Source organism: Chryseobacterium bernardetii (genome assembly GCF_003815975.1).
GTDB classification, from domain to species: domain Bacteria; phylum Bacteroidota; class Bacteroidia; order Flavobacteriales; family Weeksellaceae; genus Chryseobacterium; species Chryseobacterium bernardetii.
This window is the reverse complement of the sequence record NZ_CP033932.1, coordinates 4,643,304-4,700,974: the sequence shown is the minus strand read 5'-3', so window position 1 is coordinate 4,700,974 and position 57,671 is coordinate 4,643,304. Positions and strand designations below refer to the sequence as shown.

Annotated in this window: 50 protein-coding genes (2 of these 50 cut by a window edge); 20 read left to right on the top strand and 30 right to left on the bottom strand. The window is 37.1% G+C overall.

Going from position 1 to position 57,671, the window contains the following annotated elements:
• Nucleotides 1-341: the start of a PhzF family phenazine biosynthesis protein gene (locus EG339_RS21430; protein WP_123871958.1), read on the bottom strand. It extends 448 nt beyond the left edge of the window; only the first 341 of its 789 coding nucleotides appear in the window; the start codon lies at nt 339-341; its stop codon lies off the left edge, out of view.
• A gap of 59 nt (nt 342-400) precedes the next feature.
• Nucleotides 401-907 (bottom strand): hypothetical protein, encoded by a 507-nt coding sequence (locus tag EG339_RS21425; RefSeq protein WP_123871956.1) that lies wholly within the window; start codon nt 905-907, stop codon nt 401-403.
• A gap of 444 nt (nt 908-1,351) precedes the next feature.
• On the opposite strand from EG339_RS21425, the gene EG339_RS21420 reads away from it, so the two are divergent.
• From EG339_RS21420 to EG339_RS21410, 3 genes are read left to right on the top strand one after another with little or no spacing between them, the layout of a single operon-like run.
• Nucleotides 1,352-2,257 (top strand): hypothetical protein, encoded by a 906-nt coding sequence (locus EG339_RS21420; protein WP_228459052.1) that lies wholly within the window; start codon nt 1,352-1,354, stop codon nt 2,255-2,257.
• Nucleotides 2,258-2,269: 12 nt separating this feature from the next.
• Nucleotides 2,270-3,118 (top strand): complement C1q domain-containing protein, encoded by an 849-nt coding sequence (locus tag EG339_RS21415; RefSeq protein ID WP_123871954.1) that lies wholly within the window; start codon nt 2,270-2,272, stop codon nt 3,116-3,118.
• Between the two features lie 10 nt (nt 3,119-3,128).
• Nucleotides 3,129-4,034: a complement C1q domain-containing protein gene (locus EG339_RS21410; protein WP_228459663.1), complete on the top strand. Its 906-nt coding sequence runs from the start codon at nt 3,129-3,131 to the stop codon at nt 4,032-4,034.
• Between the two features lie 235 nt (nt 4,035-4,269).
• On the opposite strand, the gene EG339_RS21405 is transcribed toward EG339_RS21410, so the two are convergent.
• The 4 genes from EG339_RS21405 to EG339_RS21390 all read right to left on the bottom strand — a co-directional run bounded on the left by EG339_RS21405 (nt 4,270) and on the right by EG339_RS21390 (nt 9,516).
• Nucleotides 4,270-6,090 carry an ATP-dependent helicase gene (locus tag EG339_RS21405; RefSeq protein WP_123871952.1) on the bottom strand — a complete coding sequence of 607 codons (1,821 nt, stop codon included), beginning with the start codon at nt 6,088-6,090 and terminating at the stop codon, nt 4,270-4,272.
• Nucleotide 6,091: 1 nt separating this feature from the next.
• The gene (locus EG339_RS21400; RefSeq protein WP_123871950.1) at nt 6,092-8,173 is read right to left on the bottom strand and encodes an ATP-dependent nuclease; all 2,082 of its coding nucleotides are present in this window, start codon (nt 8,171-8,173) and stop codon (nt 6,092-6,094) included.
• A 202-nt stretch (nt 8,174-8,375) separates the two neighbouring features.
• Nucleotides 8,376-9,137: a hypothetical protein gene (locus EG339_RS21395; protein WP_123871948.1), complete on the bottom strand. Its 762-nt coding sequence runs from the start codon at nt 9,135-9,137 to the stop codon at nt 8,376-8,378.
• A 145-nt stretch (nt 9,138-9,282) separates the two neighbouring features.
• Complete coding sequence (locus tag EG339_RS21390) at nt 9,283-9,516, bottom strand: helix-turn-helix domain-containing protein (protein ID WP_123871946.1); 234 nt, start codon at nt 9,514-9,516, stop codon at nt 9,283-9,285.
• A gap of 521 nt (nt 9,517-10,037) precedes the next feature.
• On the opposite strand from EG339_RS21390, the gene EG339_RS21385 reads away from it, so the two are divergent.
• Nucleotides 10,038-10,583, top strand: coding sequence for a hypothetical protein (locus EG339_RS21385; RefSeq protein WP_123871944.1), 546 nt, complete (start codon nt 10,038-10,040; stop codon nt 10,581-10,583).
• 206 nt (nt 10,584-10,789) lie between these two features.
• Here the strand turns inward: EG339_RS21385 and EG339_RS21380 are convergent, their stop codons facing one another.
• From EG339_RS21380 to EG339_RS21360, 5 genes are all read right to left on the bottom strand, one after another.
• Nucleotides 10,790-11,116: a helix-turn-helix domain-containing protein gene (locus EG339_RS21380; RefSeq protein WP_123871942.1), complete on the bottom strand. Its 327-nt coding sequence runs from the start codon at nt 11,114-11,116 to the stop codon at nt 10,790-10,792.
• A 74-nt stretch (nt 11,117-11,190) separates the two neighbouring features.
• Nucleotides 11,191-11,610 (bottom strand): transposase, encoded by a 420-nt coding sequence (locus EG339_RS21375; RefSeq protein WP_123871940.1) that lies wholly within the window; start codon nt 11,608-11,610, stop codon nt 11,191-11,193.
• A 323-nt stretch (nt 11,611-11,933) separates the two neighbouring features.
• On the bottom strand, nt 11,934-18,359 hold the full coding sequence (locus EG339_RS21370) for a beta strand repeat-containing protein (RefSeq protein WP_123871938.1): 6,426 nt from the start codon (nt 18,357-18,359) through the stop codon (nt 11,934-11,936).
• A gap of 30 nt (nt 18,360-18,389) precedes the next feature.
• On the bottom strand, nt 18,390-19,808 hold the full coding sequence (locus tag EG339_RS21365) for a hypothetical protein (RefSeq protein ID WP_123871936.1): 1,419 nt from the start codon (nt 19,806-19,808) through the stop codon (nt 18,390-18,392).
• Nucleotides 19,809-20,090: 282 nt separating this feature from the next.
• Nucleotides 20,091-20,687 carry a hypothetical protein gene (locus EG339_RS21360; protein WP_123871934.1) on the bottom strand — a complete coding sequence of 199 codons (597 nt, stop codon included), beginning with the start codon at nt 20,685-20,687 and terminating at the stop codon, nt 20,091-20,093.
• A 412-nt stretch (nt 20,688-21,099) separates the two neighbouring features.
• On the opposite strand from EG339_RS21360, the gene EG339_RS21355 reads away from it, so the two are divergent.
• The 3 genes from EG339_RS21355 (at nt 21,100) to EG339_RS21345 (ending at nt 25,326) form a co-directional block, all read left to right on the top strand.
• Nucleotides 21,100-22,704, top strand: a complete 1,605-nt coding sequence (locus EG339_RS21355) for a helix-turn-helix domain-containing protein (protein WP_123871931.1) — start codon at nt 21,100-21,102, stop codon at nt 22,702-22,704.
• A gap of 439 nt (nt 22,705-23,143) precedes the next feature.
• Nucleotides 23,144-23,521, top strand: coding sequence for a helix-turn-helix domain-containing protein (locus EG339_RS21350; RefSeq protein WP_123871930.1), 378 nt, complete (start codon nt 23,144-23,146; stop codon nt 23,519-23,521).
• A gap of 200 nt (nt 23,522-23,721) precedes the next feature.
• Nucleotides 23,722-25,326, top strand: a complete 1,605-nt coding sequence (locus tag EG339_RS21345) for a helix-turn-helix domain-containing protein (RefSeq protein WP_123871928.1) — start codon at nt 23,722-23,724, stop codon at nt 25,324-25,326.
• A 231-nt stretch (nt 25,327-25,557) separates the two neighbouring features.
• Here the strand turns inward: EG339_RS21345 and EG339_RS21340 are convergent, their stop codons facing one another.
• Complete coding sequence (locus EG339_RS21340) at nt 25,558-27,882, bottom strand: TonB-dependent receptor (RefSeq protein ID WP_164466472.1); 2,325 nt, start codon at nt 27,880-27,882, stop codon at nt 25,558-25,560.
• 234 nt (nt 27,883-28,116) lie between these two features.
• Between EG339_RS21340 and EG339_RS21335 the strand changes: the two genes are divergently transcribed.
• From EG339_RS21335 to EG339_RS21325, 3 genes are all read left to right on the top strand, one after another.
• Nucleotides 28,117-28,995 (top strand): helix-turn-helix domain-containing protein, encoded by an 879-nt coding sequence (locus EG339_RS21335; RefSeq protein WP_123871925.1) that lies wholly within the window; start codon nt 28,117-28,119, stop codon nt 28,993-28,995.
• Between the two features lie 88 nt (nt 28,996-29,083).
• Entirely contained in the window at nt 29,084-30,139 is a 1,056-nt protein-coding gene (locus EG339_RS21330; RefSeq protein WP_123871923.1) for an alpha/beta hydrolase, read from the top strand.
• A 67-nt stretch (nt 30,140-30,206) separates the two neighbouring features.
• A complete protein-coding gene (locus tag EG339_RS21325) occupies nt 30,207-30,770 on the top strand; it encodes a DapH/DapD/GlmU-related protein (RefSeq protein WP_123871921.1) in 564 nt (187 codons plus the stop codon).
• A 71-nt stretch (nt 30,771-30,841) separates the two neighbouring features.
• Here EG339_RS21325 and EG339_RS24380 read toward each other — a convergent pair whose 3' ends face one another.
• The 5 genes from EG339_RS24380 to EG339_RS21305 all read right to left on the bottom strand — a co-directional run bounded on the left by EG339_RS24380 (nt 30,842) and on the right by EG339_RS21305 (nt 35,339).
• The gene (locus EG339_RS24380) at nt 30,842-30,982 is read right to left on the bottom strand and encodes a bacteriocin-like protein (RefSeq protein WP_164466471.1); all 141 of its coding nucleotides are present in this window, start codon (nt 30,980-30,982) and stop codon (nt 30,842-30,844) included.
• Between the two features lie 139 nt (nt 30,983-31,121).
• Nucleotides 31,122-31,925, bottom strand: a complete 804-nt coding sequence (locus EG339_RS21320; protein ID WP_123871919.1) for a helix-turn-helix domain-containing protein — start codon at nt 31,923-31,925, stop codon at nt 31,122-31,124.
• Between the two features lie 136 nt (nt 31,926-32,061).
• Nucleotides 32,062-32,790 (bottom strand): SDR family NAD(P)-dependent oxidoreductase, encoded by a 729-nt coding sequence (locus EG339_RS21315; RefSeq protein ID WP_123871917.1) that lies wholly within the window; start codon nt 32,788-32,790, stop codon nt 32,062-32,064.
• A 51-nt stretch (nt 32,791-32,841) separates the two neighbouring features.
• Nucleotides 32,842-33,843, bottom strand: a complete 1,002-nt coding sequence (locus EG339_RS21310) for an SDR family NAD(P)-dependent oxidoreductase (RefSeq protein ID WP_123871915.1) — start codon at nt 33,841-33,843, stop codon at nt 32,842-32,844.
• A gap of 278 nt (nt 33,844-34,121) precedes the next feature.
• The gene (locus tag EG339_RS21305) at nt 34,122-35,339 is read right to left on the bottom strand and encodes a hypothetical protein (protein WP_123871913.1); all 1,218 of its coding nucleotides are present in this window, start codon (nt 35,337-35,339) and stop codon (nt 34,122-34,124) included.
• Between the two features lie 540 nt (nt 35,340-35,879).
• On the opposite strand from EG339_RS21305, the gene EG339_RS21300 reads away from it, so the two are divergent.
• The 8 genes from EG339_RS21300 to EG339_RS21265 all read left to right on the top strand — a co-directional run bounded on the left by EG339_RS21300 (nt 35,880) and on the right by EG339_RS21265 (nt 43,773).
• Nucleotides 35,880-36,488, top strand: coding sequence for a Crp/Fnr family transcriptional regulator (locus EG339_RS21300; protein WP_123871911.1), 609 nt, complete (start codon nt 35,880-35,882; stop codon nt 36,486-36,488).
• Nucleotides 36,489-36,553: 65 nt separating this feature from the next.
• Nucleotides 36,554-36,862 (top strand): rhodanese-like domain-containing protein, encoded by a 309-nt coding sequence (locus EG339_RS21295; protein WP_123871909.1) that lies wholly within the window; start codon nt 36,554-36,556, stop codon nt 36,860-36,862.
• 4 nt (nt 36,863-36,866) lie between these two features.
• On the top strand, nt 36,867-37,301 hold the full coding sequence (locus EG339_RS21290) for an OsmC family protein (RefSeq protein WP_123871906.1): 435 nt from the start codon (nt 36,867-36,869) through the stop codon (nt 37,299-37,301).
• 132 nt (nt 37,302-37,433) lie between these two features.
• Nucleotides 37,434-38,741, top strand: a complete 1,308-nt coding sequence (locus tag EG339_RS21285) for a TolC family protein (protein ID WP_123871904.1) — start codon at nt 37,434-37,436, stop codon at nt 38,739-38,741.
• Nucleotides 38,742-38,771: 30 nt separating this feature from the next.
• Complete coding sequence (locus EG339_RS21280; protein ID WP_123871902.1) at nt 38,772-39,860, top strand: efflux RND transporter periplasmic adaptor subunit; 1,089 nt, start codon at nt 38,772-38,774, stop codon at nt 39,858-39,860.
• A 100-nt stretch (nt 39,861-39,960) separates the two neighbouring features.
• Nucleotides 39,961-43,188 carry an efflux RND transporter permease subunit gene (locus tag EG339_RS21275; RefSeq protein WP_123871900.1) on the top strand — a complete coding sequence of 1,076 codons (3,228 nt, stop codon included), beginning with the start codon at nt 39,961-39,963 and terminating at the stop codon, nt 43,186-43,188.
• 68 nt (nt 43,189-43,256) lie between these two features.
• Complete coding sequence (locus EG339_RS21270) at nt 43,257-43,556, top strand: hypothetical protein (RefSeq protein ID WP_123871898.1); 300 nt, start codon at nt 43,257-43,259, stop codon at nt 43,554-43,556.
• Between the two features lie 10 nt (nt 43,557-43,566).
• The gene (locus EG339_RS21265; protein ID WP_123871896.1) at nt 43,567-43,773 is read left to right on the top strand and encodes a YgaP family membrane protein; all 207 of its coding nucleotides are present in this window, start codon (nt 43,567-43,569) and stop codon (nt 43,771-43,773) included.
• Between the two features lie 216 nt (nt 43,774-43,989).
• On the opposite strand, the gene EG339_RS21260 is transcribed toward EG339_RS21265, so the two are convergent.
• The 3 genes from EG339_RS21260 to EG339_RS21250 all read right to left on the bottom strand — a co-directional run bounded on the left by EG339_RS21260 (nt 43,990) and on the right by EG339_RS21250 (nt 48,384).
• Complete coding sequence (locus EG339_RS21260; RefSeq protein WP_123871894.1) at nt 43,990-45,420, bottom strand: anion permease; 1,431 nt, start codon at nt 45,418-45,420, stop codon at nt 43,990-43,992.
• 44 nt (nt 45,421-45,464) lie between these two features.
• Nucleotides 45,465-46,643, bottom strand: a complete 1,179-nt coding sequence (locus EG339_RS21255; protein WP_123871892.1) for a porin — start codon at nt 46,641-46,643, stop codon at nt 45,465-45,467.
• 364 nt (nt 46,644-47,007) lie between these two features.
• On the bottom strand, nt 47,008-48,384 hold the full coding sequence (locus EG339_RS21250; RefSeq protein ID WP_123871890.1) for an MBL fold metallo-hydrolase: 1,377 nt from the start codon (nt 48,382-48,384) through the stop codon (nt 47,008-47,010).
• Between the two features lie 253 nt (nt 48,385-48,637).
• Here EG339_RS21250 and EG339_RS21245 point away from each other — a divergent pair, with 253 nt between their 5' ends.
• Nucleotides 48,638-49,318: an outer membrane beta-barrel protein gene (locus tag EG339_RS21245; protein WP_123871888.1), complete on the top strand. Its 681-nt coding sequence runs from the start codon at nt 48,638-48,640 to the stop codon at nt 49,316-49,318.
• A 239-nt stretch (nt 49,319-49,557) separates the two neighbouring features.
• Here EG339_RS21245 and EG339_RS21240 read toward each other — a convergent pair whose 3' ends face one another.
• From EG339_RS21240 to EG339_RS21195, 10 genes are all read right to left on the bottom strand, one after another.
• A complete protein-coding gene (locus EG339_RS21240; protein WP_123871886.1) occupies nt 49,558-50,085 on the bottom strand; it encodes a DUF1203 domain-containing protein in 528 nt (175 codons plus the stop codon).
• Between the two features lie 121 nt (nt 50,086-50,206).
• On the bottom strand, nt 50,207-50,410 hold the full coding sequence (locus EG339_RS21235) for a hypothetical protein (RefSeq protein WP_123871884.1): 204 nt from the start codon (nt 50,408-50,410) through the stop codon (nt 50,207-50,209).
• 359 nt (nt 50,411-50,769) lie between these two features.
• Nucleotides 50,770-51,264, bottom strand: a complete 495-nt coding sequence (locus tag EG339_RS21230) for a DUF2231 domain-containing protein (protein ID WP_123871882.1) — start codon at nt 51,262-51,264, stop codon at nt 50,770-50,772.
• Between the two features lie 47 nt (nt 51,265-51,311).
• Complete coding sequence (locus tag EG339_RS21225; protein WP_123871880.1) at nt 51,312-52,412, bottom strand: VIT1/CCC1 transporter family protein; 1,101 nt, start codon at nt 52,410-52,412, stop codon at nt 51,312-51,314.
• Nucleotides 52,413-52,486: 74 nt separating this feature from the next.
• Nucleotides 52,487-53,164 carry a rubrerythrin family protein gene (locus EG339_RS21220; protein ID WP_123871878.1) on the bottom strand — a complete coding sequence of 226 codons (678 nt, stop codon included), beginning with the start codon at nt 53,162-53,164 and terminating at the stop codon, nt 52,487-52,489.
• A 21-nt stretch (nt 53,165-53,185) separates the two neighbouring features.
• Nucleotides 53,186-53,446 (bottom strand): hypothetical protein, encoded by a 261-nt coding sequence (locus EG339_RS21215; protein WP_123871876.1) that lies wholly within the window; start codon nt 53,444-53,446, stop codon nt 53,186-53,188.
• A gap of 90 nt (nt 53,447-53,536) precedes the next feature.
• The gene (locus EG339_RS21210) at nt 53,537-54,913 is read right to left on the bottom strand and encodes a sensor histidine kinase (RefSeq protein ID WP_123871874.1); all 1,377 of its coding nucleotides are present in this window, start codon (nt 54,911-54,913) and stop codon (nt 53,537-53,539) included.
• Nucleotides 54,897-55,583: a response regulator transcription factor gene (locus tag EG339_RS21205; protein ID WP_123871873.1), complete on the bottom strand. Its 687-nt coding sequence runs from the start codon at nt 55,581-55,583 to the stop codon at nt 54,897-54,899. The genes EG339_RS21210 and EG339_RS21205 overlap by 17 nt, the downstream gene beginning before the upstream one ends.
• Before the next feature lie 23 nt (nt 55,584-55,606).
• A complete protein-coding gene (locus EG339_RS21200) occupies nt 55,607-56,065 on the bottom strand; it encodes a DUF2231 domain-containing protein (RefSeq protein ID WP_123871871.1) in 459 nt (152 codons plus the stop codon).
• A 138-nt stretch (nt 56,066-56,203) separates the two neighbouring features.
• Nucleotides 56,204-56,593, bottom strand: coding sequence for a VOC family protein (locus EG339_RS21195; RefSeq protein WP_123871869.1), 390 nt, complete (start codon nt 56,591-56,593; stop codon nt 56,204-56,206).
• 300 nt (nt 56,594-56,893) lie between these two features.
• Between EG339_RS21195 and EG339_RS21190 the strand changes: the two genes are divergently transcribed.
• Nucleotides 56,894-57,671, top strand: partial view of a phosphatase PAP2 family protein gene (locus tag EG339_RS21190; protein ID WP_228459662.1) — the 5' portion only. The gene runs 257 nt beyond the window's last position; only the first 778 of its 1,035 coding nucleotides appear in the window; its start codon is at nt 56,894-56,896; the stop codon falls past the right edge of the window.

The window sequence follows — 57,671 nt, the reverse complement described above, 5'->3', positions numbered from 1 at the left end:
TCCATATAATAAAGACCGTCTTTTACATCCACTGTTAACTCACCACTTTTGGTTTCAAAAACAATTCTGCTATTCGGGTAATTTAAAATGGTGGTTAAGCAATGCGCAGAGGCAAGGGTGGCATGCCCGCATAAATCCATTTCTATTTCAGGGGTAAACCATCTCAGATGTATGGTATCGCCATTATCAATAAAGAAAGCTGTTTCTGCTACAGCATTTTCACGGGCTATTTTTAAGAGAGTTTCATCCGGTAACCAGTTTTTCAAAGGAACAACACAGGCAGAATTTCCCTGGAAAATCTTTTCTGTAAAGGTGTCTATTTGAAATAATTCTAACTTCATGATCTAAAAATTTTATGTCTCCAACAAAGATAATTTATTTTTCCGTTTAGCTTCCGGGTTTACGGTTGCTTTTTAAATGCTGAAAAACCCTTTGATGATTCACTTTTTTCTTTTGTTTTTAAAGAGAATAGGGGATGTTTATTTAATAATTTTAGGGTAGGAGATTCAAAGTCCCAGCCCATACTTTTCTCAAGAAAATAAAAAACAGCCCCATTTTGGGTTGTAATTTCAATAAAATATGCCGGAAACTTGTTCAGGGCATGTCTTACGGGCATAAAGGCTACTTCTTCTATCTGTTCAGCAGGATAAGGAATTTCATTAATAATAAGGCTGTCTTTGGTTAAGAAAACATTGGCAAGAGGAAGATTTCTTTTCAGTGTAAAATAATCTGATGAACATACAAACACTAGAAACAGAAAACATACAATACCCGGAATAACCAGGTAGACAAGGTCTTTCTCCGGGGTAATGAAATAAAGCAGCAGGGTAACCGCAAAGATAAAAATAACGATGAAGCCATACCGGAAAAAGAAGAATTCGAAATAACCTGGATTTAATTTTTTCATGAATAACAGAGTTGGGATTTCGCCGTATAAGGCAGGCAGAACATATATTCTAATTCATAAAAATACGAAAATTTACAGAAATACTGATGCTTACATTCTTTTAGCATCTCCGGGAAAGCCTATCTATAAAAGGGAAACGGGCTTCCGGAGCTAATCCATATGATGATTCAGTTATTTATAGAGTAAAATCTAATTTGTTTTCGAAGTATATCTACTTGGTAACCTGTTGTATATTAGATGGATATACTATTTTTGTGCAGTTAAAATATAAAAACACAAAATTATTATACCCAAACTTAAAATGCCTAAACAGCGCATATCTTATAAATACAGCCAGGCATTTTAAATTCACAGGAAATATTGTAATTATTGGAAATACTAGTTCTATAAAGCTGTAACAGTATTTTCCGGACTTACTATAATTCTAACCATAAAAACAAACAAATGAAAAAAAGGATACGTTTTCTGATACTCTTTTCTGGAGTATTTTATTCCTCTGTGAATCTGTTATTTTCCCAAGTAGGTATTGGATTAGGGAACCCTCAGGGAGCTTTACATGTAGATGGTGCTAAAGATAATGCGGCTACAGGAACCCCAACAGCAGCGCAGGCAGCCAATGATGTTATTATTAACAAAACAACAGGTTTCATAGGTGCCGGGGTGCTTAACCCTCTGGTAAAACTTGATATGAGATCCTCAGGAACCGAGAATGCGCTGGGGCTCAGTACAACTACAATGACTGCTGTAGAAGCTGGTGCAGGAGCGGTGAGGTATGACGTTGCCAATATTCCTGTAGGGCCTAAAATTGAAGTTTCAGATGGTTTGGTTTGGCATAAAGCCTATATAGCGCCTCAAAAAGCAGTGGTAGTAGCCCGTAAAATAACCAGCCAATCCATCACACAAAGTTCAGCCACTACTATTAATAACTGGAATGTGGTGAGGGATATGAGCAATAGCTTTGATGCTACTTCCGGCACTTTTACGGCTCCCCGTGATGGTACTTATACATTCCTCTTAACATTTAACTTTAATGGTGCTGTTATTAATGACGGATCCCGAGTAGAATCACAGTTTTATAATACTACTACCGGTACCGTACTGGCATCCGTTTACAAAACTTTCGGGCAGTCTATGACCGGTACTGCTGATGATGCAGGTGCTACCCGCTCTACCCAGGCAGGAGGCTCAAGTACCGTTACCCTTACTTTACTGGCCGGTACAAAGGTAGCTGCAAGGCTTTGGCATAACCTGATATCAAGCGGTTCTGTAGCTCTCAGAGTTACTACTAACCCTGCAGATCCTGCAAACCCTGATGATGGATTTAACAACTTAACCATTATAGAACATTAAAAATAGATTATTATGAAATTGAAAACTAGTTTCGCTTATCAGTTAATAGCTTGTGTTCTATTTTTTTCTTCCGGTAAAATATCTGCCCAGGTAGGTTTTTTTACGGATAAGCCTACGCAGCCTCTGCAGATTGATGCTGCAAAGGATGACGGATCTACTCCTGATGCCTTAAAACTGTCTAATGACGTAGTTGTAGATTCAAACGGGAATCTGGGGGTAGGTGTTTTAAACCCTGTAACCAAAGTAGATCTTCGTTCTTCAGATAACAAAGGGCTTATTGGTTTGGGAACCGGTACGCAAACGCCTGCTGAAGCCGGTGGCGGTGCAATACGGTATAATGCAAATGGCTTTTTGGAATATTCTGATGGAGAACAATGGATTGCCTTGCCTCTTACAGCTCCTACCAAAGCCCTTGTAAATGCCAGCAAGAGTACAGCTCAGAGTATTGGAAGCGGTTCTACGGTCTATATATCAGGCTGGACTGAAACTGTAGACCTGGGAACATTACCGAACGGAGATTTTGATCCTGTTACCGGAATATTTACGGCTCCCCGTGATGGTTTTTACCTGGTATCTTTCAACATTACTTTAGCTAATGGTACTATTCCGAAAAATACTTTTATAGAGACCTCAATAGAAAGTGACCGCAATACAGAGAATATCCAGACCTATAAAACGGTGAATTCCTATCCTGCATTCCAGGCGGGTACAGTAAGTAACTTTATAAGTGGAAACTGCAACGCCATCTTTAACCTTAAAGCAGGAAATACCATTAAATTCGGCGTTAAGCACAATATAGGTTCTGCAAGAAATACCCTTAATGACGGTAAGTTGAATAACCTGAGCATTAGTGAACTATAAAAATACAATCATGATACAACATAATACAATAAAGAAGCTGGCAACAGCATTTATTCCCCTGTTTTTCTGGGTTCAGGGTAATGCTCAGATTGGGGTGGGGGTAGACAATCCTGCCAATCCCGTTGAAGTAAAAACGGATGCCGGCAAAGTAATTATTGATAAAACGGGTAAGATAGGGGTACTGGTTGCCAATCCTAAAGTTGCTGTAGATTTACGCAGCGGAACCAATGGTGCGGTTGCATTGGGAAATACAGACAAAACAGCGGTACAGGCTGGTGCCGGAGCTTTACGGTATGTGGCCAGCCCCGCCATTGGGGTAAAAGGATATCTGGAATTTTCAGACGGTACCAATTGGGTAAGTTTTTTCCCGAAAGGTAAGCCCCGTATTGTTGTTATGGCCAATAAGGTGACTCAGGATACCTACCTGTTTGAAAGCGGAACGCCCTCAGAAATAGGACCCAAATCCGGAATTGTGCAGAGACGTTCTTCATATTTAACCAACTGGACAGAGAAACTGGATTCTGATTCTGGTGTTCCTACCAATAATTTTGATCCGTCTACAGGAGAATTTATTGCGCCCAGAACCGGAGTATATTTTGCAACCTTTACTTTCGCATTACAGTCCAGCCAGGTAAATACCGGCGGAAATAACCAGACAGAAGCCATATGGGAAGTAAGAAACCCCGCTGGAACCATTACTCAAAGGGTAAAAACCAATAACGGATATGCGTCTGATACCGGGATAAGCCCTAATGCTGTACCTGTAGGTTCTGCCTGTACAGTAAGTGTTTATCTGAATAAAGGAGATAAATTAAGACCATTCACCTGGATTACGGTAGCATTTGACGGTACGGTAAGCCAGTTTGATATCTCAGGCAGTGGAGTGTACAATTCATTAACCATTGTAGAACAGTAAAAAGACACAAATCTTTAAGTATACACTATTTTTCATAAAATGGAAAAGCAGCCGGCTGGGAAATATTTCTCAGCCGGCCTTTTTTATTGAAACTGAAGGAATGGTGCTTAATTAAATTCTAATGTGATATTCAAAAGTAAACTTTGGAGGGCGGTTTGTTTTGTTTAAAACCTCAGCGAAAGTTGGGATTTTTTTTAAACTTGCTACGAAGTTGGGAGATTTACATATAGAGAGTTTAAATAAAAGATTGTAAATCAATTGTGTTTTCATGCCCAAACCATTTTTTTATATTTTCGAGTGCTGCATCATCAATTTTAGATAACATCAACACAACTAAATTCTGTTTTGCTCTAGAACATTCTACATAAAAAAGGTTTCGTGTGCGTAATTTTCTTTCTGGTTTTTCTTCTGAGTCATTAAAAAAATTATTGAAGTTATATTCTTGTTTCCACTCGGTATCATCGATTACAGTTAAAACGTTTCTATATTCGTCACCTTTGGTTCCATGCTTGGTAGAAAAGACAGTTTCATTTTGTATATGTTTCCAGAAATTTAAAATTTCTTTATATGGTAGATTTATAAAAGCTTCATAGAACTTTTTATCTTTTTCAATTCTTTCTTGAGAATCTTGGTCTAGTTCTCCTGAATCTTGACCTATCCTTTTTAAATATTCATTAAAAGAATTTGATGAAATTATTTCTTTATCGAATACAATTTTTAAAACTTCTTTGATTGTTTTTTCACTTCTAGTATTATTTAAATTATCTAAGGTTTCAGATATTATTTTCTTTTTATAATGCTTGAATTCACTTAATAGAGTACCATTTTTCTTAATAAATCGAATTACTTCGTTATGGTTGTTCTGATTCCAATAAATCAATAAATGTTCTAACCCAACTGGTCTTTCCTGAGAGTTTTTCTTATCAACATAACCAGCAACTAACCTTATAAGAATATGATTTCTGTCTAAAAGCCTTTCCTTAACTGATTGTCCGAATCTTTGAGAAAACAATTTGTAAAGATTCGAAAAACCAGCTCTTTCTGCTATGCGACTGTTTGCTAGAACAAGAATTTTGTCTAATTCCGAATTAAAAACCCAGCCTTGTTCTATTAATTTATTTACAACTTTATCGTAAAAATTATTTTTGTGAATTTTTAATGAATTTTCAAATTCAGTTACTTTTTGTTTCCCTGCCTTTTCAGGATGATTTTTCCAATAAAGAAATTTAACTGAACCTTGTATTTCTTTTTGAGGCTTCTGTTCAATATTTGTTCTAAAGCTATTCAGTAACTTTACAACTTCTTTTGAAGATCTATAATTTTCTTCTTTTTTAATTAAGGTTAAAGTTTTATTCTCTCCTCCGTAATAGTTTTCCAGATTCCCAACACCTGTATCATAAATTTTTTGATGAGAATCCCCATAGAAACCTAATACTATAGATTTTTCATTCCTTTTTAATAAAAAATCTATTAGAGTTTGTACTGTATCTAAAGATGTATCTTGGTATTCGTCTATAAAAATATATGGATATTTTTGTGCTACAATTGATGTTAATAAAAAATAATTCTCAAAAAGCATTTTAGCCAATTCGATAACATCATCATGATGCAACTCTCCTTTTTCAAAATCACGAAAAGAGGAATCATTATAAAATACTGTTTCAATATTATTAACTCGGTCTTTTAAGCTTTTAATATACTTAGAATCTTTATCATTATCAACGTCTTTTTGATATCTTATTTCATTGAGTCTGCATAATTCAATTTTAAGTTGTTTTTGGAATTGTTTTATAGATTGCCATAAAAATTCGTGAATTGTATATACATTAACCAGCTCATTAAATTCAATTCTTTCAATAATTTCATTCTTCGCAACATTGGTATATGTAATACAGATAATACTTTGATTATTTAAGTTCAAATTATCACCTTGCAATTCAATTAAATGATTTAATGTTTGGATTAATAAATATGTTTTACCTGAACCAGCACCAGCTTCAACAACAAAACTCGATTTTTTCTCAATACATTCTTTTACTTCGTCAAATGCTGTCATACTAGTCAATTTTTATAATTTCTATGTGGTCATTTTTTGCTAACCATTCCAAGCCTTCTTTAATATATTTAGGAACTTCCCATTCAAGAGTGGTGCCTTTTTCATCAAAAGTCATCAAATCAAAAGTAAAATCTGTCTTTTGTTTAGATGAAGGATCGACCTCTGATTGGTCCCTTTCTGTATCCATGTAAATTAAATCATCTAAGTTTTTAAGCTTTTGATATGAAAAGCATTTATGAACATCTAATTCCAAACCCTCCTCAGAAGAGTATTTGCTTTTAAAAAATGTTTGATTACAATTTACAATTGCATTTTCTAAGCTTCTTGCAACAAATATTTCATTATCTTCAGCAATTTGAAAAGCCACTCTAATAATCTTAGATTCATCCAATTTTCCTTCATGAGTCAATTCCAATAACTCTATAATTTTTGTTTTCCTAGGAAGCCATATAGATAATGTAGAATTACTTGTGATTGCATCAGTTTTTAACACGTGACAAGATTTGCCTGTAATAGAATCGACAGAATCTATATCTGTTATAATAAGAACTTTTGTATTTAAAAATTTAAAAAATTCTTTAAATTTGTGAGTATAGGCTCCCCCCACTTCAATAATTGATACATACTCATTTTCCAATTCTTTAGCAACTTTCTTGATAAACAATGGCATTAAAAGCTTTTCTGTTATACCTTCAACCATAATAACTTTATCTGCAAAAAACAAATCACATTTATTTAAATTCAGATATTGTTTTAAGAACCTGAATGTATCTTTGTCAGTTTCTTTATGTTTAAAATCATTAAAATCTTTAACTTCAATAAAATTCTTCCCATCTTTTTTGAATTTGTTGAAATATCTAATTCTTTCAAAACTCCTTTTCACGTTTAAACCAGCTTCAGCAATCATGTGAGAAGAATGAGTACTGATAATTAATTGTACTTGTATTTTGTCTTCTAAAGAAGCTTTTTCAATAGTTTCTCTCACTTGTTCAATAAATACTTGTTGCATCTGTGGATGCAGATGCGCTTCTGGTTCTTCAAGAAGAATAGTTAAGATTTCAGTTTCATGCTTCGCTTTATTTTTTTTGAAATTTTCGATAAAAGAAACAATTTTTAAAACCAAAAAAATAAGATTACTATATCCTAATCCATTATAGTTTTCAGGAAGTTCGATATCACCATTTTTGTAAAAATATTTTATATTATTTTTTATTATGCTCTCTGGATCAAATTTAGATTTCAATATTATTTCAGGAATATTAATTTCTTTATCGACTCCGAATGATTTAAGCTTTTCAAGAATTTTTTTAAGTACTTTTTCATATTTTCCATCTAATTCAGTAGATACTTTTTTTAAAGTACTTTTAAGCGCTTCAACATCAGTATCCTGATCACCATGAACATTTTGATAATAATCTGAAAAGCCAACTGCCAATGATCTATTCTTATCTGTCTTAATATCATCTAATTTTCTAGATGCTTGAATACTTTCAAAATATAAAACTTTTGAAATTCTACTTAAAACATTATCTTCTATTAAATTATCTCCTCCAAAAAGACGTGTGGAATAATATCCAGTAATATTTTCATTTAGCCATTCAATTAATTTTATATCTTGATTTACTCTGTTATGAAATGTTTTAAAAAGATTAATTGTATCACTAGGTTCATGTTTGAAGAGTATTGTTGCTTCTGTTTTTGAATCGTCTAAGTCAGATATAAAGTCGCTTATATTTGTTAGAGAATCTTCATTTTTATTATACTCAATTTTTATTTCTAGTGTGATTCTGGGAATATTCAGGATAATTTCTTTTTCCAGTCGATTTCGTTCAACTTCGTTAGCTTCAACAAGTAATTCATCTTTAAATTTTTTGTAACAATTTTCAAAAATTTCATAACTATTTTGAGAAAAATCATGAAAGGAAATTTTATATTTTCCTCCTAGAAATAAGTTAATGATTTCAAAAAGAGAAGTTTTTCCAGTGTTATTTTTTCCAACAATTAATGTTATATCATCTTCTATATTTATTGAAATATTATCTAATAAACGAAAGTTGGTGACTGAAATTTTAGTTATTTTCATGTTTAAATATTGGAAATAGGTTTTAGTATTTTATAAAATATAAAAATAGTAAGAGGACAAAAAATCTCATTACGGATTTCCATAAAATATAAATCAAAATCTTGTCATGATTTATTATAACAATTTAATTACTATTTATTTGAAAGTAATATCCAAATTTAGGAGACTTCAGCGAGTTGAGGAAATAAAACAGTTTTATTTTTTAGATTATAATCTCTTCAATTTTTTCCTTGAAATTTAAAATAGAATTGATGGATTTATATAGATATATATAGGGATTCAGCGCATTGCTAGCTGTTACTTCAATGTTGACTTTCGATTCACGAATTAGGTTTAAAGTAAATTCTTGAAGTTTAGGATTTTGAGAATAATCCATTAGGCTTTCAAAGTTTTCATTCTCTTCTAAATTCTCTACTAATTCGTTTAAAATAATGTATAAATTACTATTTGTTGGTAGATTGCTATTTAAATAAACTGACCAGAGTTCTGATTTAAATTGATTATAAGCATAATTATAATCCTTTAGTCTAGTTTTAATTAAAAAGGTGCTGCTTAAATTAATATTTTTATCAAAAATATTTGCCAGATATTTAAAAGGAAAATTTGGAGAGTAATTTATCATGTCTTTTCTTGAGTCATCGTATAACAAAAAATATAATTTTTTTTGATAAGCCTTTAATGATAATACTAATAGTTTTATAGCTTTATTTAATTGTGCGGTTCTTTCTTCTTTTCTTTTAATTTCTTGAAGATTTCTAATATAAATTTCAATAATAGCTATTGTAATAATAAGGATTAATAAAGAAAGTGCCAATCCTCGAACGTACTGTTGCAATTTATCAGAATCGAAGATTATACTTTGATCTTTTTCCAAATTAGAAATATCAAAATATGAATCTATAAAAAATAATAAAAGCGTAAATATTGAAAGTCCTATAAGTATATTTCTGAAATTTTTTTCCATATTTAAGTGTATTGTATCGATAATGATTTTAATTTACTGTAAACACCAAAAATAAAAAACCTCTTAAAATTTTCAATCAGTACTTTCACGGAATTTATTAAGATTTCGAAAATTTCATCACAAAAAATCCCAACTTTCATCGGGATTATTCATTTATAAGTTTAAAGAAATCAGATAAACTAATTTTTCTTGCTTCACATATTTTAAAAAGTGTTTCAACAGGTATTCTGTAAGTTTCTTCACTTTTTATTTTTCTAATAGTGCTTTCTTCAACACCATGATTTTTTGCAAAAGAAGTTTGTGACTTGCCTTCTTGAAGCCAAGGAATTAGCCATTTTTTTGTAATGTATGAACAAATTTTTTCGTTGATATCTGTCATAGAAACAAATGAAATAATTAAATAATAAAAAAACACGGTCGATCGATCGTAATTAAATTCTTTTTCCTATATTTGTACAATAAGCTACAATAAAGTAGCTTTGCGATACTTCAAAGAACAATAGAAGCTATTGCTTAGAATCTCGCCCGAAAACTGGTAATTTTTAGACACACGAGACGATAAGCAGGAAGCTCACGACCTAGGCGTGGGCTCTCTTATCTGTGTGTAAGGTATACCAGTACCTCAGGGCGGATAATGTAGAGTCCATGCCGTTTTTATTTTATGCTGTTCAGCCTTTCTACATTTTTTCTAAGCTGCTTCCTTACATAAAGTATCATGATATGATACAATGGAGTGTACAATCCATTGCGGCCTTCGGGCATTCTGAAAAACACAAATTCTTCATAAGTTTTTACCCCTGTGCAGGCAGGAAGCTGAGCAAAACTTCCTCCTGTACAGTTTTTTTAACAACAGGAGAAGAATAAAAAAGCAGACACCATAAAGTATGGAAAATACAAATAATGAAAAAGATAAATACAGATTTTGATCCCCGGTTCCGGCAGGGCAGGAAGCGCTCCGGATTGCGGATGATGGAAACTTTCTTTCAGTTCAATGATCTGGATGTTTCCAAAGAAAGACTCAGCAATATTATGAATTATGCAGTAAAGAGAAATAGCTGGAACAATGAAGATCCGGCGGTGATCTTTGAGTTCCATCAGTCGATGAGGTCATTGATCCGGGCTGGGTATCTCATCATGCTGAAAGAAAGGAAATGGACTGTTGATACCCGGCCGGAAAAGATTTCCCCGTGGGTTCTTGGCCTTCTTTCGGAGAAGGAATACCGGAATCCTCTGCTGGTTTTCAAAAAAGCATTCAGGGAATACACCCTCAAAGAATTTGATTATTTTATGTCCGGAATCGTCTATTTCTCAATGGGCGTCTATGAAAATCTGCCGGAAAGGAATATCGTTATGCCTTATATCCATACGGTTAAAATGCTGGATGCGGCACACCTTATACTTCAAAGAAGGAACGCAAAGAAAACGGCTGGTACCCATTCAGGATAAGGAGGCTGGAATACATAAAGCTTTACCCGGACTTTGTAGAATGGCTTGTTCCTTCATATAAAGATTTTCACAAAACTTAGTTTCACTTATTATGCATAATGCCTGGCCCTAAAAAAATTAAGTGGTTAAATAATCCTAAACAGTTTTATAAAAAAGGAGCTCTGAAAAGAGCTCCTTACCTAATATTAAAAATTAAAGACGGCATATTACTGAAACAGTCTTCGCCATTTGGTCATTGTATTCCTGCTCAATCCGAAACGTTCAGCTACCTGAAGGTTATTCATGTTATGATTTTTTTGGTACTGAAGAATACGGAGAATATCTTCCTCATTGTAAGAGCGGAGTTTTTGATTCATTTTTTTAAGGTCCTGGTCCTTTGTACCAAATATTCTGTTATTAAGTTCCAGGATGTCTAAAGCCGTTAGCATTTTCTTTTCTAATAACTTTTCGCATTCTGCTTTTTTATGAGGAAATTTCAGATCAATGATATCTGAATAGATTCGTTTATAGTTAGGTTGGCTTTGCTTTTTCATTGTACTATTTTAAAATTCCGGATGCGGTGATCCGGTTGTGATACTTTTGTTTTTTTACTGGTTACAGGAAGCTGCTATTTGTATTTTGCTACCCATTTGCATAAGGTGGTATAAGGAATCCCATACTCATCTGCCACCTGCCGCTTGGTCTTTGCCTGCTTGTTTATCAGTTCCAGAATAAAGTCTATCATTTCCCGGGTATAAATATTCTTCCGGAAACGGGGAAGTTTTGAAGCTTCAGTTTCCCGGAAAGGGGCAGAAGGGGGAGCATAGAGGATCAGGTGTTGGGAATATAGCCTGAAGAAATCATATTCAAGCAGTTTGCTCCATCTCAGCAAAACTTCAGTGGATAGATTTTCCTGGGTGTACATTTCATTAATTTCAGTTTCTGTACATTTCATAAAGTTGCAGATGCGGGGTAAATCAATATTGCTTTCGTTAACCCGCAGTTGTATGAATTTTCCAATATGAATATTTTTAAAATTTGAATTCATAAGCTGTATTTTTTTTAAAAAGTAAGAGAAGGCGATTGCTGAAAAACAATACCCGGATGGCATTGATTTTACCAGATGCCTTACAATTAAAATATTGTTGACATGGTATTGGCTACCATTTTTTTATCATGATTTAGTTTTCAGGGCCTAAGTGTTGTAAGCATTATTCATAATGCTGAGTTGTTTAATAGTAATGTACACATTCGTTGTAATACTGGCTTTAGAAGCTCATTATTCAATTCATTAAAATTGATAGACTTAGCTCTGTTCTGTACTGTACTTCCCAGAGCTAAGAAGCTATCAATTATAAAACCTGCTTTTGATTAATCCGGACAAGTTTGTGTAGAGATGCAATGCCATGCCATGGCTGCATCCCCTTCCTTAAGGGTATATATCTTCATACATTTATTGCTTGTATCATACACCATCATTCCTTCAACAAAGTCAGCTGCCGGAATACCCACCGGGTTTCCTGATGCATCAAATGCAACCCTGTTGGGAACGAAGCCTTTGGTCTTCGCTTCCAGTGCAAGCCAGCCTCCTTTTCTTACCATTGGCCAGTTGTCTGAGCCTGAACCGGCTCTTCCAAGAGCGGTAATTCCTGCTTTTGAAGGTAATGCAGGATTACCGGTAGTAGCAACAGCACCTGGCTTATAGCAATAAGTTTTCCCTTCGGCAAACGTAATGTACCTTAAAGCATTATCTGCATTGAAGTCATTCATGAATACCCATTTTCCGCCTGTGAATGTTCCGTTAACTGTTTTTACATTGGTTGTAAAGGCAGCATCATCCGCTACAATCATCTGGATATTGTTTCCGGCTGAAAAGGTAGTTCCGTAAGCAGAAAAATCTGCCTCAAAGTATAAACCTCCGGGAGTATTTGAACGTTGGGAAAGCCATGTTCTCTGAACCCTTTTCAGGGTATTCCCGGCAATTGTGATATTAACAAGAGGCGTAGCGGTAACATTGTTGTCTCCCAGCATGAAATAGGTTTTGTCATTCGCAAACCCAGTACGTGCCGCATTTTGGTTCGGATTAACAAAATCATTGATGGTAGCCACCGTAAGGATTGTTCCGGCATTAACACTTTTAGATACCTTCTGCTCAAATGCCTCTATATCATCACGGGATACCCCGAAGATATTATTATTGAACGCGGTATTGGTGGCACCATTCCATACAATTGCTCCATCTGTAGCAACATAATGGTCTGTATTCACCTGCCCCAGCGTAATACCATACTTGATGGCCAGATAAGAATCAACTTTTCTTCTTTCTGTAACACTAAGGTTTCCGTCTCCATAAACAATTGTTTCTCCCAGGTTTCCTACAAAACCTCCGTTATCACTACTGTTGGCCCCAATCTGTGTAGAACCGAAAGCGTGTCCACCATTCAAAAAGCCAATTGCAGTATGTGTGTTACTCATCGATACCGCATTTCCGTTAATACCTTTTCCTGTTGTTGTATTGAAAAGATTATGGTATACGATACTTGGAATTGTAGTAGACCTTATTGGGCCAGGATTAGCAAGGTATCTGTAGCTTTGTGCTGCATTTACCCTTTCTGTACGGTTGTCATACATATCTCCGAAACCATCCCAGTAATCAATACTTCCGGTTAGTTTTGAATTATCAAGCAGCGAGCTGAAAATTCTGGCATTGTTACCTGGATTTGAAAGCCCTTCTTTGGTAAGAACAAAAATATCATACATATTATTGGTGAAGGTTCTTACCGATACATTTCCAATTGTCTGGCTGTTTGCTGTAAAATTAATTCCAGGATTAAAGTTGAAATAATTGGAAGCACCCAACTTGAATTTTGGCAGGGCATTGGTTCCCAATTGTGCTGAGGTAGTTCCCGAGAACTGGTCTGTCCATGCCGTAACATCCGTTCCGTCTCCTGTATTGGCGGCATCCTTATCTGCTCTATACCAATAGGAAAGATTATTTATAACTCCACCAGGCGCAAGCCCAAAACCTGCAAAAGTGAAGAATTGTCCGTTTCCTAAGGTTACATTGGCTGTGTTATATACCAGTCCGTTTACCGTTACCTCCGTAGTCATTGGGGTGAAGGTATCCGTTCCATCGAAAGTACTATCTGGCGACTGTATCAGGTAAAGATTCTTCACGCTTTTTGGCCATGCCACAGTTACTGTTCCCACATTGTTTGTATTCTGTACCTTCCAGATGGCTTCGAAACGATAATTGGTAGTTCCATTGGACCCTCCGGTATAAGAAAGTGGTACGCTGAGACCTTGCTTCAAGCCATTGTCTCCGGTAAGCAAGAATTGTAGGTCATTGGCCAAACCTGTATTGTTGTTGGCGTTGCTATTGGCCAAACCTGTTGTGGAAATCAAGAGTTGCTGTCCGCTGTTCACACTTCCTGCCTGTTTTTGATGCAAGGCTGTGAAATCGTCTTTTGCAATACCGAAGATATTGTTGTTGTAACCGGTATTGTTGGTTCTGTCCCATACCACATTACTGTTGGTGGCAAGATAATTCTCATTCAGGGTAACCCCATTCTTTACAGCAAGGTAAGAATTAATCCTTGATTGCTCATTGGTTGTGAGTGTACGGTTATACCATGCAACTTCCATGATATCCCCTGGGAAAGCTCCAGGGGCATCCCAACCGGCATGACCTATTCGAAGGTTTCTGCCATATATTTGGAATTTATTGGCTGCAGCAAAACCGGAAAACGATTCATAGGAACCATTTAGTCCTAATCTTTTCTCTCCTCCGGCAATAGAGGAAGTTCCACCATTGGCTACCGTATTGTTGGCAATTGCCGAAAATACATTGGAAACACCAATATTGAAGGCTGTAGAGAAATCGGAAGAAGTTGTCGTATTGAAAAATTCATACTGTCTTGGTTTCCCGTTGGCAATAGAAACTCCCGGTTCGGAAGCATTGGTATCATCATCAATTCCTACGATACGTCCGGTTCCGTTGGCTACTGTTGGTCGTACTGCCGAGAAGATGGAAGGATTGGAACCAGGCAGCTCAACATTTCCTAAAGGATTCATTACCGAATTGGCATTATAGAAGAACTTGGAAGCGGTGTATCCCGTAGTATATGGATGGAAGTTATGGCTTCTATCCGCTGGTGATAGAATTACTCCACCTACATTCGGAATGTCGTCCGCATTGGCTGAATGATCTTTCCAAGCCGTTCCCATGGTTCCAGCATCATCGGATTTTACCCAGAAATCAGGACCTGTAACTCCTCCTGGAGCCTGAACAAAACCAGCAAAGGTGAAGAACTGCCCATTTCCTAGAGTTACACTGGCTGTGTTGTATACCACGCCATTTACGGTGGTTTCCGCCGTCATTGGGGTGAAGGTAGATGTTGCATCAAAGACAGGATTGGCAGACTGTACCAGGTATAGGTTCTTTATTCCCTTAGGCCAGGCAACGGTAACGGTTCCTACACTATTGGTATTCTGTACCTTCCAAATGGCTTCAAAACGATTATTTACGGTTCCATTGGACCCTGCCGTGTATATCAATGGAGTGTTCAGGATCTGTTTAAGGCCGTTGTCACCTGTCATCAGGAATTGACCTTCCGTTAAGGAATTGGTATTGTCAATATTGGTATTCGCCAATGAATTTCCTGCACCAATAATCAGCTTTTGACCGTCATTTATACTTTGTGATTGCTTTTGGTGCAAATCAGAGGTATTATCTCTTGCAATACCAAAGATATTGTTGTTATATCCCGTATTGTTTCCGGATGTCCATACAGAAGTGGAATTACTGCTTAGATAACTAGGAGTATTGGCAACATTGAGAGTGATACCTCCTTTTATGGCCAAATAAGAATCTACTCTGTTGATTTCGTTTGGTGTGAGCGCTTTGTCAAAAATTATGGTTTCAGACATGGTCATTCCTGTACCATTATCATCCCCGCCATCATTCGCGTTTCTTCCCAATAGGATTCCTCCGTCTGGCCAAGTGGTAAGTGGACTCATGGCCATGGTGGAACTGACTGCCGCACCATTCAGGGCTCTTTGGAACTGATTGTTGGTGAAGCTGTTCCTTACGATGGTTGTATTGGTTAGTTGTGCATATTGAACTGCAACCGGTGCTACAGCCGCATTGATATGAGAACCTGATGTATTATCCCTCATGTTAATATTAACGGCTGCAATTCCTGGACTGTCATACTTATTACCTCCAGTAAGTGCCGAATAATTAAGTCCCACAACTCTGTCATAACCAGATCCGGTAACTGGTGTGGTGCTTGTATATATTGAATAATTGGTGCTGGAAACGGCATTCAATATAGATGAATTCCCCAAGGCATTTGCTGGTACAAATGTAACCCCTGGGTTAAAGTTTAATTTTAGCGAAGTTCCATCTGTTGCTGTAGGTGCTGATGTGGTTGTAGCTAAGTTGGGTGTTATGGTTACTGCACCTGAAGAATAATCTGTCCAGGAAGCTACCGCTCCACTTGCAGGAGTCAATTTTTTATCTGCTCGATACCAAAGAGAAGAAACAACTCCTCCTGGAGCATGTAGATAGCCTGCAAAAGTAAAATACTGCCCGTTTGCCAATGCTACATTTACAGTGTTATATACTACACCATTTACCGTAACTTCCGTCACCATTGGAGTAAAGGTATCAGTTCCATCAAAGGTTTCATCAGAGGACTGTACCAAATACAGATTGTCTACTCCTTTAGGCCATGCAATTGTTACGATCCCTACGGTATTGGTATTCTGTACTTTCCAGATGGACTCGAAACGATAGTTGGTCGCTCCGTTGGAGCCTGCCGTATAGGTCAATGGTGTATTCAGTGCCTGTTTTAAGCCATTATCTCCTGCAAGAAAGAATTGTCCGTCTGTCAGTGTATTGATATTTTCTGCATTAGTGCTTGCCAATGAATTTCCGGCTCCAATGATTAATTTTTGGTTAGGATTTTCACTTCGGGACTGTTTTTGATATAAAGCCGAAAGATTATCCCTTGCAATACCCAGAATATTGTTTTGGTATGTAGGGGAGGCGTTCCAGACAATATTGTTGTTGGAATTTACATAATCACCTATAAGGGTTGTTCCCCATTTAACAGCCAGATAAGAGTCTACACGGCTTTTTTCCGGTGCTGTAAGCGGAGTGGCAAACACAATGGCTTCATTCATCTGTCCATCATGGCTTCCCCAGTTGGTATCACGGCCAATTCTAAAAATACGGGCAGTATTTCCTGTATTTACGTTTCCGAGTGTGTTGTTGTAAACAGATTCATTGCCATCCAGCCAAACCTTGGCCAACGGATTTGATGTGGTGGATCCTGCAGCATTCAGCCATGAAGAGCCTGCTACGAATGGTTTTTTGTCTGCAAATAAGTTTGTGGATAGGGTGGTATAGCCGCTTCCTGCCGTATAGAACAATAATTTGTCTGTAGTGGCATTATTGGAAATGTGCAATCCAGGATAATCCATGCTCTGGTCGAACCCAGCCAATCCGGCTGCACCTAACGTGTTCATATTACCGGCAATGTAAATACTTCCTTTTGCACGGTCTATGATTTCCTTCCCAGTCCCTGGATCGGCAGACATGAAGCCTCCTTGTGTGGTTGCGTGCCCTGTTGAACTGAAGGTTACCGTTGGGTTAAAATTAGCCAGGGTATTCTGATTGGAAAAAGTAGGCTGTAAGGTAGTGTTAGCCTGTAAAAGGTTATATCCGGTACCCATTTGGTCATTCCATTGGTTCAGCAGGGTATTGTCTGATGATGTAATGGCATCTGCTTTATACCAAACTGCTGCTACAACCCCTCCCGGAGCCGGTGTGGAAACATTGACCGTTAAGTCACTGAAGCTGGTGCAGGTACCTGTGGTAATGGTCCATCTGAAAGTATAAGTTCCTGAGCTGGTAAGCCCTGTAACATTAGTATTATATAAGGATGGATTACCTATAGTAGGATCTGGGGCTCCGGCTGGTTTTGAAACTAAGGTCCATGCGCCTGTGGATGCCGCTCCCGGATTATTTCCATTAAGAGAAACTTGTGTTGCCCCTATTTCCAGGATTTGATTAGATCCTGCATTGGCATTTACCTGAGGGGATACAAATATGGAGAATGTGCCCTCCGGGGAAGTTCCCGAGCAGGCGTACTCTTTATCAATGAAGCCAGGATCTACCCCTCCTGCATTCGGAACTGCTTTTATCTTGAAGACATATTCTCCCTGCTTATCCAGGTTGCTTATCGTGGTGGAGGTATTGGTAAATGTTCTGAGATTATTGGCTTCATAGACAGGATTGGCCGCTCCTGCCGGCTTAGAAATCAGGGTGAAATCATATCTTCCTGAAAATCCCTGAAGATAACTGGTGTTAACAATTCCTTGATATACAGCAGGTAAAGGAATCGTTGCTGTTACAATACCAGATCCCGTATAACATATTGTCGTATTGGGAACGGTCACGTTAGGACGGTTTCCGTCTGAAATATGAATGAAATAATTCTGGCTATTGCCACAGCTACCATTTTTGCTTGATAAATTCACAACATATGTTCCCACTCGCCAGCCTCCGGCAGGAGGTGTTACCACTATATTTCTGTTCATCGTTCCGGCTCCGTTCAAGACCAGGGTAGGGTTTCCTCCTGGAGGAGCAATCCCCGAATTAGTGACTGTGGTGGTAAGCGTTGCCGGGTCTGCGGGATCAATCTTGAAATAGATGGTAATGGGGGTTGTTTTTCCTGCCATATTGCAATACACAGCACCTCCACTGCCACCTGCAGAATAAACCTGCATTTGTTCAGGATATGAAGCATCAAGGAAGCTCTAGGTTGCTACCTGCCCATATACAACTCCAGTTTTAAAAGTTCCATAATTAGGATTACTTATGTTTCTTTCTAAAAGTTCATGTCCGTCCGCTTTTCTACCCCACTGTAAAAGAGAACCCATAGCATTTACATCTGTGGTACTTGTTGCCTGCTGGGTAAGATTGAAGGTTGGATGGTCCACATTTGCATAATTAGCCCCCAGATTGTTGTTCAGCCAGATTTTGCCATCCTCTGCCTGTATGGGTAGATAAAGGAAGTTATGCTCATATTTATCTGCATTGTCTATCTGTCCAAACATTCTGTCGGGTATACCGGGTATATCGCGCAACTCGTAAGTAGTGAAATTTCCAGCCGAGTTGTACGGATATTGGAAGGCTCCTAACAGTACACCCAAATAATCATTCCCTATCCCTGCATTGATGTCCAGTTTCTTGGCAAGCAAATCGTTTCCAATGGCTTTTATGGTAGCCGTAATGCTGTTATTGGCCGTTGTAAGGGTTTGTGATGCCCAGGATAATGTTACCTGCGTAGCTACGCCATTCTGGGTAAGGTTTGCCGGAATGGTAGTGGTGCTGCTCCATGCCGCTACGGTACCTCCGCTTCCAGTTACCGTAGCCGGGATATATACTGTGATACCTGTGTTAGTAATGGTTCCCTGTACATCCACCAAAGTATCCGGCGTGCCATCTGCATTGATGACGGCGGTGCTGGCAGGTGCTGTTGGTTTGGTATAAGGCAAGTAGTCGTTATCATACGCCGAAGCTACCCAATATCGGCTGTTCTGTGCCAATGTAACGGTTCCGGGCAATACACCGCCAGGATTTCCCGGTGCGGGATTCACTGTAAGTGAGGGGGCATTGGCTCCGGAGCAGCTTTGCCCTCCAATCGTAACATTTACCGAAGTGGTTCCTGCTGTGGTAGGGGTTCCGGTGACAGTATAGACTACATTGCTGTCTCCCGTGGCAAAAACACCCATGGGAAGGTTGAAGGTAAGTCCGTTTACCGTAGTGGTTTGTGAAGGATATATTCCACCATTACCACCGGTGTAGGGAACGGTTAATGTTCCGCTATAAGATTGTCCTACTGTTGCATAATTGGGGGTAAAATAAGCACCGGCACAATTGAGGCTGGTTACAGTACCTGTAAGTCCGTTGCTTCCTACGATACATCCTGACCATCCGGCAGGATTGCCCTGGTATGCTTTTACACATTTATCGGTGAGGTCATAGATCACCATTCCCGATTGAGGGTTGGCAATAGCTGTTGTATTGGCCACTCTGTTCAGGTACAGGGCCTTGTTGTTGGAAGCAAGTTCCAGGGAAGCACTGGGATGCGGGTTAGCTGTATTGATTCCTACTTGCCCAAAAGCATTCATGCTGATAAGGAACGTTGCCAATAGAATAGTGTTTTTTTTCATTTTAAAAGGGGATTAAATTGTATGTCAGGATAAGACCTGATGTGTTTTTATTCGTTCAAGTATTTTATTTGTAGCCTTAAAGGTTGTTTTCAGTAGTTTGCATTATACTTTATTCAGTTTTAGATGATGGCACAAGCCATGATAGAAGCTATTATCTGTAATATTCTTTATCATGTTTCCTTGGAGCCAGGAAATGATCTTACCTGTTCGCTTCGGATGAACCGGCGAATTGGGATGAGCTATACGGAAGTTTTTGCGCTATAAAAGCTATCTGGTGATTTCTTAGTGATAGCCGTAACAGGATGGCGGCGGGCGGTTGAGATTCTGAAAGAATACTAAATGGGAAAGGAAATGGCTTTTATAATCTTTTCTCAAAAAAATATCCAATAGGTGGATGGTGGTAAGTTGTTTGTTTTCAATCCAGGACAGAAGAAATTTCATCGTGTTCTCACTGGGTCTTACAATTTGCATATCGCTATCAGAAATAGCCAATAAGGATTTTTCTGACTGATTATCTATGTTGAAAGCCAATTCTGTCTTATTGTGGCCTTTAACGGGCTGAGAAATGTTTTCTTTTTTCTTCTGTTTTCTTTTGCCGGGTACCAATGAATCTTTTCTTTTAAGTCTCTTCTTTATTTTTTCCTTTGCCGGGTGAGAAATAGATATTTTTTCCATTCCTGAAACCAAAGTGCCCTCTGATATGAATAAGGGAGTGGATGGAGTAGCCATATCTGATGAGGGGGTTTCATCATTCCTGCAAACAGCCTGGATCATCTGAAAGTTGAACAACAGTAACAACAATAAGGAAAATCTTCCCCCTCCAATGGAATGCAGAGAGAAGAGTTGGTTCATCATGTTATTTTCAGAATCGGTTTTCATTTTGATGCAATATTATGATTACCACAATAGCTGTACAAACTCAATACAGGAATAATTCGGAAAGTTTCATGTGCCTTTTTATCTGTTTTACAAATTATATATATTGAAAATCAGAATATTATGTTTTATTGTTGTTTTTTCGTGAAATTTCAAAATTCACAAATAGGTATTTGTGTTTTCAAGATTTATATTTCATTAAATTTGCTCAAATGATAATTATGAATAAGGTTTATAAAGAAGAAATATCAATTTCATTATGGTTTGTGAAATATTGTAACCGGATAGTTGATTATTGTAAAATCTTTAGAAATAAATATTAATGAAGTTATAAAAACAAGCTTTTCTGACCTGAAAGATAGCTGAATTTCAAGGTGTGTTATAATGTTAAATTTTACTTTAAAACTAATTCTTAATGAAAAAAATATATTTATTTTTTGTGTTTTTCCTTTTCTTCTCCACAGTAAGTGCAGAAACAATTTCATGTCCCGGAAATAAAGAAATTGATCGGCTGATTGAGAAAGGAACTACTCTTAATAATGAAGGGGGAAATAAAGAAGCGCTCAAATTGTTTCAAAAAGCTAATGACCTTGCTAAGGCTATAGGATGTGAAAAAGGAGAACTGAATGCAACAAACAGTATAATGATGTTTTATTTCAACACCTATGACTATAAAAAGGCTTTGGAAATATCAAACAGAGCTAAAGAATTAGCAATCAGCCAGAAAGATTACGAAACCTTATCTTCTTTATGCAGTAGAAGAGGAGCGTCTTATGATGATCTAGGCATGTATGATGAGAGTTTAAAGGAGCATGAAGCTGCTGCAAAATATGTTAAACTTATTGCAGATCCGGATAAGAGACATTATCAGGCTTCTTTGGTTTATTATAATATGACTCCATATTACCAGGACAGGTCAAATGAAAAAGTATTGTATTATCTGGAAAAAAGCAGGGAAGAGGCTTTACAAATAAATGATAATAGTAAAAATATTCCTTTAGAGAAAAAAATTGATATGTTGGTATCAATAAATATGAACCTGGGAATACATTATAGAGATCACAACAATAAAGGCAGGAATGTGAAGCTGTCTGAATTCTATTTTATGGAAGCTTTAAAGCAGTTTGATTTAGTTAAAGGAGATGTGCTTCCCAATACAAAAATAGATTTATATCAGGCACTCCAGGAGTTTTATCAAATGAAAAAGGATTATAGGAAGGCCATAGAATACGGAGAGAATATGCTGATTTTGGAGAAGTCCAACAGCATGCCTTATAACCGTAGAGTGGGGTATATGGTATTAGCAAAATCTTATTTGGGAATTGGTGATAATACAACCTCACAGAAATATCTTGAACTTTTTTCAAAATTAAATGACAGTATTAATTCTGCGGAAAAAGATGCAGTGGAAGCTCCTGTTAAAAAAATAATTTCAGAAACAAAAAGCAATGGTGAGAAAAAGATAAAGAGAATTGCCGTTATTTCTTTTGTTATTCTTATCCTTATTACGGGAGGGATGCTGATATACCGAAGAAGAAGCAATAAGATTATTCATAAGAAATATGAAGATTTAATTGCTAAAATACATCAAAATGAGGATGATAAAAGAGAATCAGCACCGGAAAAAAATAATAATGATATAAAAACCTCTGTTACTATTACAGATGAAACGGTAAAAATATTACTTCTGAAACTTGAGAAATTTGAGGCTTCAAAGAAATATCTGAGAAAAGATTTAAGCCTCACGTGGATGGCTAACAGCCTTGCAACCAATACAAAATATCTTTCGGAAGTCATAAAGAACTATAAGAATCATAATTTTACCAGCTATATCAATGAGCTCCGTATTAACTATATCATAAAGAAGCTGTATGATGACCCGATCTATAGGGAATATAAAATAACCTATTTGGCAGAAGAATGCGGATATGCTACCCCAAGGGTTTTTGTGAATGCTTTTAAACAGCAAACAGGTTTTACCCCTTCTTATTTTGTGGAGCAGCTGAAGGTTTCTGTGTAATTTTTATAATACTTTATCCATAAAGCATAGAAGTTGTAATAATGCGGAGTTCATCAGGGCTTCGCATTTTTCATTTATTGGACTTTATAATATATGATTGATAAAAAGTCTGGTAAAGAACAATTTTTTTTGTGTATTTATCAGGGATAATCATATGTGCCTGATAATCAGTTTTTATTTCTTGTAAAACGCCTGTCACAGAATAAAATTTGTTTGGAATAATTCAGAAATCATCCCCTGTAATATTTGTTGGAGAAGCATCTGTATCTTAATATTGTAATGACTGACCAGTAATCCTGTGAGCGAAATACAAGAGATAAAGATGGGAAAAGTTGTTCATGTTTTATAATTATACCGTCAGTTTTCTCATTTGATTACTCCAGGTTCTTATAATTTTTAAAGGTAATCAGCCTGACGATAAGGTAAAAACAAAAACAACATGAATGGAAGAAAAAAGAAAAGCAGAAGTGAAGAAATTTCAGAGAAATATTTTGAATTTTTAGACCGTCATATAGACGATGTTATTTCTGCAAGAACGGCAGATTTCATGGGTTTGCATCAGATTGCATCAGAATTGGGAATTTCCCATAAACATCTTATCAATGTTATTCAGCATGAATTTGGAAATCATCCCAGCTATTTCTACGATTTCAGAATTATAAAAATAACAAAAGAAATATTATTAAAAGAAGACATATCCATCGCTGAAGTGGCCAGAAAATTTACATATGATCCTTCTAATTTTTCAAAGTTTTTCAAAAGCCGGACAGGCGAGACACCCGGAAGCTTTCGCAGGCAAAACAAAAATAAAGCCTAAACTTCCGGATAATTAATATCCTGATCTCTATGTTTCCCTGAACGCGAAAATTTGAATCTCCTGATTTTTTAGTGATGAATTTCTTTAATGGTTTTGTGATTGAATAGCAAGGAATAGGATGATATAATGGTTAATTTGTTTAAAAAAAAAATATATATTTACAAAATACCTGAACAAATAACCTATTGAATTCAAACTGAATGAGATATTACGGAACTATTTTATTTTTTATTGCTTTACTACTGCCTGCTTTAGGAAAAAGCCAGAAATCTGAAGAACAGTTAAAAAAAGAACTGAAGCAGTTGCAGAAAGGAATAGATAACACTGGCATTGTGAACAATACAATACAGGAACTGGAAAAAAATTACAAGATCGCAAAGAATAATAAATATTATATTGCCTTCAGGATAGGCGCAGAGCTGGTAAGAACGTATTCAACATTGGATAATGCCGAGAAGGTTATTGAAGTTTCAACGGATCTGGAAAGCAGCATCAATAAGAACTCTCCCCCCTACGATGTTTCTAATATGTATAGGATGAAAGCACGTTCATTAGGGGATCTGGGATTTCTGGAAGATTCCCATAAAGCTTATCAGGCTTCAAGAAGATATATGGAAAAAATCAAGAATAATGATGCCCGTCATTATTATGGAAGTTTGTTCTATTCTAATTATTCATCATTTTTTGACCACAGTAAAAAACAGTCTGATTCTGTACGTTTATGCCTTTTAAAAGGTTTGGATGAAGCAGAAAAGATTTCCGATAAAAGTGATCTGGTATCCCAGAATCAGAAATATGATCTCATTGCCTCTATACAGGGTAATCTGGCTTTATATTATCTATGGATCATGAAACCTGGTGAACCCAAGACCGCAGAGAAATATCTTTTGAAATCTTTGAAGATTGCTGAAACCAAAGAGATAAGCTCATTTAATGAAATGAATTTGTACAGGACGGCTGGGGATTTTTATTTTGATCAGAAAGATCATGATAAAGCCATCCTTTATGCGCAGAAAGGGTTGGATTTAGAACGGAAAATCTCTTCGCCCGCCAGCAGGGAAATTTTTTATGAAGTTTTGATGGATGCTTACCTTGCAAAAAACAATAGTGAAGAAGGAAAAAAATACAGTCTGCTTCTTACGGAACTGAAAGACAGTATAAAAACGGCAGAAAAACATTCTGTAAATAAGGTCACTAACGCAATTAAAAAAGGAAAAGACATAGAAAAGAACAATATTCTCAAAACCTATTTGTATATTTTTTTGGCAGCAATCATAATAGGATGTGGTGGAGTTTGGTATTATTGGAAGAAAAGAAATAAACTTTTACAGCAGAGATTTCATGAACTCATTGAAAAAATAAAAAATGAATCTGAAGATAAGAATGCCGGAAAGGAAAAAGATAAACAAAAAGTAATAGGAGCTCCAATAGCAATGTCAGAGGAAACAATCAATCAACTTTTGGATAAGATATCAAAATTTGAAAGATCCGAAAAGTATCTCAAAACAGATCTTACCCTTGCCAAGCTTGCCGTTAGTTTCAATACCAATACAAAATACCTTTCAGAGGTCATAAAATACCATAAGAACAAAAATTTCAATAATTATATTAACAGTCTCAGAATTGGGTATATTACCAGAAAACTTTATGAAGACTCTACGTACAGGAGGTATAAAATCAGTTCTTTGGCTGAAATATGCGGCTACTCAAGTTTCAGGGCTTTCCAGACTGTTTTTAAAAAGGAGACGGGGCTAACCCCATCTGATTTTATTGAGAACCTGAAAAAAGAAATGGAAGTGCAGTAATGATCTGTGAAATCATCCACCAATTCATGTGATAAGGATATTTAATTATTTTTTTGATTTAATAATTGGAGCATTGTACCACTTTTCAAAAAGATCTCAAATACATTGTAGTGTATATTGTTAGTATTCAAAAATTATTTATTGCTGAGTTTTGGTCAGGCATACCTTAGCTCATCCGTGAGTTTGCCACTGATCATAAATTTGCCTGGCCTGTTGTTTATCCGTAAAAGCTTAAAGATCAAATTGTATTCCCAGATTGGCCACAGTTCCTGATCCTTTGATATAATAACGTCCTTCATTGGTTGCACCTCTTACTTCGGCATGAACCGGATAATAATCAGCATTGAACAGATTATTGACAGAGAACATGAAAGTAAAGTTTTGATACTTATATTTCGTTTGCAGATCTACAAGATTATATCCTGAAATAGGGTATTTCCCATAATTATATGCTTCAGCGGGAAATACATCTCTTTTTCCTAGATGCAGGTATTGCAGATAAACATTCCACTGCTCGGATAGCTTAACATCAACACTTAAATTAATTTTGAAAGGTGAAATGATGGAATTGTCCAGCTTATCCTTAAAATCTCCCACATTTTTCAGATCCTGACGGCCATCCATATAACCAAGCACTGTCCCAACTGTCAGCCACTGAACAGGTTTCACATTAGCAACAAGTTCCACTCCATAAATACGTTGAGGTACCTGGCTCAGTTCGTAATTGCCTGGTATGGAAGTTTCAGCGAATGTAGTTCCTTTTTTAGAGGTACTGTAATAACCAGTCAGCTGGTAATCCCAAATATCCATCTTACCATTTACTCCGAATTCGAAATTATTAACCACAACAGGCTTAGGATCAATCTGACTCAGTGGTACGCCATTGCGTAGAATAAGCCCCACATCACCAATTGAATATCCTTGTGAAAAAGAAGCAAAAGGCTGTAGGTAGTTATATTTATTATATCGTGTTGTCAGGTTAAATACAAAAGCATCCGAATGATTATTTTCACCAACGGTAAGTTTACCGTTTTTGGTCAGATCCCCAACGTTAAACCGGATATTTTCATAACGTATTCCTCCTTTTAAAATCCAGTCGGTGCCTATATTTACTTTACTCTGTATGTAAAGGGCAAGATTATTCATATTCATATCCGGAGTTACCAGCTCGTCTTTCAGCGTTTTCTGTACCGTATGGTCCTTCAGAAGGTCTATACCGTAAATAAGAGAAACTTTGGAAGCGGTGCCAAGTTGGAAGGGAGTATTGAAATTGAGTCTGGCCCCTTTATGATCTGAATAGTTTTGATTATAAGTTTCAAAAACCGTATTCATATCTTCATAGTATAAGCTCAGATTAGCTGCTGTTCTTCCATATTGCCCATCATACTTTAGATGTAATGCTTTGTTGTATGGTGTGCCACCATTAGCTGCCGCATCAGAAGGAATACCAACTGCCGGTGATTCTCCAAACTTACCGGTTGTGCCTGCATACTTGCTGTCCTGCAAACTGCTGTAATAGTTCCCCATCAGCTCTATATGATGATCCGGCGCAATCTGGTATCCGATCTTAGCCAATGTATTATAGGACCGCGTTTCACCCAGCCCATAAAAGGGGCTTACAATTGTTGCATCGGAACTTCGGATAACACCGGTACGACCCATTTTACCCTGTAAAACATAATCCCATTTACCAACCTGCCCGGAAAATATCTGTGCAATATTGTAGCCATAAGTTTCGTTGGGTCTTACAAGGCTCAGTGAATTATTGAGATAAGTGGATGAACTAAGTTTTTTATTTTTTTTCGGTTTTTTAGTAATATAGTTGATTACACCGCCTGCAGCCCCGTTACCATACATGGCCGTTGCACCATTGATTACTTCAATATGATCTATTGCACTGGCATCAATAGTGCGTAGATCGCGTCCGCCATTACGTAAAGGAGTAGATTGTGGTATTCCGTCTATCAGTACCAAAAAGTTTCGTCCACGGATTTTGGCAATAAAATTATTCTGACTCTCCTCACTGGGGGAGATACTGGGTACCTTTTGCATCAGGATAGACGGAAGGTTATCGTTGATCTGTCGCTGCTGGTCTAGCGTTTTACCTCCAATATAGGTTATTGATGACGGAACCTCATCAATGTGTTCCGCCAATCTGCTCGCAGTAACAACAACTTCATCCAAATTATGTCCTGCAGCTTGCATAACAATTGGTTCCGTAAATTCAAGATTTTCTTCATACACTTCAATAGATTGAGTTATGCTATCAAAACCCTCTAAGCTAATTACAAGTTCATATTTCCCATACATTACCCCTTCAAATTTAAAATAGCCTCCTTTGTCTGACTGGGTACTTCCTATTCCTGTTAACTGAACCTGTGCATTGGCCAAAGGTCTACCCTCTGCGTTTACAATACGGCCACTTACATTACCTTTTTGCTGTACCTGAAGGGAATACTTATATAAATGGTTTTCAGAGATAAAGGGAACCTCTGCAGAAGCTTTTGAGGATAATGAATAAGAAAAATATAAAAGAGCGGCTGTAATTTTAGCCATTTTGTATGAGTTAATCTTCATTGCTGATAATGCTACGGTACAAGGTTTCTTAAATACATATTATTTAAAATATGACAGGTGCAAAGATATATTATTTTTACTTATTCTAAATAATATATATAGGATTTATTGCTGTTTATAATTAAGGCTCTATTTTCATGTGGGAACAATAAAGTCTTACTCAATTACATTTTAATGGTTACGTGTATGGTTTGATTTTCTTAATTTTGAAAAATGGAAGAAAAGTTAAAGAGAGTTGTTTCTGAATTTAATACTGAGCTAAAACTAAAAGGTTTCCGTGCATTTCAGATTGAGCAGGACGGAAATGAAACCCGCATTTACAGCAGGAAAGAATTCTATAAAATCTGTCTTACAACGGGGAAAAGCAAAATTCATTATTCTGATAAAAGCTTCGAGCAGGAAGGGACGGTCTTATTTTTTGGAAACCCACATATTCCTTATTCCTGGGAAACGATTTCAACCACTTATAGAGGTTACACCATTCTTTTTTCGGAGGAGTTTTTCAAAAATTCTGAGCGTTCCGAAAGCTTACAGCAATCTTCTTTCTTTAAAATAGGCGGAACTCCCGTTCTGAAAATTACTGAAGAGCAAAGACTATTTCTCAATACCATTTTCCAAAAGATGATTGCAGAACAGGAAAGTGATTATATTTATAAGGATGAGTTGATTCGTAACTACATCAGTCTGATTATCCATGAGTCTTTGAAGCTGGAACCTGCTAAAGATTTTAATCAGGATAAAAATGCAGTATCCAGATTGTCTTCCGTTTTTCTTGAATTATTGGAAAGACAATTTCCCATCGAAACAACAGACCAATCTCTGCAACTAAGATCAGCCCAGGATTTTGCAAAAAATCTGAATGTTCATGTCAATTACCTCAATCGTGCCGTAAAAGAGGTCACTGGAAAATCTACAACCACTCACATCAGAGAACGTATACTTACAGAAGCAAAAGCATTACTACTGCACACCGACTGGAATATCTCAGAAATAGCTTTCGCTCTCGGATTTGATTATCCAACATATTTTAATAATTTCTTCAAAAAACAAACAGGAACCAATCCAAAAGCATTTCGTTTGACCGAGGTTTGAATTTCTTAACTTTTGGTTTGATTATCATTAACTGTAACTCTGTGTAGTTTCTAATTTTGTATCAGCAATTTTAAAATATAATTTAGATATGAAAATAGTAATAACAGCAATGGCTTTGTCCTTTCTTTTTATTGGGAAAGCATTTGCACAGAATATCAAATCGGGTCAAAGAAAAATGAGTACAACAGAAAAAAACAAACATTATACTTTCGAGCTAAGTGATAAAGTAATCCGAAAAGCAGTTTTCTTTAAAAACCGTTATGGAATAATGCTTTCCGGAGATTTATACATTCCTGAAAATGCTGAAAACGAAAAATTACCAGCACTGGCAATCAGCGGGCCTTTTGGAGCGGTAAAGGAGCAGTCTTCTGGATTGTATGCCAATCAAATGGCAAAAAGAGGTTTTGCTGTTATTGCTTTTGACCCCTCTTATACCGGTGAAAGCGCAGGTGAGCCGAGAGATACTGCTTCGCCAGACATCAATACAGAAGATTTCAGTGCTGCAGTAGATTTTCTGGGGCTTCAAAAGAATGTGGACCAAAATAAAATTGGGATCATTGGAATTTGTGGTTTTGGAGGAATGGCACTTAATGCAGCAGCAATAGATAAACGTATAAAAGCGGTCGCAACGGCCAGTATGTACGATATGTCGCGGGTAATATCAAGAGGATATAATGATGCTGTAACCCTTGAGCAACGTACCAAAACGTTAGAGGATCTAGGAGTTCAACGTTGGAAAGATGCAGAGACAGGAAACCCAGCATATCCAGCTGCACATCTTCCTGAAAAGTTAATTGGAAATGAACCACAATTTATAAAGGACTATTATGATTATTATAAAACGCCTAGAGGTTATCATAAACGTTCCGTAAATTCCACAACCGGTTGGAGGGTGACCAGTGCACTTTCATTTATGAATATGCCTTTGTTAAGCTATATTAAGGAGATTTCCCCTAGGCCTGTATTGATTGTTGCAGGTGAAAACGCACATTCAAGATATTTTAGTGAAGACGCTTACAAGGCGGCGGCTGAACCTAAAGAACTTATGATTATTCCAGGTGGTATCCACGTAGATTTATATGATAAAGTGGATGTGATTCCTTTTGAAAAACTTGATAGTTTCTTTAAATCCAATTTGAAATAATTGAATATTGCAACAGCTAAATCCGATTGTTGAATGTCGGATTTGGCTTCTTATTAAAAAATGATTTATGCAAACTAAAAACATCTTTGCCAGGCTTCTGAATGGTGACACAATAATGCCTGATGACCCGGAGATCCACAAATTAATAGAAGCTTCTTATGAGGTTAAGAAAAAATTGATTCAATTAAATAATTCCACAGAACCGGATGAGATAGTAAAAATATTAAGTGATATTGTTGATAAGAAACTTGAGAATGTAGCAGTATTAACCCCTCTTTACATTAACTACGGAAAGCACCTGAATATTGGTAAGAATGTATTTATTAACTTCGACTGTACCTTTCTGACTTTAGGTGGAATTACCATTGAAGACAACGTTTTAATTGGTCCGAAAGTAAGCCTTATAACTGAAAACCATCCTTTAGCATCTCAACATAGAAAAGGATTAGTGGGTAAACCTATTTTTATCAAACAAAATGCATGGATTGGCGCGAATGTAACTCTGCTTCCGGGAGTTACAATTGGTGAAAATGCCGTGGTTGCAGCCGGAGCAGTGGTTTCCAAAGATGTTCCGGATAATGCTGTAGTAGGAGGAATTCCTGCAAAAATTATCAAAACAATTGGAGTATAAAAAAGACAACTATTTGATAGTTGCCTTTTAAATGTTTTCAATAAGCGTTCTTCAAACACTTTTAAAAATTTTTATGGCTCCAGTCCAGGGCCACCACATGAATTATACGGAACGCATGTTAACTTGTCATTTATAAAACAAAGTCTAATACAATCAGAACCTCCGACAATTGTTTTTAATTCTGCTTTTTGAAGTTTTTTTAAATTTTTCATATTAACAATATTTTATGTTGCAGAACAAATCTCAAAAATATTTATTACATAATAATTGAAATTAACAGATTTTAACCTTATATGCATTAAAAAAATACATATCACCAATTTAAAATAAGCTTAAACCGAAACTATAAATTTAAGATACTAAGAAACTTGGGGAAATGCCAAACTGTTTTTTAAAAGCAAAGGAAAAATGGGAAAGGTTTTCAAATCCTACCTCATAGCATACTTCCAGTGGTTTTTTTTTCTTTTCCGTAAGTTGATAATAAGCAAGCTCCAGGCGTTTATGAGTTAACCACCGTTGCGGGGTCATTGTAAAAGATTTTTTAAAATCCCGTTTAAAGGTAGTGAGGCTTCTGCCTGTCAGATAGCTGAATTTTTCCAGTGGAAGATTGAACATGAAATTTTTCTCCATATAATCTACAAGATCAATCTTTCCCGGTTCTTCAAAATTGGCAAGTACATGGTCAATCTCAAGATTTACTGTTCTGAGAATACTGATGGCTTCTGTAATTTTGATAAAGGCAATATCTTCCGGGATATTTTTCATATCAAAATAGGGGATGAGGGAAGCCAGGCAACTTTCAAGCAGTGGGTGATTATTGAAACAAAAAATCTTATGTGACTTTTGTGGTTGAGGGTTTATATTTTTGTCTGCATAAAACTTCTTTAAAGTTTCAGGTGATAAATGCATGACGACTGTTTTGTGAGGCTCACCATTTTTTGGATAATTGATAATAGTGGCTAGCTGATTTCTGGGAATGAGAAAAATATCACCTTTTCCAAAAACATACGTAGCATCTGCCTGTATAATTTTGGTTTCTCCTGAAAGAAACCAAACCAGCATATGTTGGTCAAACATAATATCCGATTTGAAAAACTTGTCTTCATAGCTGGAAAGCTTTATGTCTTCTGTGATATAACGGGCCTGGTATTCCATGATTTTTTGTTTTTTATAAAGGAAATCAATAATGTAAAGATAAAAAATAACATTATTTACTTTGTTTAAAAGATCATTATTAAGATAAAGAAAGGCAAAATGAATATTCCGCCTTTCTTTGAATAGTTGGTGTGGGCTATATGGATTGTCCTCCGTCTACCAGAAAGTTTGCACCTGTTATGAAACCTGCATTCTTGCTTGTTAAATAGTAAATCATGTCAGCCACTTCCTTAGCCTTTCCCATTCTTTTCAGGGGAATACTTTGTATCAGGTGGTTTTCCAGATCTTCAGTCAATCCTATTTTATCCATAATCTCTGTAGCAATAGGTCCGGGACTTACAGCATTAATACGTATTCTTCTTGGAGCCAGCTCTAGTGCGGCTATCTTTACTACGGCATTAATAGCGGCTTTACTGGCTGCATATATAGATGCATTTTGAGGGGATATGGTTGCTGAAGTGGAAGAAAGCATAATCACTGAGGCGTCATTATTAAGCAAAGGAATGAAGCAGCTTAGGGTAAAATAAGCACCCTTGAAATTCACATTCATTATTTCATCAAATAAGTTTTCAGTGGTTTCTTCTATCATTGCAAATTTTGTAATACCGGCATTGATGAGCAGAATGTCAATTTTCCCAAATTGCTTCTTTACCTGGTGGGTCAAATTTTCTATATCAGAGAGTTTTGATTGATCGGCAACAATAGCTGTTACCTTCAGATCTTTGGCCGCTTTTTCAAGGGCTTCTTTTCTTCTTCCGGTGATGATGACTTCAGCACCATTTTCCTTTAATCTTTGGGCTGTGGCATAACCAATGCCACTATTGCCACCTGTAATAATGGCTATTTTGCCTTTTAAATCTTCCATTTTTTTTAAATTGATATTTTGAAATAGGATAAAATAATTTTAAAAGCCTGTTCAGATTGTTTCCGGATTGAAACGGATACCTGTTATTTCCTCAGTAAGCTTCCATAGTTTTTTTGCACTGCTTTCATCCAGCGAATAAGGATTTACCCCTTTTTGATGAGCAATATCTGATGATTGTTCAGCAACATCCCCATCTTCACAATATATTCCGCCAATATGCTCCAATAAAGGGCTTGTTGCACACCATACCGTTGTGGCAGCACCTTGTGGAATAGTTTTTAGTGATGCTGCTATTTCTGGCAGCATATTGCCCTCCGCATCTACAAATCCCATTTTTTGAAACAGTTCTAATGGAGCTTCTCTGCCTAATTCAGTTCCTCCAATAGAGCCGGGGTGAACTGCATAAGTTCTTACATGGGATGATTGTCCACGCACGTCCAGTTCCATTGAAAAAAGATTAACGGCTGTTTTGGATTGTCCGTAGCCTTGCAAGGTTTCATATTCTCTATGAAGGAAATTAGGATCATTAAAATCAAAAGGAGCAAAATGATGCCCATGGGAAGATAGGTTGATTACTCTTGCTCCATTGGCTTTTACCAAGGCAGGCCATAATTGGGAAGTAAGTTGAAATAAAGCTAAATAGTTGGTGGCCAGTTGTGATTCTATACCCCGCTCATCTCTGCGTAATGGTACCCACATAATACCGGCATTGTTTATCAATAAGTGTAAAGACCTTTCTGAAGCAATAAAATCCTCTGTAAACTTTTTAATAGATGAAGGAGACATTAAATCCATAGAGGCAATTTCTACATTGGGAATTCCCTTCAGGTTTTTCTTGGCTTTTTCTATATCTCTTGCAGGTACAATCACAAAGGCTCCGGCTGCAGCCAATACACGTGTAGTTTCCAATCCAATTCCTGTATTTCCACCTGTTACAATAGCTGTTTTGCCGGTAAGGTCAATATTTTTAATGACTTCATCTGCTGTTGATTTTGAATTGAAGCCTGAGTTGATAGGTTGCTGTAGAGCTCCCTGATAATTTTTCTTTGCCATTTTGAATATATTTATTTGTTTATTAATAAGACAAAATTAGCACGGTTCCCTTTGTGTGGGTTTGTTTAAAAGTCCTAATTAACTTTGTTCAAAAGGGCAGATGATTTATCAGGATATCAGGGAGCAAAAAGAAAAGGAAGGGTATCACAACTAGATGATGTGGGTTGAGAATCGTTTAAAAGAAACCCCTTTCTCGTACAGGAATGTATGGAAATTTCACAAAAAAAAAGGCCGTTTTCACGAGTTGTGAGACGGCCTCTTTTATATTGTTTTTTATATTATTGTGCTTTTACCTGCTCCAGCTTTATGAATATTTTAGAAAGGTTGGGCTGGGCATTACCAGAAGTGGGAGCTCCTACCATAATGGTTGCGGTATAAGCGGTTTTTAAAGAAGCATTACTGTCTATCCATGTATATCTTCTATGTTCAGGTCCGCCGCCGGATCCATCTATAATCCCTAGATTCCCCCAGTACGCATTACCCATTGCCCCTGTGCCTTGAGGATACCAGGTAGCTGTTGCATCTGCCATACCGCCCCATACTCCTGAAGTAATATTGTTTGTTGTTACCGCTGCACCAATATAGCCTCCATATTCGGTATTATAATTCCAATACAGATTAACGGTGGAACCTGTATTATTAAATAATTGTACGTTAGGATTGGCAAGGGTGGTACCGCTTGTGGTATCAAACATTACCCTGATCGAATACTTACCATCCGGGCTGGCAAGAGGTAAAGTATAGGCTTGTTTCCCGTTGGGATCGGTTGTTAGGGTAGGGTATCCCATTACAGCTACAGATGAAATGTCGGCACGGCTGGTATTTCCCACTGTAGCGGTACAGTTTTGTCCTGCTGTTAAGAAAGGAACTGCAGTGCTGGTTATAGGAAGACTCATATCATTGTTGGTGGTAGGAGTTCCACTCACAGAGAATACCAGTTCGCCACCACCAAACTCTAACGTTCCGGGTCTTAGCTGAAACGTTAATCCGTTTACTGTAAAAGGAGTACCGGAATTATACGAACCTCCGTTTCCTCCGGTATAAGTAATTCTCAGGTTTCCGCTGTAAGGAGTACCGGCAGTATATGTAGAAGGATTTAAATAAGCTGTAGTACACTGTAATGCAGAAATGGCGGGAGAGATAGCATTGGTTGCCTGTGTAATTCTTTGCCATACAGTTCCATCAAAATAATAATAGCCGATAGCAGTAACATTGATACGTTGTCCCGTAGCATCTCCACCAGTAACATCCGTAATATAGATTAATGCTCCACTCTGATCGCTACTATAGGTAGCAGTATTGGCGGTAAGCTCTGCTCTTGTAAGCCTCGGAGCCTGTAACCCGAATGTTTGGGTGTTATCCGTAATCACTCCTGAATTATCTCTTTTAGCAGATACATCCACGGTTGTTTTTGGTAAAGTTGTATTGAAGCCTACCTGGGCAAGAGAGAATCCGGAAATCAGAATAGCACTGAATTGCGTAAATTTTGTTTTCATGTTAAGGTGTTATTTTGTGTAAGTCAAATATAACTTTTTTTTATGAAAAAAATAAGAAAATACATTTATATTTGAAAAAAAATAAATAATTCGTAATATTCTATTAAAATATTGAGATGTTGAATTGGGTTTTAATGCCGTTAATTTCAGCGTTTTATGCCTGGCTGAAAATATGTATGTCCAATTTTGCCCCATTTTATTTTTCTCTAAAATAAGATGCTTTTTTTTAAAATATATAGATATCTGCTCATTATCTTATTTCTAATTGTTTCAACTATCTTGAAGAGAGAACCGAATGTATTATAGAAGCTGTTTAAACTTACTTAAGTGAATTTAGGTATTTTTAAAAGGAAAGCTTTTGTGGTACCTTAAAGTTTAAACAACTGTATAGTTATAAATGCTAAAAGTTATATTGTTATATATATCAATACTGCTATGTTCCTGGTTTAATCTGAAATAATTAAATTGATTATTGAATGGGCAAAGTGGAAATGGTTAATAGGAAAAAGAGTATATGCTTAATTATATTTATATTTGAGAATGAATATTCATGAAATATCAGATCCGGAATTCAGGAAAGAAATTGCGGAGAGCCGGGACTTAAAATTGTTCCCTGCGGGCAGCGTCATTTTAGATATTGATTCCTATGTCAATTATATTCCGCTTATTGTATCGGGAAGCATTAAGGTGATCCGTACAGAAGAAGACGGACGGGAAATTTTGCTCTATTACCTTACTCCCGGTGAAAGCTGTATTTCATCAATTCTTTCAGGGCTTACACAGGGTACCTCAAAAGTAAAAGTTATAGTAGAAGAAGATGCGGAGATTCTTATGATTTCTCTTCAGCAGGCAAAAGAATGGCTTAGGAAATATCCTGAATGGACAGATTTTATCTTCAGCTTGTACCAACGAAGATTTGAAGATTTGCTGGAAGTGGTGAATTCTGTAGCTTTTCAGAAAGTTGATGCCAGAATTTTACATCTTTTGAATCAAAAATCCCAGTTATATAAGTCCAAGGAACTTAATGTAACCCATCAGCAGTTAGCAGATGAGCTTGGAATTACGAGGGAAGCCGTAAGTCGCGTTCTGAAACAGATTGAGACGGACGGGAAAATAAAACTTTCCCGGAACAAAATTACCCTATTGTAACCTTCATCACTGACAGGCTTTTATTTCCATCTTACATTTGCATCATCAATTTAAAAACCAATACAATGTTAGATGCAATAAAAAACCTTTTCGGAATGGATAAAACCGATTATGCAGATCTTGTAAAGCAAGGTGCAGTAATAGTAGATGTAAGAAGTAAAAGCGAATATGCGGGCGGGCACATTAAGGGTTCCCTGAATATTCCTGTAGACCAGCTGGATAAAAATCTTTCAAAATTAAGTAAGGATAAAACCATTATTACCTGCTGTGCTTCAGGAATGAGAAGTGCATCAGCAAAAAGTATTCTCCAGAATAACGGCTATAAAAATGTACACAACGGTGGTGGATGGATGAGTTTAAACAACAAAATCTAAAACAATGGAAGCACATTATTATACCGTAGATGTTGAGTGGAAAGATAACCGTAAAGGTGAAATGTCCTCTCCCGAACTTTCACAGAATATAGAAGTGGCAACTCCGCCTCAATTTCCTAAAGGGGTAGAAGGCGTCTGGTCTCCGGAACATCTTTTCACAGCAGCAGTAAGCAGCTGCCTGATGACTACATTTCTGGCCATAGCAGAAAACTCAAAGCTGGAATTTTCAGATTTTCAATGTAAATCCAAAGGAAAACTTGAGCAGGTAGAAGGAAAATTCCTGATGACTGAAGTGATTCTGGAACCTGTTGTTACCATTAAAAACGAATCCGAAAGAGAAAAGGCAGAAAGAGTTCTTAAGAAGTCCGAAGCCAATTGTTTGATATCCAATTCTGTAAAATCAAAAATAACGATGATCCCACAAATAAAAGTGATGTAGTATTTCCGTTATTTATATTGTAACCGCCCTGCAGGCGGTTTTTTTATGTCCATTCAAGAAAAATCTGCTTATGTGATGTTGGTTACTGTACAATAGATTTCATCAATCTAATTTTGCTTTAAAATTAGAAAAATGAGAAAATTAGCCATACTTATTTTATTATTGACAACCTATTCAGAAGCTTTTTCACAAGAGATTATCCCTGTTTCCAAAGAGGATCTGGAAAATAAGCTTATAGACAATAACCTCCAGGTAAAAATGGCGAAAAAGGAGACCGAGCTTGCCAAAGCCGAACTTATGGGGACCAGAACAATGTACCTGCCGAATGTGAATGCCTCGTACACTTTTTCCAATACCAATAATCCTCTGTATGCATTTGGTTCCAAGCTCAATCAGGAAAGAATAACGATGATGGATTTCAATCCCGATAATCTGAACAACCCTAAAAGCATTTCCAATTTTGCAACAAAAATAGAGGTACAGCAGCCCATCATTAATATGGATGCGGTGTATCAAAAAAAGGCAGGACAGGTGAAAGCTGATGTACTCACCATCAAAACAGAAAGAACTAAAGAATACGTTCAGTTTGAGCTGAAAAAATCTTATATGATGCTTCAGCTGGCGTATAAAATGCTTGAAACTCTTGAAAATGCAAAGCAGACAACCCTTGCCAATAAAAAAGTCATTGACAATTATTACAAAAACGGAATGATCCAGAAATCTGAAGTTTTGTATATGGATGTCCGTATCAGTGAGATAGAAAGCCAGATTCAGACTGCAAAATCCAACATCAGAAACGCTTCCGATTACTTATATTTTCTTTTGGATGAAAGCTCAGAAAATAAAATTCTGAAACCTGTAGAAAATCTGGAATATACAGAGCATATCCCGGATTCTGATAGTAAGCTTAATCTGAACCGAAAAGATTTACAGGCATATTATAAATCGCTTGAAGCATATGACTGGATGATAAAATCATCAAAAGCAAAGTTTCTTCCCAGACTCAATGCATTCGGAAGCTTTGAAATGTATGATAATAAAGCAGCGCAGTTCAACGCCAACGGATATTTAGCCGGAATTCAGCTTTCCTGGAATGTTTTTGACGGGCTTAAAGCTAAAAGTGAACAGGAAAAATACAAAGCAGAACGTTCCAAGGCACAGACTGAAATAGAGCAGTATTCCAAACAAAGCCAATTGGAACTCAACAAAGCCAGCCGTCAGATTGAAGATGCGCAATCTAAGGTCAGCTTCACAAAACAAGCCTGGGAACAGAGTAAGGAAGCCTACAGGATCCGAAAAAACCGATATGACCAGGGACTGGAAAAATCTGCAGACCTTCTTTCCGCAGAAACCCTGATGTCACAAAAAGAACTTGAATATCAGCAGGCTGTTTTCGAATACAACGTAGCCTGGGAATATCAAAGGTTTTTAGAAAAATAACCATAGTAAGCAATATAAACCAATTTAATAATGAAAACATATTTTTATTCAACTTTGATTCTGGGCACGTTTCTTTTTGGAAGCTGCTCTTCAGACGAAAAAAAATCCGTTCAGAATGCTGATGCACCCATTTCTGTTACGGTAAGCCATACAACAGCAGGCTCGGAAGGTTCATCTGCTACAGCGAGCGGAAAATTGGTTGCCAAAAATTCAGTCAATGTTTCTACCCGGATGATGGGATATATTACATCCATGAAGGCAGAAGTAGGGCAGAATGTTAGGGCAGGGCAGTTATTGGTAAGTATTAATGCGGCAGATATCCAGGCAAAAGGCGGGCAGGCTAATGCACAGATCTCCCAGGCGCAGGCCAGCTACAATATTGCCAGAAAAGATTATGAGAGATTCCAGAATCTGTATAAATCCCAAAGTGCTTCCCAGAAAGAGCTGGATGATATGAGAGCCCGGTACGAAATGGCACAGGCAGGATTGCAGGCCGCACAGCAGATGAAAAACGAAGTCAATGCACAATATAGCTATACCAATGTTACGGCACCTATTTCCGGAACCATTACGGCGAAATTTGCAGAGCAGGGAGATATGGCCAGTCCCGGAATGCCTTTGCTTACCATAGAGTCACCATCATCTTTGCAGGCGCAGGTTCTGGTTTCCGAGCAGAATATCACCATGATTTCCAACGGAATGCCGGTTGATGTCACCTTAAAATCGATGAACAGAACCGTTTCAGGAACGGTGTCAGAAATCAGCAGATCCGCAGCCAATACCGGAGGACAGTATATGGTGAAAATCAATATTCATAATACTTCCGATTTGCTTCCGGGAATGTTTGTGAATGTACAGTTTCCTTTCAAAACATCAGGAAAAATCAATCAGGGCTTTCAGGAAAGTATGATGATTCCTAAAACGGCTTTGGTGGAAAATGGTCAGCTCACAGGCGTTTATGTGGTAAGCACACAAAATACGGCAGTTTTAAGATGGCTGAAAACGGGAAAAACAACCGGAGATCAGGTTGAAATCCTTTCAGGTTTGAATCCGAAAGAAACTTACATTGTTTCTTCAACAGGAAAATTGTATAACGGAGCAAAAATTAAAACCAAATAATGTAACAATGAATCAATCTAACAGTGTAGCAATGATTCTTTATGGAGTTGATTGTTACATTGATAAATTGTTAGACTGTTACATTAAAAAATATTTTTTTATGGAAAAAGGATTCGCAGGACGTATTGCCGAATTTTTCATCAATTCAAAATTAACCATTCTGTTAATGATGGGTTTGATGATTATCGGGGTATACAGTTCCACACTAATACCAAGAGAAGAGGAACCACAGATCATTATCCCGATGGCGGATGTAATGGTGGGCTATCCGGGAGCTAATCCAAAAGAGGTGGAAAGCCGCGTGGTAAAACCTTTGGAAAAAATTATTTCCAATATAAAAGGGGTAGAGCATATTCACTCGATGGCCATGAATGGGCAGGCCATGATTATTGTTCAGTTTTATGTAGGAGAAGATACAGAACGTTCTTATGTAAAGCTTTATGATGAGCTGATGAAGAACAAAAATATCTTCCCGAAAGGCGTAATAGAACCTATGGTGAAAACCCGTTCCATTGATGATGTTCCGATGCTGGGGCTTACTTTGTGGAGCGATAATGCCAATTACAATGATTTTCATCTTCGCCAGCTGGGAGAAGAGCTGTCTTCCGAAATCAAAAAAATAAAAGATGTTTCTCTTACCAAAACTATTGGAGGTAGAAACCGCCAGCTGCAGGTCATTTTAGATAAAGATAAAATGGCTGAACTGAATGTAGACGCACTTTCTGTAATGCAGATGATTCAGGCCAATAACGGAAGTTCACAATCCGGAAAATTTGATTCAGGCGATTCAGAATATCTTTTAACAACAGGTCAGTTTCTCAACTCTGCTGAAGATGTTGAAAACCTCGTTGTCGGAACATCACAGAATATGCCGGTCTATCTTAAACAGGTAGCAGCCATAAAAGATGGAGCTTCCGATCCTGCCAATTATGTAAGTTTCGGATACGGAAATGCAGTAGAAAACGTTAAAAAATTCAAATCGGAATATCCGGCGGTTACCGTTTCGGTTTCCAAAGTAAAAGGCGCTGATGCCATGAAAATTTCCGAGCAGATTCTTGCGAAAGTAGATGAGCTAAAGAAGAATCTCATTCCGGATGATGTTCACGTTGAGGTGACCCGAAATTACGGGGAAACAGCTTCGCATAAAGTCTCAGAATTACTGATGCACCTTGGGGTTGCGATTTTGGCGGTAACGGTTCTGGTAATGCTGGCAATGGGCTGGAGAGGCGGTTTGGTAGTCTTCTTTTCCGTTCCGCTTACATTTGCTTTAACTTTATTCAGCTATTATATTTTAGGATATACGCTGAACAGGATTACGCTATTTGCGTTAGTTTTTGTAGTTGGAATTGTAGTGGACGACAGTATCATCATTGCTGAAAATATGCACAGGCATTTCCATATGAAGAAACTGCCTTTCAAACAGGCTGCGATTTATGCTATTAACGAGGTGGGGAATCCTACTATTCTGGCAACATTTACCGTGATTGCAGCAATTCTGCCAATGGCTTTTGTGTCAGGCATGATGGGACCTTATATGTCACCAATGCCAATTGGGGCTTCTATTGCAATGCTGCTTTCCCTTTTTGTGGCATTAACAGTGACACCTTATCTCGGTTATCATTTATTAAAAGTAAAAGATGATGAGGAACACAAAGAAGAGCAGGGGCTTGAAACAGGAAAGATTTATAAAATCTATAAAAAAATAGAACAGCCACTTCTGGATTCAAAATCAAAAAGATGGACCATGATGGGGATTACGGTTGTTTTGTTACTGATTTCCGTAGCGGCCTTCTTTACAAAATGGGTAGCGGTAAAAATGCTTCCGTTTGATAACAAAAATGAAATTCAGGTGGTAATTGATATGCCGGAAGGAACAACGCTGGAAAGAACATCAGCCGTTACACAGGATATTGCACAGTACCTGAAAACCGTTCCCGAGGTTGTAAACTATCAGAATTATGTAGGATCTTCAGCTCCGATTACTTTCAACGGACTGGTTCGTCATTATGATATGCGTGGGAACAGTAATACGGCAGATATTCAGGTCAATCTTCTGCATAAAGAAGACCGTGATGTACAAAGCCACGATGTGGCTAAGAATATCCGCCCTGAAATTCAGAAAATAGCTGCAAAATATGGAGCCAATGTAAAAGTAGTGGAAGTTCCGCCGGGACCGCCTGTTCTTTCTACAATTGTTGCAGAGATCTATGGCCCTGATTATGAAGGCCAGGTAAAAGTAGCGAAACAGGTTGAAGATATTCTGAAGAAGACCGATGATGTGGTAGATGTTGACTGGATGGTGGAAGCGCCACAGAAAGAATTCAAACTTGTTCCGGATAAAGAAAAAGCGATGCTGAACGGAGTGGCACCACAGCAGATTGTAGGAAATATGACCTATTTGATGGGAGAATATCCTGTGGGAAATCTTTATGATGAAAAATCCAATGATCCGATAGATATTGTTATGAAGCTGAACAATGCTGATAAGGCCAATATCCAGGATATTACAGGGTTGAAAATCAAAGGACAGATGGGGATGGTCCCGGCAAGTGACCTTGTAAAAGTGGAAGAAAAAGAACTGGATAAAACCATTTACAGAAAAGATCAGAAAAGGGTAGTCTATGTTCTTGCTGATATGGCAGGAAAACTGGAAAGTCCGGCTTATGCGATTCTCGGAATGGACGAAAAGCTTAAAAAAATACAGCTTCCAAACGGTTATTCAATGAACGAATTGTATATGAACCAGCCGGAGGATGAAAGCAATTACACCGTAAAATGGGACGGAGAGTGGCAAATCACTCTGGAGGTCTTCCGTGATCTGGGAACTGCTTTCGCTGTGGTAATTATCATTATTTATATGCTGATTGTGGGTTGGTTTCAAAACTTTAAAACGCCAATCGTGATGATGGTTGCCATTCCGCTTTCTTTAATTGGAATTGTATTGGGACACTGGCTGCTAGGAGCATTTTTTACAGCTACCTCTTTTATCGGAATGATTGCTCTGGCAGGGGTAATGGTAAGGAATTCCGTCCTTCTGATCGACTTTATAGAAATCCGACTGAAAGAAGGTATTCCTATGAAACAGGCCATTATTGAAGCAGGAGCCGTAAGAACAACACCTATTTTACTTACGACCGGAGCAGTAGTCATTGGAGCCGTTATCATCCTTTTTGATCCTATTTTCCAGGGACTGGCGATCTCTTTAGTATTTGGAGCTATTGTTTCAACTTTGCTTACACTGGTGGTAGTACCGTTGGTTTACTACGCTACCGAAAAGAAAAAGTGGGAGAAGAAATCCGAATCTAACGACAAGTTTTTTGAAGTATAAAATTAATAAACCTCATAGGTTTTTAAAACCGTGAGGTTTAACATTTAAAGTTTAAAAACATACAACAAATGAAATTACTATTAATTACGGCAATAGAAGGGTTTGAGACAGAAGTGAAAACTATTCTGAACCATTCCGGAGTGAAGGCCTTTTCATACCAATCTGTAAAAGGATTCAAAAACAATGGAAAGGAACTTGAAAACTGGTTTCCCACAGACAATTTATCAGTAGATTCTTTACTGTTTACGGTATTTGTGGAAGATGCTTTTGTGGATGGAATATATAGAAGCGTTGAAAATTTTAATTCCCAACAGGAAACACTTTCGCACATTCATATCGCAACGGTACAATTAGAAAAATCAATTTAAAAATAAATATATGCATACAAGAATTGCACACGCTATAGCAGGAATTTTAATCCTGTCCAGTCTCTTTTTAGGAATTAAAGTCAATGAAAACTGGTTTTGGCTTACAGGTTTTGTAGGAATTAATCTTTTACAGAATGCGTTTACCAACTGGTGTCTAATGTATGTAATCCTTCATAAACTGGGGATTAAGGACGACGGAAGAAGCTGTTCCAGATAAACTGCTTTAAAATGGTACCCTTTCATTATATTAGTGGAAGGGTTTTATTTTCCTGTTTTTAAGGTTTATAAACTGTTTCATTAAAAAAAAGACTATCTAAAATAGACAGCCTTTATCTTTTTCTAGAATTCTTGTATTGAGCAGATTTTCATTTTACAGATACTATTAAAGTTCTTTATTTGAATATTAAATCAAATATCATGATTGATAATCATTTTAATAATATCCCAGCACTTTCATCCACAGACCACCTATGGCCATATAGATGATGAGTAAAACTATTCCTATTTCCAATCCTCTCAGCCACCAGACTTTTAGCTCTACATAGCCACTGCCAAAATATACCGGAGCGGGGCCATGTCCATAATGGGTAAGTACCCCGTAAATTGATCCCATGAAGCCAAGCATCATAGCCAGTAACATAGGCGGTATTCCTAAAGATATACCCACACCAAGGAGCGCGGCATACATAGCTGCAACATGTGCAGTAGCACTGGCAAAGATGTAATGACTGAAAAAATACACCAATATAATAACCGGAAAGGCTACCTGCCAGCTTAATCCTCCGATTTTTGCTTTAATCAGATCGCTAAACCACCCGATAAATCCTAATTCATTAAGCGAACTGGCCATCATTACCAATACGGCAAACCACACAATTGTATCCCATGCCCCTTTTTCAGATTTTACATCTTCCCATGTTAACACAGAAGTCAGTAAAAGTAAGGTAAGCCCTATAAATGCAGTAGTTGTAGCGTCTATAGAAAGCGTGCTTCCAAAAATCCACAGGAATAATAAAATAAAGAAAGCCAGTAACATTAACCATTCATTGCGGGAAACGGCTCCCATTTCTTTAAGCTTTTCTGTAGCCATTTTCTGGGCTCCATCCGTTTTCTTCAGTTCAGGCGGGTAAAGTTTGTAAAGTACCAGAGGAACAACAAAGAAAGCTGCCAGCCCAGGTATAAAGCCTGCTGCAGCCCACGACATCCATGAAATATCTATTCCCAGGTTGGCTGCAAACTTCTGACACATCGGATTACTCGCTGTACCAGTAAGGAACATTGAAGATGTTATCAGATTCATGTAATAGCTGTTCAGTGTAAGGAAAGACCCCAGTTTTCTGTGAGTTTGCGGCTGGTCCGGTACTGAACCGAAACTGATGGCCATAGACTTCATGATAGGATAAATAATCCCTCCGCCTCTGGCTGTATTGCTCGGAATGGCAGGTGCCAGACACATATCTGCCAGACCTAGCCCATATGCAAGCCCAAGGGAGCTTTTTCCGAAAACTTGGATAAATAAAAAGGCTATGCGATTCCCCAGTCCGGTTTTGATAAAGCCACGGGCAATAAAGAAAGATATCCCTATTAACCAGATTACTTTATCTCCAAATCCGGAGAGTGCCTTCGTGATTGATTTGCCGGTGTCCCCGGGAGCCAGTACCTGTGTAAGTGCAGTAAAACCTATAGCCATCATACACATGGTACCCATAGGAGCAGCCTTTAAGATGATTCCTAAAATAGTCGCAACAAAGATGGCAAACAAATGCCAGGCCTCCGGAGTTACACCATCCGGAACCGGTATAAACCAGATGGCTAGCGCAATTGCAAAAGTGACTGCAATGTTTTTGATATTAATCTCTTTCATAAATGTGTTTTTTATTTGAATGATATTGAAAATCACTGTTTATTTCAGAACCGTCCCTGTAGCTGAACTATAAACAGATTATTGTTGTATTGATTCGTATTGTCTTTCTGTTTTTTATAACGGTCCATCTGTACTCCAAGCTGTATTCTCGCACCATAATCCTTCAGGAACTCCATGGCCAGCATGGGAGTAAAGGTTTGTCTGGGATTGGAATCTATTCTGAAATTACTATCCAGGTATTCATACCGGATGGATAGATCAATAGCAGTGAGGTGCTTATAGTTGAGATTATATCGAAGGTTAGGCAGAACATAAACACCCCGCGCCAGATAATCGTCAGGATTAGAAGTTCTGACATTGTCAGCCAGAGAATTGTATAATACATGATTGATGGCCTGCTTAGCTTCCAGCTGCAAATCCAGGATCCAACGGGGATCAAACTGAATAGCTCCGGTAACATCTACTCCAACAGCGTATACTTTCTTACTGAAAACTTCGCCCACACCGCCATTTAACCCAAGATTAAAATTGTGTTTAGGAGATAATCCCAGTACCAGACGTGTAGAGTACTGTTTGCCGTTATCGTTGTCATTAATCTGGTTTTTGCCATTTCCGTTAACCACAGATACGGCATACTGTAAAGGAAGTTTTCCCAGCTTTACCTGTCCCCCTATGGAAGCCCCTATTTGAAAACTTGTCCAGCCTAATTTACCAAATAATGAATACTGGTTAGACCAGTCCAGGGATTTAATAATATCAATGGGATAAGTTTCCTCAATACCAAACCATGGCCGGAACTGTCCTACGGTAATGGCTATTTTAGGATTGAAAGTATACTTAATGTAAGCATTCTCCAAAACACCTCCTTTAGGGTCGTTTTTAAAATCAGCAAGATTGGCAAGTACTGCAACTACAGTACGTTTACTGATTTGTGCTTGCGCCTGTACTCTCATATACTTAAGGGAGAAGCCGTTATCTGTGCCGCTGTGATCACTGTGATGAAGGCCATTTACATCCACATCTTTTGTCATTCCTAATGTGTAACGGCCCTGAAAAATGCCTTTAAACTGGAACTGCGGATATTTAACCTCAACAGCCTTTTGAGTTTGGGTTGCCAGTGAATCCTTTACAGGAATCCTGATAGTGTCTTTGGTTTGCGCATTACTGAAAATAAATCCTAAAAATAGGGGAGTGTACAGTAAGCTTCTGTAATTTTTTTTCATTTGTGTTTTTATTAATTCTTATAATAAAGTTCTGATTTTCTTTTTACGTTTCAAAGAAAATCAATATGTCAAATTTCAGGTGGACATATGATTTATAACAGAATTAAATACTTTCATATGATGAATTGTTTTATTAAATTATTACTGAAAAAAAAGCTTCCGCATCAGGTCATGAAGGGAAGCTTAAAGCCAGGCGCTTAATCTTCGTATATGGATTGGCACCTGGCCTTTAATTTTAAAATTTCAAATCGTTCTCAGGATCCGTTTAGAATTTCCACAGACGGAATAATGCTAACCGGAAAATTAAAAGAATGATCAATTCATTTACTGGATTAACTTCAAAGATCTGAAGGGCGGATGCCTATTATATTAATTCAGCCATAGCCTGGCTAATGGCTGTATAGCCGCCTTCCACCTCCGTAAAGTTGGTGTATCCTCTTCTGTACAGCATACTTGCCGCAATCATACTTCTGTAGCCTCCCTGGCAGTACAGGTAAAAATGATTGTGGGCATCAGTTTCCTCTATCCATTTGCTTATATTAGCTAAAGGTTTATTATGTGCTTTCAAAGCAGATTCCAGGTATTCCCTTTCTGTTCTCACATCAATGCTTAGGCTGCCATCATCCATTTTGGAGACAAATTCCTCTGCAGGGATACGGTGAATGTGGCATACCTTTTTTCCTGTTTTTTTCCAGGCTTCAAATCCGCCCTCCAGGTATCCCACTACATTATCAAATCCAACCCTGCTCAGGCGGGTGATCGCTTCTTCATGTTTTCCTTTTTCAGCAATCAGCAGAATGGGCTGCTGTACATTTTGAATTACTGCACCTACCCAGGGTGCAAAAGTCCCTTTTAGTCCAATATTCACTGAATTTTCTATGAAGCCCTGAGCAAATTCACCTGCATCCCGCGTATCCAGAATCATTACTTCCCCAGCATTTGCTTTAGCTTCAAATTCCTCTGCTGAAAGAGGGTTCATACCATGCTGTAGTACACTGTCAAAACTTTCGTAACCCGCTTTATTCATAGCTGCATTCATTTCAAAATACCCTGGCGGAGCAGAAAGACCGTCCAGCACTGCCGAAATAAAAGATTCCTCGTTTGGCTGGTTGAGGGCATAATTTACCTTTTTCTGATTTCCCAAAGTATCTGAGGTTTCCTTCATCATTTTTTTTCCACACAACGAGCCTTCACCATGCCCTGGATAAACAATGATATCATCGCCGTGTGGTAAAATTTTATGATATATACTTTTATAGAGAACTCCAGCCAGCTCTTCTTTAGTCATATGAGCTGCTTTCTGAGCCAGATCAGGTCTTCCCACATCTCCGAGAAACAAGGTGTCACCGCTGAATAAGGCTGTTTCTTTGCCCTTTTCATCAATAAGCAGAAAGCAGGAGCTTTCCATGGTATGCCCGGGAGTATGAATTACTTTTATGGTAATATTTCCTACTTTAAAAATCTCATTATCTTCTGCTATATAAGCAGCAAAACCAGGTTGAGCTGTTGGCCCGTATACGATTGTTGCTGAAGTTTCATTAGCCAGATCCAGATGTCCGCTTACAAAATCAGCGTGAAAATGAGTTTCGAAAATATATTTGAGTTTCACTCCGTCATTTTTCAATCTTTCCAGGTAGGGTAATATTTCCCGCAACGGATCAATAATAGCGGCTTCTCCATTCGAAGAGATATAATATGCCCCATGAGCCAGACAACCTGTATAAATTTGTTCTATTCTCATTTCTTTATGATTTAATTTTTTAAGCAATTTTTGTCCTGTCTGGTATTTATATACTAGACGATGCATAATGTTTAAATAAAGTTGTGTTTATTTCAATTAAATTATATGTTTTATTTATTTGAATAAAATTACTATTAATATTTCTATAATTTATTATGATAATGATAAATGTCATAATGACAAATGTCACCAATAATCATGGTGATAATTGTTTAATCATTTGGAAATTTGAGTAACTCTAAATGTTTACAACATGAAAAAAATCGTATTGATGAGTGCACTTGCAATAGCAGGATTATTCAGTGCACAGGAAAAAGACCAAGGATTAAAAGGTACTTGGTTTGCAACAGCTCAAGCTGGATATCAAAGCACAAAAGATGGGACTGAAAACGGAAAATCATCCAGTACAACAATTTTACCTGTCGTGGGATATTTTATTGGTCCATCCACAGCTCTTGGTGTTGCCGTAGGAAATGTAGGTGTTAAATCAGAAAATCAGCTCGGATCTAATGTAACGCTGAAAACCAACCTGCTTGTTATAGAACCTTTAGCCAGGAAATATTGGAATATTCATGGAGGGTTATTCTTTTTTGGACAGTTGGCACTTCCTATAATCACAGGGAAAACAAAAGTAACGGCTAACGGAGTGGCTGTACCAGACAGTGAGATCAAGGTCAACCAGTTTGGACTGGCTCTGTCCGGAGGTCTGGATTATGTATTGACAAAACATTTCACAGTAGAATTTTCCTATAATCTGGCAAATCTGTCTTTCACCACAATTAAAAATTATCCCGGAACAACAAAAGACATCAAAACCACAGATTTTGCATTAGCACATGTTGCTACAGTAACCCCTCAATACAACGCCGCCATATTTGGGCCTTCCGGAACAGCTATCGCGCCTTTATCATTTGGATTTAAATTTTTATTCTAGTTTATAAAAATTCACTAAGGATAATATTTTACTTTTTCATAGGACTATTATTTTTTGAAGTAAGCTCTTTGTATAGAAAGAGCTTACTTTTTAATATTGCAATAGTAATGAGATGATATTGTTTGTTTTCACTACGCATTCTATAAGGAACAGTAGCTGAAAACAATGAAGATTATAGTGGATCGTCCAGATTCTAAGAACACAATTGATGTAAGAGGCTGTTTTTAAAGCAGCCTCTTTTATAATATCTTAATAACTGCAGGATTATTGTAATCCAATGAGTGTATCTTGTTTATGCTCTTTTCCACCAGACAACCATAGCATCCGGGTTTTGCATTATGAATATGGATATAGCTTATCTCCTGATTTTCAAAAAACCGAATTAATTGCTCTTTCAAAGCAGCTCCTTCAACAACAGCTGCATCTTGCATCATTCCTGTTTGGTTATAACCCCGTATCGAAAGTAACCGATGATGAAACATCTTTGGAATTTCATTTACCGCTAAATATGCTGTTTTTGCAATTTTTCTCACAAATATGGGTCCACTTGCCCTATACGGTGAGTTTACATCGTGATGCAAGTAAGGCAATAGTATTACTTCTTCCCCCGGTTTAGCATCTTCTAAACTTACACGACAGGGAAAGCCTGGAAATTGATCCACTGTCATTTTCAAAACCCCGATCTTTTCTAATTCGGCGTTTGACATTTCAAAATATTTGGTGAATTCTGAATCATGAAGCGATTTTAATCTAAAATTTATATTCATAGCTTTTTTTAGCAAAAATCGTTGCTACGAAATTATTTTACAATCCGGATCATGCTATCTTTCATTGATCTTAATAAGTGTTGGGAATATTTTGTAGCAGACCTGTTGATGCTTTACAGAATTATATAATGTCAGTAAGTTCTATTTTATATACTTTATGATTCTTGAAAGTTAAGATTACCTTTCTATTGATTAAAAACCATCTCTTTCTTGACAAAATATAACTCCATATATCTTTTGGATAATAGTTAGATTCAATACCTAACTGCAGTATAATTTCTTTTTTAGTTCTGCCTAATAGAAATTCGTAATCTTCAATTTTCATCTTTGTGTTTTTAAGAATCTGATCATTTTTTAGTTTGAGAAACTGGAAGTATTTTGTGTTTTTTAGATCAGATTTAAAATTTGCTTAAAGGTATTTATCTTGTATATAAGGAACTATTCGATATTCTCCTAAATTATACTCAAAGCTACTACGCAAATTTTTTTCATTCGGATTTTATACAATAAACTGCTTTTAATGCTGAAGCTCATTTGCCATGATATTTTTAATATAAAATAAGAAAGCAAAAACTTTTAACCAATAAAAAATCCTTATTTCAAATGAATAAGGATTTTATCAAATAACTTTCTATACGGATTTAGAACTGAAATTTCTTCCAGAATAAATTAGTCTGCAGAGGGTTAATCATCATCATCGTCACTATCCGCATTACTGTTTGAAACAGCAGCATTGTTTCCTTCTCTGATTTCAGTATGTCTTATCTCTCCGCCGGTAGTTCCTGCTTGTTTGGCCAGTACGAGGACTACAACAGATAAAGCAATGGTTACAAAAGCAATAATATTTGAGAATGTTTTTTCCTTAAAGCTTGCCCAAAGCCCTATGAGAGATATCCCTCCTAAAATATATGACAGAACGGCAAATTTCTCGGCTGCTTCTTCATGTATTTTAATGAATTTCTCATCAATTCCCTGAATATGTTCCACAGCTTCTTCAGCTCCTTCACCGGTTGCAAAAGCAGGAATGGTGCTTATGGCTCCCAGAATAAATATGAAATAAGAGGTTCGTTTTACTGCTTCCGAACGGAAAATGAAGCCGCCAATCATGGTCAGAAGCCCCACAATGGGAATGATGATAGGCAGGTGATTAAACACCAGATGCCAGTGTGCGTTATTCATAATGATATAATATTATTTGTGTTTCTATTTTAATTCTATTTCTATTTTTATCCTGCTATTGACACGCCAATCAGCTTTCCGATAGCAAATGTAATGGCTGCTGCCAGCAATCCGAAAACCACCTGTCTGAATCCTGAATACCAGATACTTTTTCCTGTAAATAATGTAATGGCTGATCCAATTCCAAATAGGCCGAAAGCACTTAATAAGGCACTTATGATTACGGCCTGCATGCCTCCTAAAAAGAAAAAAGGGATAACAGGAATAATAGCTCCTATGGCAAAAAGGATAAAGGATGTAAAAGCAGCTTCCAATGCCGACCCTTTCAGATCTTCTGCATTAATGCCAAGTTCTTCCTTTACTAATATTTCATGGGCATGATCTTTATTCGTCATGATATCTTTTGCCATTTGTCTCGCCTGGTCCTGAGGGATTCCTTTAGAAGTATAAATTAAAGCCAGTTCCTTTTCTTCATCTTCAGGATTGGTTTCCAGCTCTTCCATTTCAAGGGCCATCTGATTTTCAAATAACTCCTGGGAGCTTTTTACGGAAATCCATTCTCCCAATGCCATGGAGAGTGCTCCGGCTAAAAGTCCTGCAATTCCTGTGAGCAATACTTCATTTTGTCCGTTCGTAGCCCCTGCAATACCCATAACCAAACTGAAATTGGAAACAAGCCCGTCATTTCCTCCCAAAACGGCTGCCCTTAAAGCATTTCCACCAACAGAGCGGTGGCGTTTTTCAAATCTTGCCAGGTTGGTGCCTGATATTCCGGGTGTATTGCTTAGTACGTTTTTAAGAATTGTTACATGAGCCGTATCTGACAAGGAACCTGCTGTTTTTGACTTTCTTCTGGCTGCAGTAACAGCACTGGAAATACTTTTTTCAGTGTCCAGTAAAACACCCAATACATAATCATAACCGAATATCTTTCCAATAAGCTTGAGTACTTTTGCCCTTTTGGACGGTAACGGTAAGCTGGCAATGCTCAATCCGTTTTTTTTAATGAATGCAATAGCATGTTTGTTTTCAATGTCACTCATCTGTCTGAAAATGTTTGCTACATCTGCATTTTCTTCGTTATCTGCAAGTATGCCATATAAATAACTTGCATCAACTTCGGTTTGTATACTCTTTGGATTTATCATAGGGAATAATTTAATGTGTCTTATCTGGCTGCGGATCCGGATTTACCTTTTACTTTAATCAGTGTCAAAACGAATTATAGTGTATCGACCTTTATAAACTTTTCACCGCTTGTCATCGAAATACTGCAGCGTTTTGGAGCTGCGTTCTCATAAGTATTGCCACAGGTTGGGCAAACAAAATAAGTTTTTGGCAAGGAATTTACAGTATTGCCTGCCAGCGCTGCCAATGCTTTTTCATATAGTATTTTGTGTTTTTTTTCTGTATTATAGGCATAGTTCAGGCTTATCAAAGCGAGTTGGCTGCCGCTGTCATCAGCATCTTTAAGGAATTTCGGATACATTTCCGCTACTTCATAAGCTTCTCCTTTTGCTGCAAATTCAAGATTTTCCCTGGTTGAATTTACTTTCACATCTATAACAGCCGGCTTTACCTCAACGCCCATTTCTTTTAAAACCTCTTTATGGTTTTCGGCATGTATTTTTTCCGACAAAGATGCAGCTTTAAACAGCATTGCAATTTCTTTGTAACCTTCTTCTGATGCTTTTTTTGAAAAAGCGGCATATCTGGCGGAAGCATTTGACTCTCCATTGAAGGCTGCCTGCATATCTTCAATTGTTTTTGCCTTAGAACCTTTATCATTTCCCGCTCTTGTTTCTTTTGCAGCTGGTAACTTCATTACGTCTTTATTATCTTTACAGGAAGATAAAGCCAAACTACTCATAACCAATACTGCCAATAATTGCCCTTTCATTTTCTGTTGATTTATAATTAGTTACTCATTTTCTTCTTTTTCATTCTTTTCATTCTTCTCTTTCTTTTCATTTTTTTCTCCCTGCTCGTTTTTTTCCTTTTTCTCATCCATTTCTTTCGCTTCGGATTCTTCTTTTTTAGGAGAAATTAAAGTATCCTTCTGAGTAACTTTAGCTTCATTTTCAGCTTTTTCCTGGGATGCTGCCTCTTTTTTATTACAAGAGAATAATGCAGTACTTAAAGTTAAGGCTAATAATCCATTGATCACAATTTTTGTTTTCATCTTTAAAAAATTTTATTGTTAATTCTGATACAAAGGTGCATCTGCCTGTCTTTTATTTGTCTTTGTGTTTTCTAAAGATTTTCTAAAATTTCACGAAATGAAGTGAAGCCTGAAGGCAGTTCCTTTTCCTTTTGTACTTTCTACAGTAATATCTATATTTTGCAAACCGCATAACCGCTTTACAATGGATAATCCTAAGCCGCTTCCGGGAATTTGGGTGCTTCTGGAGTCATCTGCCCTGTAAAATGGATTGAACAAAAAAGGCAATTGGTCTTTGCTGATCCCGATTCCGGTATCTTCAATGAGAATTGAATGGGTAGACGCATCCCAGCTGCAGGAGACCGTTCCGTTTGCTACATTATATTTTACGGCATTTGCGATAAGATTATCCAATATTCTTTCCAGCATCATTTCATCTGCCTTTACAGAGAAATCTTTAGGAATGTTATTATGAAATTTAATGCTCTTTTCATCAATAGCAGAAGTATAGGAACTTTCTATCTTTCCGATAAGGCTGAAGAGCAAAATGTCTTTTTTGTGAACTGTAAGAATATTAGATTCCAGGCGTGCCAGCTGCAGTAACTGATCATAAAGTAAGGATAACCGGTCTGTCTGAATCAATACTTCTCTGGCTTTATCTTCATAATATTGCTGTGTTCTTGGTTTTCTCAGAAGGACTTCCATGGTCCCCTTAATTGCAGCCAGAGGAGTCTGCATTTCGTGGGAAGCATCAGAAATGAACTGTTTTTGCTGGAGAAAGCTGACCTCAAGTCTGTGGAGCAGTTCATTAATTGTAGCCGCCAGCCGGAAGATCTCATCTTTATTATCAGGTAGAGGCAGTCTTGAATCAAGGTTTGTATAGGTAATCTGTGATGCTGAATTTATTAATCCCTGGATAGGAGCAATGGCCCTGGATGCCACAAAGTACATTATGAAATATAATACTGATACAATGGTGATGAAAACCACACATAATACAATGAATAAATTGTGCAGTACATTATGGGACTCCTGTCTGGAAATTCCTATCGTTAATTGGCCGATAATTTTATCCTTATCATTATAAACAGGAAACTGACCCTGTCTTATTTTTTGATTGCTGACGGTGGAGTTGAAAAATAGTATTTTCCGGGCATTGGGATTAAACAGGAAAATATTACGTTGTAAATTAGCTGATTGAAAAATTGTTTTACCATTCATATCAACAATCTGGATAAAAACGGGATTGGCTTCCAGCTGTTTATGCTCAGCTTCTTCCCATTCTTCCATTTTGTTCATAGCAATACTGTCTCCGCTAATATTCAGGTTTTTAAAGATTTCTTTTTTTTCTGTTGAGATATCACTATCCAGATGCTGGTAAGAAGTATAGTAAACCACAGTATAGATCATGATGAATGAAACGGCAATTAAAATTGCTGTAGCCAGTAAGTTGTACGTGGCAATTCTTTTTTTAAAGCTCAGTTTCATGATCGTTAATTCTATATCCTACACCGCGGATTGTTTCCAGAAAGGACTGATGGTTTTTATCATCCAGTTTTTTTCTGAGAACATTAACGAAAACATCAATCACAGCAGTATCTTTATCAAAATGAACATCCCATATTTTTTCAATAATGCGCGAGCGTCTGCATACTTTTCCTTTATTGCGCAGCAGATATTCCAGCAATGCAAATTCTTTCTGGGTGAGTGCAACAGGAATATTATTTTTAGTAACACTATGGGCTTCAATATCCATCCGTATATTGCCTGCCTCAAAGATGGTACCTTCTCCTTTTTTGTTTCTGAGCAGAACCCTCATTCTGGCAAGAAGCTCTTCAAAAGCAAAAGGCTTTTTAAGGTAATCGTTGGCTCCGGTTTCAAGCGCAAAAACAGTATCATCAACAGTATCTTTTGCCGTTAAAAAAATAATAGGGATCTCTTTATTTTCTTTCCTTATAGCTCTGCAGATTTCTATGCCACTCATGCCGGGAACCATCCAGTCAAGCAGAATGATGTCATATTCATTAAGATAGTCCAGTGCCATTTCCAGACCTTTTTTCCCATTATCTGCAGTGTCTACAGCAAAACCCTCCTCTTCCAGGCCTTCTTTAAGGAAGCCGGAAATAGAAATTTCATCTTCTACCAGTAATACTCTCATGTGTTTTTTATTATCAATGCATATTAGTTTTCGTTCAGGCCTGGTAATCCCAGTTCTATGCCTGCTCCATGTTTATAAACCAACTGTCCGCCCCAGTATCCTGTTCTGGCAATGGCAGCAACGGTTGCTGCAAAAAGAATAAAAATGACCACCTTTATCCATTTATTATCCTGGCCCGAAGTAAATATTACAATGTAAACCATTGCTGTAATTACGGATAGCCATAAAGCAAAGGTTGCTGCTTGTTTATGTAAATGGATTATTTTACCTAAAGTACCTTCTTGTATGCCGCTTCCTGCTGCATTTCCTGAAATATATGAGAAGATGGTTCCAAACGTACCTAACAGTAATAAATAAAATGCAGCCGTTCTGAAAAATATTCTCTTTTGGAACAAGGAAACCAATTCTGATAAAAAGCCGACCATTAGAAGTGCTATAGGAAAATGAATAATCATTGCGTGTAAATGGGTCTGAGAAATCATAACTTTTTTTACAAATTTGATCTTTCAAGCATTAATACCTCCTTAGTGAAATCTAAATTTTTCCTAAAGATGATCCTTCTGAGTGTAACGGAGACATGAAATACGAATGAACTGGGACTTTGTTTCTCGACAATCAGGCTATTTTAATTGAACAACCGTAATCCTGTTACCATAAAGATCAGCACAATGAAAATAATTACTGCTGTCAGAAATCACAATAGGTTCAATAATTTTCACTCCGTTGTTTTGAACATGGGTGTAAAGTCCGTTGCAGTCATCTGTATATATTACCAATGTAGGCTGTCCCGCAGTTTGTCTGCCTACCATATTTTCCTGTTCTGCCGTTTCAGCTTTCAGGAACCAAATACCTGAGTGGTCATCCGAACAGAAACGTATATGAAGGAATCTTTGGCTTTCGGATACTTTCATATCAAACAACTTTTCACAGAAAAAGTTTTGCTGATAGAATCTGTATGCCTCATCATAGTCTTTAACGAGTATGATAACCCGGCCTAAATTTGTTTTCATTATTTATTTTTTGAAAAGTATAAAAAATATCAGCATATTTATCTATTCCATGTGCTTGCGGTGAATTTCATAAAATCTGTTCTGAAACAGAAGTTTCTCATGAATTCATTTGTCTGCTGGCTGCTTTATACAGCAGAAACAGGTAGATAGTATTTTCATTAAATCCAAAATTATGTTTTGTGTAAAACTAAAATATTTATGCTGAGCAAAACATGATCTAAATCAAATTAAAAAAGGATATAGGTCACTCAATTTTATTTGTGAACAGTATATTTTTGATATTTAATACAAATTTTGAAAATGAATTATTGGAAACATCTGGGAAATATCGGAATGTATCAATGTCTGAATGATTATTCCCAATCTTTGATACAGTCAGGGGAAATGATAACCGTTTCCGGTGATATAATTGTGGAAAAAGATTTCAACTGTCAACATTATCTTGTCTCAGAGTTGTACGGAAAACATAAAATTCAGATAACTGAATATTTTGCTCCTTATCAGCAATATTTAGGAATGAAGTCAGATATTATTTCACTTAAGTTTAAAATTCAAAAAATATTTATGAAACGGTTATCACTGGTTTTGATTACTTTATTCTTTCCGGCTATTTTTTATGGACAGATTAAGGCCGATTCTTCGGTGTCTGCACGTCAGGATTCTGTATATAGCAGCAGTATTTATAAGCCGAATTACAAAAAACTGATTGTTCCGACAGTTTTTATCGGATATGGTGTGGTAAGTTTAACTTCTGGTGCTCTCAAAGATCTTAACAGGTCTACAAAATACGAGATAGGAGAACATCAGCCAAGTAAAATTAAGCTGGACAATTATACCCAGTATTTACCTGCCGTAATGGTTTATGGATATAACCTTGCGGGGATTAAAGGAAAGCATAATTTTAAAGAAAGAACTATCATTTATGGAACTTCCCAGTTGTTGTCTGCTGCTTTTGTTATGCCTCTGAAATACCTGGTGAAAGAAGAGCGTCCGGATGGTTCCAACTCCCTGTCTTTTCCCTCAGGGCATACAGCAACGGCTTTTTCATCGGCTCAGTTTCTTTTCCGGGAGTATAAGG

What these genes read in the sequence shown, in the direction of transcription:
- EG339_RS21270 (WP_123871898.1), top strand. Translation starts at nt 43,257, where the DNA reads ATGAAATTACTATTAATTACGGCAATAGAAGGGTTTGAGACAGAAGTG.
- EG339_RS21355 (WP_123871931.1), top strand. Translation starts at nt 21,100, where the DNA reads ATGAAAAAAATATATTTATTTTTTGTGTTTTTCCTTTTCTTCTCCACA.
- EG339_RS21325 (WP_123871921.1), top strand. Translation starts at nt 30,207, where the DNA reads ATGCAAACTAAAAACATCTTTGCCAGGCTTCTGAATGGTGACACAATA.
- EG339_RS21215 (WP_123871876.1), bottom strand. Translation starts at nt 53,446, where the DNA reads ATGAAAACAAAAATTGTGATCAATGGATTATTAGCCTTAACTTTAAGT.
- EG339_RS21365 (WP_123871936.1), bottom strand. Translation starts at nt 19,808, where the DNA reads ATGAAAAAAAACACTATTCTATTGGCAACGTTCCTTATCAGCATGAAT.
- EG339_RS21310 (WP_123871915.1), bottom strand. Translation starts at nt 33,843, where the DNA reads ATGGCAAAGAAAAATTATCAGGGAGCTCTACAGCAACCTATCAACTCA.
- EG339_RS21425 (WP_123871956.1), bottom strand. Translation starts at nt 907, where the DNA reads ATGAAAAAATTAAATCCAGGTTATTTCGAATTCTTCTTTTTCCGGTAT.
- EG339_RS21420 (WP_228459052.1), top strand. Translation starts at nt 1,352, where the DNA reads ATGAAAAAAAGGATACGTTTTCTGATACTCTTTTCTGGAGTATTTTAT.
- EG339_RS21265 (WP_123871896.1), top strand. Translation starts at nt 43,567, where the DNA reads ATGCATACAAGAATTGCACACGCTATAGCAGGAATTTTAATCCTGTCC.
- EG339_RS21250 (WP_123871890.1), bottom strand. Translation starts at nt 48,384, where the DNA reads ATGAGAATAGAACAAATTTATACAGGTTGTCTGGCTCATGGGGCATAT.
- EG339_RS21300 (WP_123871911.1), top strand. Translation starts at nt 35,880, where the DNA reads ATGAATATTCATGAAATATCAGATCCGGAATTCAGGAAAGAAATTGCG.
- EG339_RS21370 (WP_123871938.1), bottom strand. Translation starts at nt 18,359, where the DNA reads ATGCAGGTTTATTCTGCAGGTGGCAGTGGAGGTGCTGTGTATTGCAAT.
- EG339_RS21380 (WP_123871942.1), bottom strand. Translation starts at nt 11,116, where the DNA reads ATGAAAAAGCAAAGCCAACCTAACTATAAACGAATCTATTCAGATATC.
- EG339_RS21315 (WP_123871917.1), bottom strand. Translation starts at nt 32,790, where the DNA reads ATGGAAGATTTAAAAGGCAAAATAGCCATTATTACAGGTGGCAATAGT.
- EG339_RS21200 (WP_123871871.1), bottom strand. Translation starts at nt 56,065, where the DNA reads ATGATTTCTCAGACCCATTTACACGCAATGATTATTCATTTTCCTATA.
- EG339_RS21290 (WP_123871906.1), top strand. Translation starts at nt 36,867, where the DNA reads ATGGAAGCACATTATTATACCGTAGATGTTGAGTGGAAAGATAACCGT.
- EG339_RS21285 (WP_123871904.1), top strand. Translation starts at nt 37,434, where the DNA reads ATGAGAAAATTAGCCATACTTATTTTATTATTGACAACCTATTCAGAA.
- EG339_RS21225 (WP_123871880.1), bottom strand. Translation starts at nt 52,412, where the DNA reads ATGATAAATCCAAAGAGTATACAAACCGAAGTTGATGCAAGTTATTTA.
- EG339_RS21415 (WP_123871954.1), top strand. Translation starts at nt 2,270, where the DNA reads ATGAAATTGAAAACTAGTTTCGCTTATCAGTTAATAGCTTGTGTTCTA.
- EG339_RS21240 (WP_123871886.1), bottom strand. Translation starts at nt 50,085, where the DNA reads ATGAATATAAATTTTAGATTAAAATCGCTTCATGATTCAGAATTCACC.
- EG339_RS21410 (WP_228459663.1), top strand. Translation starts at nt 3,129, where the DNA reads ATGATACAACATAATACAATAAAGAAGCTGGCAACAGCATTTATTCCC.
- EG339_RS21395 (WP_123871948.1), bottom strand. Translation starts at nt 9,137, where the DNA reads ATGGAAAAAAATTTCAGAAATATACTTATAGGACTTTCAATATTTACG.
- EG339_RS21385 (WP_123871944.1), top strand. Translation starts at nt 10,038, where the DNA reads ATGAAAAAGATAAATACAGATTTTGATCCCCGGTTCCGGCAGGGCAGG.
- EG339_RS21350 (WP_123871930.1), top strand. Translation starts at nt 23,144, where the DNA reads ATGAATGGAAGAAAAAAGAAAAGCAGAAGTGAAGAAATTTCAGAGAAA.
- EG339_RS21255 (WP_123871892.1), bottom strand. Translation starts at nt 46,643, where the DNA reads ATGAAAAAAAATTACAGAAGCTTACTGTACACTCCCCTATTTTTAGGA.
- EG339_RS21330 (WP_123871923.1), top strand. Translation starts at nt 29,084, where the DNA reads ATGAAAATAGTAATAACAGCAATGGCTTTGTCCTTTCTTTTTATTGGG.
- EG339_RS21320 (WP_123871919.1), bottom strand. Translation starts at nt 31,925, where the DNA reads ATGGAATACCAGGCCCGTTATATCACAGAAGACATAAAGCTTTCCAGC.
- EG339_RS21390 (WP_123871946.1), bottom strand. Translation starts at nt 9,516, where the DNA reads ATGACAGATATCAACGAAAAAATTTGTTCATACATTACAAAAAAATGG.
- EG339_RS21245 (WP_123871888.1), top strand. Translation starts at nt 48,638, where the DNA reads ATGAAAAAAATCGTATTGATGAGTGCACTTGCAATAGCAGGATTATTC.
- EG339_RS21375 (WP_123871940.1), bottom strand. Translation starts at nt 11,610, where the DNA reads ATGAATTCAAATTTTAAAAATATTCATATTGGAAAATTCATACAACTG.
- EG339_RS24380 (WP_164466471.1), bottom strand. Translation starts at nt 30,982, where the DNA reads ATGAAAAATTTAAAAAAACTTCAAAAAGCAGAATTAAAAACAATTGTC.
- EG339_RS21195 (WP_123871869.1), bottom strand. Translation starts at nt 56,593, where the DNA reads ATGAAAACAAATTTAGGCCGGGTTATCATACTCGTTAAAGACTATGAT.
- EG339_RS21205 (WP_123871873.1), bottom strand. Translation starts at nt 55,583, where the DNA reads ATGAGAGTATTACTGGTAGAAGATGAAATTTCTATTTCCGGCTTCCTT.
- EG339_RS21280 (WP_123871902.1), top strand. Translation starts at nt 38,772, where the DNA reads ATGAAAACATATTTTTATTCAACTTTGATTCTGGGCACGTTTCTTTTT.
- EG339_RS21220 (WP_123871878.1), bottom strand. Translation starts at nt 53,164, where the DNA reads ATGAAAGGGCAATTATTGGCAGTATTGGTTATGAGTAGTTTGGCTTTA.
- EG339_RS21260 (WP_123871894.1), bottom strand. Translation starts at nt 45,420, where the DNA reads ATGAAAGAGATTAATATCAAAAACATTGCAGTCACTTTTGCAATTGCG.
- EG339_RS21230 (WP_123871882.1), bottom strand. Translation starts at nt 51,264, where the DNA reads ATGAATAACGCACACTGGCATCTGGTGTTTAATCACCTGCCTATCATC.
- EG339_RS21345 (WP_123871928.1), top strand. Translation starts at nt 23,722, where the DNA reads ATGAGATATTACGGAACTATTTTATTTTTTATTGCTTTACTACTGCCT.
- EG339_RS21305 (WP_123871913.1), bottom strand. Translation starts at nt 35,339, where the DNA reads ATGAAAACAAAATTTACGCAATTCAGTGCTATTCTGATTTCCGGATTC.
- EG339_RS21340 (WP_164466472.1), bottom strand. Translation starts at nt 27,882, where the DNA reads ATGGCTAAAATTACAGCCGCTCTTTTATATTTTTCTTATTCATTATCC.
- EG339_RS21295 (WP_123871909.1), top strand. Translation starts at nt 36,554, where the DNA reads ATGTTAGATGCAATAAAAAACCTTTTCGGAATGGATAAAACCGATTAT.
- EG339_RS21335 (WP_123871925.1), top strand. Translation starts at nt 28,117, where the DNA reads ATGGAAGAAAAGTTAAAGAGAGTTGTTTCTGAATTTAATACTGAGCTA.
- EG339_RS21210 (WP_123871874.1), bottom strand. Translation starts at nt 54,913, where the DNA reads ATGAAACTGAGCTTTAAAAAAAGAATTGCCACGTACAACTTACTGGCT.
- EG339_RS21400 (WP_123871950.1), bottom strand. Translation starts at nt 8,173, where the DNA reads ATGAAAATAACTAAAATTTCAGTCACCAACTTTCGTTTATTAGATAAT.
- EG339_RS21360 (WP_123871934.1), bottom strand. Translation starts at nt 20,687, where the DNA reads ATGAAAACCGATTCTGAAAATAACATGATGAACCAACTCTTCTCTCTG.
- EG339_RS21405 (WP_123871952.1), bottom strand. Translation starts at nt 6,090, where the DNA reads ATGACAGCATTTGACGAAGTAAAAGAATGTATTGAGAAAAAATCGAGT.
- EG339_RS21275 (WP_123871900.1), top strand. Translation starts at nt 39,961, where the DNA reads ATGGAAAAAGGATTCGCAGGACGTATTGCCGAATTTTTCATCAATTCA.
- EG339_RS21235 (WP_123871884.1), bottom strand. Translation starts at nt 50,410, where the DNA reads ATGAAAATTGAAGATTACGAATTTCTATTAGGCAGAACTAAAAAAGAA.